Raw genomic sequence first — 53,117 nt, 5'->3', positions numbered from 1 at the left:
ATGGCGGCATCCACTTCCGCGCCGCCATCGAACGCGGCCTCGACCAGGGTCGATGCATCGGGGCAAAGACGGTGGCCTTGAGGACGCGCGGATGATTGTCATGTGCAACCTTCGCGTCTTGATCGCCTCCGCTCTGCTCGCCGGCTCCGCCTTGGCCAATGATGCGCCTCTTTTGCCAAAGTTTGCCGATGAAACCACATCCAGCGGCATTGTCAGTACCTATCGCGGCGACTGGGAGTTCATGGTCGGCGGCGGTGCCGGCAGCTTCGACTGCAATGCGGATGGCTTCCCCGACCTCGTTCTGGCGGGTGGCGAGGACAAGGCGAAATTCTATCGCAACCGCAGCACATCCGCCGGTCCGCTAAAATTCGAGGAGCAGGTCTCCGGCCTCGAACTCGACAAGGTGATCGGCGCCTATCCGCTCGATATCGACGGCGACGGTAAACAGGATGTCGTCCTCCTGCGCTCCGGCGAAAATGTCGTGATGCGCGGCCTGGGCGAATGCCGCTTCGAACGCGCCAACGAGGCCTGGGCCTTCGACGGTGGCGATGCCTGGTCCACCGCCTTTTCCGCCACGTTCGAGCTGGGCAGCGCCTGGCCAACGCTTGCAGTTGGCAATTACATTGACCGTTTCGAGGACTTCGAACCCTGGGGCTCCTGCACCGACAACTGGCTGCACCGCCCGGCCGCAAGCGGTGAACCTCGCTTTGCACCGCCCTTGCCGCTCACCCCGTCTTTCTGCCCCTTGTCCATCCTCTTCACCGACTGGAACCGCTCCGGCACGCCGTCGCTGCGCGTTTCCAATGACCGGGAGTATTACAAGGGCGGGCAGGAGCAGATGTGGAAAGTTCTGCCCGGCAAGGCGCCCGAACTCTTCAGCCAGGCCGAAGGCTGGCGCTACCTGCGGATCTGGGGCATGGGCATCGCCTCCCACGACCTCGATTTCGACGGTTACCCGGAGTATTTTCTCACCAGCATGGCCGACAACAAGCTGCAGAAGCTGGCCGAAATCCCGGCTGAGGGCCAGCCGAAGCCGTCCTATGCCGATATCGCCTTCGCCAAAGGGGCAACAGCCCATCGACCCTATATCGGTGGCGAGATCCGCCCCTCGACGGCCTGGCACACCGATTTCGAGGACGTCAACAACGACGGCCGCAGCGATCTCTTCATTGCCAAGGGCAATGTCGCCAAGATGCCGGACTTTGCTGAAAAGGACCCGAACAATCTTCTGGTCCAGGGCGCGGATGGCAAGTTCGTCGAGATGGGCGACAAGGCCGGCATCGCCTCGACCGCCACCGGTCGGGGCGGCGCGCTTGCCGATTTCAATCTTGATGGCCGGATTGACCTTCTCGTGGTGAACCAGGGTTCACCCGTCGAGATCTGGCGCAACACGACCGAGGCCGCCGGCCACTTTCTCCAGATTGCGCTCCGCCAGGACGGCGCCAACCGCGACGCCGTCGGCGCCTGGATCGAGGTGAAAACCGGCGACGTCATCCAGCGCCGTGAAGTGACGATCGGCGGCGGCCATGCCAGCGGCAAGACCGGCTGGTGGCATTTTGGGCTGGGGTCTGTGGGTGAAACGGAGTTGCGTGTGCTCTGGCCGGATGGCGCGGCGGGTGAATGGCAGACGGTCAAGGCCGACGGGTTTTATGTGGTGGAGCCGGGCAAGGTGCCGAGGCCCTGGAGGTCGGGCGAGGGGTTGTGAGACATGCGCGAGTGTCCATCTGCCCCTAGCGGGGGAGAAAGCGGTTTCGATGAATTGGGCCAGCGCGAGCGGTCTAGACCTCAGAAATCGCAAGTGAGGGGCTGTTATGTCGTGGCAACGGAACCGATCCCCTCACCCGCAAAAATCTGGAGTTTAGCCCTGATCGGGCTCAAGCCTTCTCACCGCCCTCGCACGACGATGTGCTCAGGGCTACGTTTGATGATATCGATTCACTCGATCGATTACTGGCCTTCGGCCACCGCTCCAAAGCCTCTCCCACAAGAGGAGAGGGAGCACGCGATCTGGATCGGCATGGGTTAAGAAGACCGAGGCCTATTCCACCTCTTCGACCGGGGCTTCCGCCACACGCTTCTGCAGCGATTCGATGCAGTTCCTGGCGCTCGACTTTGACTTATAGGTTTCAGAGCGCACCATGATCTCGCTATTGGCGGCGCGGAAGCGGATGAAGGTTTCGCCGTTTTTCGCTGCGTCGATCTCGAAGCGATAGCCGCTGCCGGTTTCCTCTTTGGTGAGATCGACGACCGCGGCTGACGGAACATTCTTCTTCAGCGATTCGACGCAATTCTTCGCGCTCGCCTTCGAAGCGTAGTTTTCCGACCAGACCATGACTTCGGCATTGTAAACGAACTGGACGCGGAACTCGCCCTTCTCGGTCTTCAGGATCTTGAACTTGTGCATGCCCGTCTCCCTGTTGTCAGGCCTATCGGCTTATGATTGCATTCAAATGCTAGCCTGGGGCAAAACTATGAGCAAGCTGGGCTTAAAAACCCTGGAAGAGGAAATCGGTCGCAGCGGTAATCTCGTCGGCCTTGTGGGAGAGGTTGGCGATGGAGGGGCCGATTTCGGAGGCTGGGACAGTACTGATGAACTGGGTCAGCATGGCGAAGCCCTCGCCGTCGACCGTGAAGCGTGGATTAAGGTGCGGGATCTGTGTCGCGACATCCCCAAGAGGGGCAAGAGGCACGACCACGCGGGTTGTCAGAGCATCAAGCAGATTGGATTGCACATCGAGTGCGAGGCTTCCGTCGTTCCCGATCCGGTGAACGTGAAAGCGGGTCATGTTCAAAACGTACGGTATTTGGCGAGCGGAAGGCCATGTTTGGCGACATAGTCGTTGGACGCCCGGATCGCCTCGGCGTTCTCGATTTTCCAGCGCCGTTCCTTCTCGGCCTTGATGGCCCGGGCAATGCCGTCGGCTGCGGCGCGCGAGAGATCAAGCTCTAGCTCGCGCGCTTCCTGCAGCAATCCTTCATCGATCTCGATGCCATTTTGGCTGCGCAATGTCTGTCCCATGGGTTGCTCCGGCTATCGCTGAGAGCGCTGATTATGCGCCAGAAGGCACCGCTTTGGAAGCCTGGCCGGTGGCTCAATGGCTTCGGCTCCAAGGGCAGCCTGAGGTGGGGGCTCTATCGCTGCCACTGCACATCGGTCGTCTCATAATGCCGCATCTCCGCGATTTCGCCGATGAAGGGCCTGATGGCAGCGAGGAAGGGTGGGAAATGTGGCCCCTTGCGAAAGCCCTGCAGATGATCATCCGTCGAGGTCCACAGGATGCGCAGCGTCAGGCTCGACGGTTCTTCCACGCAGTGCGAGAGTTCATAACCGAGGCATTGCGGTGCGGCCTGTAGCTGAAGGCCGGCCTGCCGATAGGCGGTGATGAGGTCGTGTGGCTGATGCTGCTTGAGTTCGTATCGGATATATTCGACGATCATGGGTGGCTCCTCCTCAGGTCTGCACCCCATGGTGGCAGAGTGCGGCGTGGGGGCAAGAGCTTACCCAAAGGTAAGTACCGATTCCGGGAGGAGGATGTGATGGCCATCGACAAGATCCGGGATTGCCCTGTCATGGAGACGATCAAGGTGATCGGCGGCAAGTGGAAACCGCGCATCCTCTGGCACCTGCGCGCTGGCCCAGCAACCTTCGGCGATCTGCGCCGTGTGGTCGGCATTTCCGAAAAGGTCCTGCATGAAAACCTGCTGGCGCTGGCCCGCGATGACATCGTTTCCCGCACGCCGGTGAAGGAGGGTGACATGGTCTATGTCGAGTATGACTACACCGATTATGGCCGATCACTGGTGCCGGTGCTGAATGCCATGGGCGGCTGGGGCTTGATCCATGCCGGACAGGCCAAGGTGGCGGTTGATCAGGAGCGCGGTCGCGCGTCATAGGCATCCCGCGCGGCCAGGATGTCGGCCTTGTTTGCCCGCGACCATGTGACGAGACTGGCGGCAATCCGGGCAAAATCCATGCCCGTCCTGCTCAGCGAATAGGTCACGGATGGCGGGTTGGTGGGCTCGACATGGCGGTTGACCAGGCCGTCGCGTTCCAGCCGGCGCAGTGTCAGGGTCAGCATGCGTTGTGTGACGCCTGACAGTGCGCGCTCGATTTCGCGGTAGCGGCGCGGACCGCGTGAGAGTTCGGCAATCGTCATGACCGTCCACTTTTCGCCGAGGCGATCCAGCGTAAGACGCAGGCCGCAATCCTCATGATCGGGCGCTCCGCAAGGTTCGAGGGTTTCGATCTCGGGCTGTCTTGCGGCGAACATCAATGTGCCTCCTTACGTCGTTCCGGTGGTCGCCATAAATAGATGCGCCCGCAACGAAAAGGACGCAACCCATGATACTGCTCACTGGAGGCTCCGGCCAACTCTCCACCCTCGTCGCGGAGGGAGCCAAAGACGCCGGTCTCGACATCCGCATTGGCACTCGCTCGGCAAATGAGACTGACCGCAGTCGACGCCGGGTCGATTTCGACGATCCGCAAACGCTCCGCTTCAGCGATATCGGCACGCTCTTCATGATCTCCGCTGGCTACGCGGAGGATGATGTCGTGATCCGCCGGCATGATGCGGCAATAGCGGCTGCTGTCCGCGATGGCGTGCGGCATGTCGTCTATACGAGCCTCAGCGGAACGGGGGACCACCTCGCATTTTCGCTCGCCCATCGCTGGACCGAGAACCGGCTCAAGGACAGCGGCCTTGCCTGGACCATTCTGCGCAATGGCCTTTATGCCGAGCTGATCGGCGCGCTGGCCACCCCGGTCGATGGGGTGATCCGGGCGCCTTTCGGCACGGGGCGGATGTCGCCCGTGGCGAGGAGAGACCTGGCCGATGCCGCTGTGACGGTTCTGAAGGACCCACCCGCCCATGCGGGCAGGGCCTATGAGCTATCGGGGGCAGACGCCTGGAGTGTTGCCGATCTGGCAGATGCGCTTGGTGTCACCTACCGGCCATCGAGCCTCGAAGAGGCGCGTGCATCCCTGAAAGGGGCGCCGCTTGAACCCTTCCAGCCGCCAATGCTGATGTCGATCTATTCGAGTGCCGCCGCCGGATTTCTGCAGGCGAGCCACACGGACCTTTCGGCCCTGATCTCCGCGAAACCGCGGCCGACATTGCCGATCGCCTTAGAGGCCGCACGGGCGGCGAAATGAGGAGGCCGAGGCGGGAGCCTTGCGAGAGGCTCCCGATATTTACTCGTCTTACTCGTCGCTCATCTTCAGCGCGGCGATAAAGGCTTCCTGCGGGATCTCGACCTTGCCGAACTGGCGCATGCGCTTCTTGCCGGCCTTCTGCTTGTCGAGAAGCTTGCGCTTGCGCGATGCGTCGCCGCCGTAGCACTTGGCGGTCACGTCCTTGCGCATCGCCGAGATCGTTTCGCGGGCGATCACGTTGCCGCCGATCGCGGCCTGGATCGGGATCTTGAACATGTGACGCGGGATCAGGTCCTTGAGCTTCTCGCACATGTCGCGGCCGCGCTTTTCGGCGGCCGAACGGTGAACCAGCATGGAGAGTGCATCGACCGGCTCGCCATTGACCATGATCGACATCTTCACGAGGTTGCCTTCGCGATAGGCGTCGAGATGATAGTCGAAGGAGGCGTAACCCTTGGAGATCGACTTCAGGCGGTCATAGAAGTCGAAGACGACTTCGTTGAGCGGCAGCTGATAGGTCAGCATGGCGCGCTTGCCCACGTAAGTGAGTTCGGTCTGGATGCCACGACGGTCCTGGCAGAGCTTCAGGATGCCGCCGAGATAATCGTCCGGCGTCAGGATCGTTGCCTTGATCCACGGCTCGTGGATTTCGTTGATCCGCACCACGTCCGGCATATCGGCCGGGTTGTGCAGCTCGCGCTCCGTGCCGTCTGTCATGAACAGCTTGTAGACGACCGAAGGGGCGGTTGCGATCAGGTCGAGATCGAATTCGCGCTCGAGACGCTCCTGGATGATTTCGAGATGGAGCAGCCCGAGGAAGCCGCAGCGGAAGCCGAAGCCAAGCGCGGCAGAGGATTCCATTTCAAACGAGAAGGAAGCGTCGTTCAGGCGCAGCTTGCCCATGGCGGCGCGCAGGTCTTCGAAGTCGGCAGCGTCAACCGGGAAGAGGCCGCAGAACACGACCGGCTGAGCCGGCTTGAAGCCTGGCAGCATGTTGGCGGTCGGGCGCTTGTCTTCGGTGATGGTATCGCCGACGCGGGTGTCGGCCACTTCCTTGATCGAACCGGTGAAGAAGCCGATTTCGCCCGGGCCAAGGCTGTCGACCGAAACCATCTTCGGGGTCAGCACGCCGACGCGCTCGATCGTGTACTTGGCATCCGTGCCCATCATGCGGATGACCTGGCCCTTGGACAAGACGCCATCCAGCACGCGGACGAGAACCATGACGCCAAGATAGGTGTCGTACCAGCTGTCGACGAGCAGCGCCTTCAAGGGAGCCTTATCGCCGCCTTCGCTCTTCGGCGCCGGCAGCTTGTGCACGATGGCTTCGAGAACGTCGGGAATGCCAAGGCCAGTCTTGGCCGAGATCAGGACGGCCTCAGACGCATCGATGCCGATGACTTCCTCGATCTGTTCCTTGATGCGCTCGGGCTCGGCGGCCGGCAGGTCGACCTTGTTGAGGACGGTGACCAGCTCGTGATTGTTGTCGATCGCCTGGTAGACGTTGGCGAGCGTCTGGGCTTCCACGCCCTGGGAGGCGTCAACGACGAGCAGCGAGCCTTCGCAGGCCGACAGCGAGCGCGAGACCTCATAGGCGAAGTCGACATGGCCGGGTGTGTCGATCAGGTTCAGCACATAGGTTTCGCCATTGTTGGCCTTGTAGTGCAGACGCACTGTCTGGGCCTTGATGGTGATGCCGCGTTCCTTCTCGATGTCCATATTGTCGAGGACCTGTTCCGACATCTCGCGGTCGGCAAGGCCGCCGGTCGACTGGATCAGACGGTCGGCGAGGGTGGACTTGCCATGGTCGATATGCGCGACGATGGAAAAGTTGCGGATATGGTCGAGGGGCGTGCGATCGGTGCTCATGGCCGCGCATATAGCAGTGACCAACCGCGACGCCTAGCGGGAATTTGTCGCGACGGGCCGCAAATCCGGGCATTTCAGCCGAGAAACTGCTCCGGCCAGTCGCGGCGGGTCGCGACCTGTCCTTCAGTCCTGAGCCGTGCGACGCCGGCCATGTCGATCTCGGTGATCAGCCAGTGGCTTTCCTCGACCGAATCGCTGTCGCTTTCGGCAAAGATGCCCGTGGGCGGCATGCCGTAGTCCGGCGGAACGTAAAGGGCGGCGCGGCCGCGGTTTTCGTCCATGGCGGGCGACCAGGGCGCGGTGCCGGCGGTGGGTGAGGCGAGCACGGCGATCTGGTTTTCCAGCGCGCGCGCCTGGGCGCCGATGCGAACGCGGTAGGCGCCGGCCAGCGTGTCGGTGCAGGACGGCGCGAGGATGAGGTCGGCGCCCTGTTCGGCCAGGGTATGGGCGAGCATCGGGAATTCATTGTCGTAGCAGATCAGGATGCCGAGTTTGCCGAGCGGTGTGTCAAAGGCCTTCAGCCCGTCGACAGCGCCGCCGATGCCCCATTGCTCGCGCTCGAAGCGGGTCATGATGATCTTGTCCTGATGCCCGATCAGGCCGTCGGGTCCGAACAGGAAGGCACGGTTCCGGTAGAGGCCATCCGGATCGAGCACCGGTGCGGAGCCTGGCTGGAAAACGATGGAGTGGGTCCGGGCGAGCTCCTCGCAGAGTTCGACCCAGGCCGGGATCAGCGACTGGATGCCGGCAATCGAGCCATGCAGGTCGGAGCGGGTGTCCTGATCGAGCTGGCCGGCAAGCACGAGGCCTGCATATTCCGGCAAGAGCAGAAGTTTCGCACCCTGGTCCACCGCTTCGCGCACCAGGCCCGTCAGGTGGAGGACGTAAGCCTCCCAGCTCTCGGTCAGCTCTATTTTATACTGGCAGGCGGCAAGCGTGATGGCGGTCATGATCTCAGGTCCCGGATCCAGAATGAGAGGGGCTTCGGGCTTTCGCTGACATCGTCGAGATCCCGCCACGAGAAGGTCGTGACAAGCTCGGGATGATGGGTATAGCCACGCTTGGCCCAGAAGGCATTCAGCGGCACATAATCTGCCGGGCGGCGCGGATGAGTGTCCGGGCGCTCGACGGCGCAGAAGGTGGCGTAGCTGAGGCCGAGCTTGCGGGCCTGCGCCTCGCGCCCCTCGAAGAATTTCACCCCGATGCCCTGGCCGCGATAGGCGGAGAGCAGAACGCTTTCGCCGAAATAGAAATAGTCGGCCGGATCGCGGCCACTGGCGAGGAAGGGGGCTTTGACCTCATCGGTCTCGCCCGCCATCGGCGTTCCGGTGGCCACACCGACCACCGCCTCGCCGTCGCGGGCGATCACGAAGACCGAACCCGGCGAGCGCGCATAGGTGGCAAGATAGGTCTGCTCATAGGCAGGATTGGCTTCGTAGAGATAGGGAAAATCGCGAAAGACGGTGGCGCGCAGGCGTGCGAGGTCGTCGAAGAAAGGAACGGCGTCGCTGCCGGAAAAGGATTGAATGGTAAGGGTCATAGAGTGTTTTCAGTCCGTTGCCGAGCGGTTATACCCTCGGGCGAGACATCACGAAAGCCGTTCCATGCCAGGGAGTGATCCATGACTTCAGCCACCGACACCATCCGCGCCTATTACGATGCCTTCAATGCCGGCGACATGGACCGCTTCCTTTCGCTTCTGACGGAGGATGTCGCCCATGATATCAACCAGGGCGAACGCCAGGTGGGCAAGGCAGCTTTCGCAAAATTCATGGATCACATGAACCGCTGCTACAAGGAAGAGCTCACCGAAATGGTGGTGATGGCGACCGAGGACGGCACGCGGGGTGCGGCCGAATTCATCGTCAATGGCACCTATCTCGCGACCGATGAAGGCCTGCCGGAAGCCAATGGTCAGACCTATCGCCTGCCGGCCGGTGCCTTCTTCGAACTGAAGGACGGCAAAGTTGCCCGCATTTCCAACTATTACAGCCTGCCCGACTGGATCGCCCAGGTCGGCGGCTGAGGGCGACGGCCTCTCTGCCAACAGTCAAAAGCCGCCACGCCCGGGGGCGTGGCGGCTTTTTTCATGACGGCGGTAACTTCCCGTACTCATGCAGAGCGTCAGTTGACCGACCAGTCGCGCTTCACCTCGTCGACATTCTTCGACAGGTGGACATGCTGGTCGATATGGTCAATCCAGTCGAGCGGGATGTAGTGATGCTGGCCATCTTGAGAGTCCTTGCGCGTCAGCTTGATGCGGCTCTGGCCGTCCATGTGGTCGACTGTGCCGACATGCGCGCCGTCAGCGTCGCGAACTTCCATATGCTCACGGATCTGGTCTGCAGAAATCATCGGGTCATCCTCCTGTTTCGTGGTTGCGATGCCAAACTAAGCGTTCAGCCGGGCGATTGTTCCCGCAAAAATCGATCCTGGCCTGGGGTTGGCGGCGGGAACATCCAGCGGTCACGCGCATTGACCCGCACCTGCGTGACGAGATCCCTCGCGCGCCTGAGCGAGATCACACATGCTTCCCAGAATTGCGATCATTGGGACCGGTCCGACCGGCCTCTATACCTTCAAGCAGCTTGTCGCCTCGACGGTGCCGCTGTCGCTCACCCTCTATGAAGCGGAAGGCGAGCCGGGCAAGGGCACGCCCTACCATCCCGACGTCAACGATCCGGCGATGCTGTCGAACATTCCGAGCATCGAGCTTCCGGCCTTCACCGAAACGCTGGTCGGCTGGCTACGGCGCCAGACCGATGCGCGGCTGATGGAGCTGGGCGTCATGCGTGATGCCATTGACGATCGGGAATTCTATCCGCGTGTCGTGCTTGGCGACTACATGCAGGAGCAGTTCGACAGGCTCTGCGAAACGGCCCGTGCCAATGGGCACGATCTGAGTGTGCTTGCCCGGCATAAGGTGATCGACATTGAATTGCAGCCCGAGCAGATCCGGCTGCGGGTGGAGAATGCCGACGGCCAGTCGGATGCGCTGTTCGATCACGTGGTCATGGCGACGGGTCACAACTGGCCTGACACCACGGAGGTCCGGCCCGGCTACTTCGTGTCGCCCTGGCCGGCGGCGTCTTTGAAGACGGTGCGCAATGAGCGCGTCGGCATCCTTGGAACCTCGCTCAGCGGCATTGATGCCCTGATGACGGTCGCGACCGCGCATGGCATGTTCTATGCCGATGCGAACGGCGACCTTCAGTATCAGCCGGCCGAGGGCACGGAAGATTTCCACGCAACGATGATGTCGCGCAAGGGGCTTCTGCCGGAGGCGGATTTCTATTGTCCGCTGCCATACATGACCCCGAGGATCTGCACGGAGGAGGCGATCGACGCGCTGATCGCGAGCGGTCGCCATGACCTGCTGGACGATGTCTTCGATCTCTTTCGCCGCGAGATCGTAGCGGCCGACCCCGATTATGCAGCACGCATCGGCCTGTCACAGCTGACCGTCGAGACCTTTGCCGCGGCCTACTACCGCGACCGGGTCGAATCCGATCCTTTTGTCTGGGCCGCACGCAATCTGGCGGAAACCGAAGAAAACCGGATCCGGCAGCATACGGTGCCGTGGCGCTACGCCATCCTGATCACCCATGAAATCGTCGCCCGGGTCATTCCCCATCTGGATGAGCAGGACCTCAAGCGCTTCCATCGCCACTTCAAGGGCATCTTCATCGATGACTATGCGACGGTGCCGCTGACCTCGATCCGTCGCCTGCTGGCGCTTTCGCGGGTTGGAAAGCTCGATATTCTGAAGCTCGGTGAGGATTATAAAATCTGGACCGCCGAAGACGGGCTTGATCGGGGTGCCGAAGTGACCGTTGCGGGCAAGGCCTATCGTTTTGGTGCTTTTATCGATGCGACGGGACAGGAAACTCTGTCGGCGACGGACTTGCCCTTTCCAACGCTGGTTGCGCAGGGTGGCGTCAAGCTGTCCGAGACCCCGGTTGCCGGCACGCTCCGCGAGACAGACCGCGCGCTGGACACGGTCCGGACCGGCGGCATCGATGTCGATGAACAGTATCGGCCGAAAACGACGAGCTCGATGAGCAACCGGCTCTATTGCGCGGCCATCGCCTTCCTCTTGCACAAGGAACCCTTCGTGCAGGGGATCACCAGTGCTCGGGATATTGGCGAGACCGTCGGAAATGCGATCCTTGCCGATGTCATGGAAAGCGAAACGCGCCTGTTTCAGATCCCGGCATAGACGGGATCACCGACGGCAAGGGTTACAGCCTCCTCGACGCCGGCATAGACGCCGAGATTGCGGGCATTGTGCCGCATGATGCCGCGCAGGATCTCCGGCTGTTCGTTCATTCCGGGCTGGGCAATCATCGTCATGCCGCAGCGGCGGGAGGCTTCGGTTACCCGTACCTTGGCCGCGCCAATGCGAATGCTGCTGCCGACCCACGCGTTTTCGACAAATCCGCTTTCCGTCTCCTCCGTCTCGATCAGCACCGAGGGGCGAAAGCGTTGCGCATCCAGAGGGGGCAGGCCGGCGATGACGGAAAGCCGTGTCAGCGAGGCGGTCGTGACCAGATGCAAGGGGGCGGGCGTATAGCGGTTGGAGACCACAGGAAAGCGCATATCGGCGCCATCGGCCAGTCCACCATAGGCGCCGATATGAGCGGCAAAGCCGAAGTGATCGAGTAGGCGTTGATCGAGATGGGCGTCGTCGAGCCAGTGAAGGGAGCCATCGGGGAAACGCAGCTGTGGCAGGTGGGCTGTTTCGCCGCGCATCGCCTGAAGAAAGAGGGCAGGGCGCCAGCGCGGGTCCCGTTCAGGGGCTGCGGACAGGCCGGTTAGCGGATCAAACAGGGCAAAGCGGCGGTCGCCCTCGATGCCGGCTGGGGAAACGGAGAGTGCATCCAGTCGCTGACCGCCGACAGAACTGACGGGATAGCGCCAGATTTCCTTCACATGACCGATTCTGCGCATAGCATTCCCTTCAGATGTCGTCCGTCACTTTAAGCCGCCATGGCTCTTTCTGTTCCGTCTTTCGGCGAGTCGGAGATGGATCAAGCCTTGACTCCATCATAAGAACGATAAATTCTATTATCATGGAAGTTGGTAATGAATTCGAAAAGACGGTCGGCGAACGGATCCGGGCGCTACGCATCCGCCGGGGGCTGACACTGGACGGGCTGGCGGAGGTCTCGGGCGTCAGCCGGGCCATGATATCGCGCATCGAACGCGCCGAAGCGAGCCCGACGGCAGCCCTTCTGGCACGGCTATGCGCCGCGCTCGGCGTCTCGCTGTCGGTTTTCTTCTCAAGCGATGAGGAGGAGGGTGGACCGCTCGCTCGCCGCCGTGATCAGCCGGTCTGGCGCGATCCGGAAAGCGGTTATCTGCGCCGCGCCGTGTCGCCGGCCGGAACCGGCAGTGGAACCGATATCATCGAAATCGACTTTCCAGCCCGTGCCGAAGTCCGCTTTCCCGGCCACCTCTCCGGACGCAGTCAGACCCAGCATGTCTGGGTTTTCGACGGCACCATCGAACTGGAAGTCGGCGATGGCGTCCACCGGCTCGAAGCCGGTGATTGCCTCTTCATGAATGTCGCTGACGTCAAAGCCTATCGCAACCCAACCGATCGCCCCGCGCGCTATGCCGTTGTCATTGCGCTCGGCCCCTGAAATTCATCCATTGGATATGCCGCACAGGACCATGCCCATGCCTGATATTCGCCTGCTCTCTGAGACTGAAGCCCTGGAAAACCTGGAGGCGCTCAAGGATGTGCTTGCTGATTGCGTCGAGGACAATGCCTCTGTCGGCTTCATGCCGCCCTTGCAGCCAGCCGATGGCGAGGCCTTCTGGCGCGGTGTGGCGGGTGGTGTGCGTCGAGGGGAGGTCTTGCTCTACGGCGCCTTCGTCGATGACCGGCTCGTTGGCACGGTGCAGGTGGGGTTTGCCCAGAAGCCGAACCAGCCACATCGCGGTGACCTGATGAAACTTCTCGTCCATCGCAAGGCCCGCGGCCTTGGTCTCTCGAAGGCCCTGATGGCGGCAGCGGAGGCCGGTGCGAAGGAGGCGGGCCGTTGGCTGCTGGTGCTCGACACGGCAAGGGGCGAGCTGGCTGAAAGCCTTTACGAGAAGCTCGGCTGGCAGCGTTCGGGCATCATTCCAGACTATGCCCTCTTTCCCGATGGTCGCTATTGCGACACCGTGGTTTTCTACAAGCGCCTTGACGCGGCCCCGGCCTGAAGACGTCAGAACCGCGCCCAAAAAACGTCCGTGCCGAACACTTTCCATCTTCTCGCGATATGCTAACTCATCCCCAAGAGGTGCGAGGCAGGCTCGCACATGAGAAGAGGCGGGGGAATCTCATGGCGCTGAAACGTTTTGTCATTTTGACCAGTCTTCTTGTGGCCGCACCGGCCATGGCCGCAGACGTGACCTTCGTGATGCGCAACGATCATCCGAACGCCGTCGAGGTTGAGCTCTACAGCCAGGACCGCGACTATGTGTGGCCGGGCAACAACCAGGTCTTCTATCTCAATGATGGCGAAACCAAGCAGATCCCGCTGTCCTGCGAAGAGGGCGAGAAGATCTGCTATGGCGCCTGGATCGAAGGCGACAAGCAGACCTATTGGGGCGTGGGTCCGGAGAATGCCGAGACCTGCGAAGACTGCTGCTACACCTGCGAAGGTGGCCAGACCGAGCAGATCAATCTGAAAGAATAGCCAAGTTCGGCGGGGGCCGGGGGTAAGGGGCGGCTTTTCTGGTCAAGCGACCAGAAAAGCCGCCTTTTTCGTCTTGTCCGATGCTGCGCGTCGGGGCTACCTTCGCCTCAAGGACAAATGAGGGTGAGCCGAACATGCGCGTATTTTATTCCGAAAAACACAAGCTTCGCGATGCCAAGACGGAGCTGCATGGCGGCCTGCTGGTCAAGCCCTTCGAGGGGCCGTTCCGCGCCGAATGGGTGTTGGCGGGTGTCCAGGAAGCCGGGTTCACGGATGTGCATGCGCCAGCCGACCACGGTCTTGAAACGGCACTGAAGGTGCATGACGCCGGCTATCTCGACTTCCTGCGCACGTGCTGGGACCGTTGGGAGGCCCATGGGTTCGAAGGCGAGGCCATTCCCACTTCCTTTCCCTGTCGCCGCAGTCAGACGGCGCGCGTGCCCAAGAATATCGACGGGGCGCTCGGCTATTACACGAATTCGGCGGAAACCGCGATTTCCAAGGGCACCTACGAGGCCGCGATCGCCTCGATGGATGTGGCGCTGTCGGGGGCCGACTGGCTGAATGCGGGCAACCGCTTTGCCTTCTCGCTCTGCCGCCCGCCCGGCCATCATGCAGGCCGCGACCTCTTCGGCGGCTATTGCTTCGTCAACAATGCCGCTGTCGCCGCACAGAGCCTCCTCGATCAGGGTGCCAAGAAAGTCGCGATCCTGGATGTCGACTTCCACCACGGCAATGGCACCCAGGACATCACCTATCAGCGCGGCGACATCTTCTTTGCCTCGCTGCATGGCGAGCCGCAGGATGCCTTCCCCTATTTCCTGGGCTATGCCGATGAAACCGGTGAAGGCGAAGGCGAGGGCCTCAACGCCAATTATCCGCTGCCGCGCGGCACGCCCTGGGACGTCTGGGCCAAGGCGCTCGCCCACAGCCTGGAGCGCATCAGGGCCTATGGTGCTGAAGCCATCGTGGTTTCGCTAGGCGTCGATACCTTCGAGAAGGATCCGATCAGCTTCTTCAAGCTCAAATCCGACGACTATATCCGGATGGGCGAGATGATCGCCCAAAGCGGCATTCCGGTGCTGACCCTGCTGGAGGGCGGCTACGGCGTGCCCGAGATCGGGCTCAACGTGGCCAACATGCTGAAGGGTCTGGAAGCCTGAGCTTTGCGCCGTGTTGATTGGGAGGCCCCGCTGCCGAGCGGTGCCTCCGCTTGGCCTCAAGCCTTGGTCACGATGACCTCGAGATAGTCGCTCGGCACGACCATGGTCCCGTCGGTTGCCCGGTTGAACCGGGTGATCAGCGCCAGGAGTTCTTGCGCCAGGGCTGACTGGCCGTCTTCCGGCAAGGCGGCGAAAGCCTTGTGCACGGGGCCATACCAGGTGCGGAATACTTCCAACCAATGGGCGGGTGAACGATAGCGGAAAGTGAAGGCCTTGTGCTGCGCAGTGATTTCGCGGGCGTTTGGAAACAGGATCTCAAGGTGGGCCTCTGTTCCCCACAAAGCCGGAGAGCGTGCGCCGGGCGGTGGCGGTAAATGCTGGCCGATGGTGCGGAATAACTGGCCGATAAAGCCATCCGGGGTCCAGTTGGCCATGCCGATGCGGCCTGCCGGACGGCAGACGCGCACCATCTCCCGGGCGGCCTGATCCTGGTTCGGCGTAAACATGACGCCGAAGGTGGACACGACCACGTCGAAGGTTTCGTCTTCGAAGGGCAGGGCCTCGGCATCGGCCGTCTGAAAGGCAACCTTCAAGCCTTCCGCCTCGGCGCGAGCGCGGCCGCGCTCAAGGAGCGCTGGGACATAATCGGTCGAGGTGACCACGGCAAAGCGGCGGGCGGCCGCGAGCGTCGCATTGCCATTGCCGGCGGCGACATCGAGCACGCGCTCGCCGGATCGCAGGTCGAGCGCCTCGCAGAGCGTTTCGCCGACGATCTGCAAGGTTGTGCCGACAACGGCATAGTTGCCCGATGCCCAGGCACCCTGCTGGCGGGTTTTCAACGCGACCAGGTCGGGTATGGGAGCCGCGGCAACGGGCGCTGGGGTCATGGCTACAGTCTGCATGGTCTTTCTCCTTCTGTTGGAAGGAGGAGTGTTGCGGCTGGGTCTATCCGGCGCCAGTGTAGGAACTGTAGTGCTGCCGGTACAGAAAAAGGACCGTCAGAGCGGTGCTGTGGCATAAGAGCTGCGCACCATCCAGGAGCCGATCGTGGCTGCCATCGACGGATCGCCAACCAGGGTGATCTTGTTGCGCGCGATTTCGGCGCCGAGGCTCGAAAGCCCGATCCATGCGGATGTCAGAGCCTTGAGATCGGCTGTCACGAAGAGATCGACGTCGTGTCCGGGATCGGAGGAGCAGAGATCGACGGGATTGCCCGGCTTGCACAAGAGCCAGTAGCTCTGCTCGTCGCGCGGCAGTTCCGGATAGATGAAGCAGATGACGCTGCGACGCGAAGCGGGCAGGGATGCCGGATTGATCTTCCGGCGCATGTTCCACATCAACAGGCGGGCATCGAGCTTTTCCAGCGTCACGTCCGCATCGATGTTGCGATGCGCCCATTGGCCGAGCGCCCGCACGATCGGCTCCAGCTCGTCCGCCACCGCGGTGGTTCGGTAATTGATCTCGCCCGTCTCGGGATGCTTCAGGCGAACCACAAGGCCGCGATGCTCCATTTCGCGCAGTCGCTTCGACATCAATGTCGGCGACATACCAGGCACGCCGCGACGGATCTCGTTGAACCGGGTCGAACCGGACCACATTTCCGAAAGCAGCAGCAGGGTCCAGCGGGGTTCCAGCACCTCGCAGGCCTTGGCCACCGGACAGAACTGATTGTACCCGTCACTCACCATGATGGTCTCCAGCCTCCATCATGCGCCGCTGTGACCGTGGACGTCCAGTACAGATAGTGTAACGAACGAAAACGCCCCGACCTTTGGCCGGGGCGTCGCTGGCGTCGCGTTATGGCAAAGACGTCAGAGCGTGCCCTGACGCTGCTGGATCATCTGATAGGTATCGAAGCTGTATTCGGCGACCTGGGACCAGAGATAGGCGTCCTGCTTGAAAGCCTGCTGGCTGTCATAGAGCTTCTTGAACCACTCGTTCTTTGCCGAGAGATCCGCATAGGTCTCCTTCGCGGCCTTGTGGCAGACGTCGAGGATGTCGGAGGAGAAGGCGCGCAGCTGTGCGCCACCGGCAACGAGTTCGCGAAGGGCAGCCGCGTTCGAGGCGTCGTAGCGGGCGAGCATGCGGGCGTTGGCCGCAGCACAGGCATCGGTCAGGATGCGCCTGTAGCTCTCCGGCAGCGAGTTGAATTTTTCCAGGTTGAAGAAGGCATGCACGACCGGACCGCCTTCCCACCATGCCGGGTAGTAGTAGTACGGCGCGACCTTGTAGAAGCCGAGCTTCAGGTCGTCATAGGGGCCGACGAATTCGGTGGCGTCGATTGTGCCCTTTTCCAGCGCCGGATAGACGTCCGAACCTGCGATCTGCTGCGGCGTGACGCCGACCTTCTGCATGATTTCGCCGGCCAGGCCCGCGATGCGCATCTTCAGGCCCTTGAGGTCGTCGATCGTCTTGATTTCCTTGCGATACCAGCCGCCCATCTGGGCACCGGTATTGCCGGCCGGCAGCGCATACAGCTTGTGGCCTGCGAGGAATTCGTTGAGCAGATCATTGCCGCCAGCGGCGGTCAGCCAGGAGTTGGTCATACGGGCATTGAGGCCAAAGGGAACGGCCGTGCCGAGCGCAAACGCCGGGTCCTTGCCGATATAGTAGTATGAGCAGGTATGTCCCATTTCGATCGTGTTTTCGCCGACCGCGTCCGCGACCTGCAGCGGCGGTACAATTTCGCCGGCGGCATAGACCTGGATTTCGAATTGGCCACCGGTTGCCTTGGACACGCTTTCGGCAATATCGGTCGCAGCCCCGAAGATGATATCGAGGCTCTTCGGGAAGGACGAGGCGAGGCGCCAGGTGATCTTGGGATTTTCCTGGGCGATGGCAGGGGCTGCGAGCGCAGCGGCTCCGACGCCGGCAATCCCGGCTTTCTGGAAGAATTGACGGCGATTCATGATGTTCTTGCCTTGATCTGTCGTGACATAATCTCCCCCGCTCCCGCCGGCGGGTCTAAAGACACGCGCCTTGGAGCGCAAGGCCGCTTGGCTTGTTTTTTGTTGTCCGAAAAGACGTTTTCACTTGCGATTTGTTGCGCTGGGGAAGCTTGCTGCGCAACGATGCTTACCGGCTGCTCTTCAAGGAGGGATCATCCAGGGCGGGATTGTAGAAGAGGGCGAGAACGAGACTTTTGGCAATGCGCTCGGCGCTGGTCAGGAACCAGGCATGCGCCGCCTCGCTTGCACCGACCTCCGACAAGGTGTCGGAAAAGAGTTGCAACCACTCCAGGAAGAGCCCTTCCGCCATGCCGTCCACGCCATGATGCGCCTGAACCGGTTTGCCGCCATAAGCGCCGGTCTTGAAGGCGACAGAGCCCCAGAAGGCCTTCATCTTGACCATGTGATCTGGCCAGCGGCCCGCAAGGCGCCCCTCAAAAACCGGGCCAAGCGAGGCATGCTGGCGGATATGCCCGTAAAAGGTCTCAACCAACAGGTCGATAAATGCGGGGTCGACCCCCATGGCGGCCATGTCCGCAGCGGCACGTGCGGTAATCTCCGCCCGATGGGCAGCGCGGCCGGTCATTTCCGTTGTCATGTCAAATCGCCTCGTGAACGCTGGGCAAACGTCTCATGCCGCCTCTGTCGCAAATGGTCCATGCGGCATCTTGATCCAAACCGCAATCGGATCTATCTTTAGAATAATTCTAAATTGGATATTTGTGGATGTTCGGTCTTTCCCTTTCTGGCGCCAAGCGCGACTTCGACAGCCTCAGCGAGCAGGAAATGCTGGGTCTCGCCATCTCCTCCGAAGAGGATGATGCGCGCATCTATCTCGCCTATGCCGACCAGTTGCGCTCAACGGCGCCGCAATCGGCCAAGGTCTTCGAGGATATGGCGGAGGTCGAGCATGCCCATCGCAACATGCTGATCGACATGCACCGTGAGCATTTCGGCGAACGCATCCCGCTGATCCGTCGCGAACATGTGCGCGGATTCTACGAGCGCAAGCCGGATTGGCTGCGCAAGAACCTGACACTCGACCAAATCCGGACGGAAGCCGAAGCGATGGAGCAGGGCGCCTATCGCTTCTATATCGCGGCCGCCCAGCGAACCTCGGATGCCGGCATTCGCAAGCTGCTCGGAGATCTGGCTCTGGCCGAACAGGGCCATGAGCAGGTCGCGGGTATGGTGACCGAAAAACACCTGTCCGAGGATGCGAAGTCCGAAGAGGATGAGGGCGTCAGACGGCAGTTCATCCTGACCTATGTCCAGCCCGGTCTGGCGGGTCTGATGGACGGCTCGGTTTCGACGCTCGCCCCGATCTTTGCGGCTGCCTTTGCCACCGGCGACACCTGGTCGACCTTTCTGATCGGCGTGTCCGCTTCCGTCGGTGCCGGCATTTCCATGGGCTTTACTGAAGCCGCCCATGACGATGGCAAGCTGTCGGGACGCGGTTCTCCCGTCAAGCGGGGCCTGGCCTCCGGCATCATGACGGCGCTCGGCGGTCTCGGCCACGCGCTGCCCTACCTGATCCCGCATTTCTGGACGGCGACGATCACTGCGGCGATCATCGTCTTCTTCGAGCTCTGGGCAATTGCCTTCATCCAGAACCGTTACATGGAGACGCCCTTCTGGCGGGCGGCTATGCAGGTGGTGCTCGGCGGTTCGCTGGTGCTGGCGGCGGGTGTGCTGATCGGGCAGGGTTAGCGCAGCGCCGTTTCTGTTTGCGGGTGCGCAGGCATGATCTGCTCATGCAGGCTTCACGAAGCTGCAATCTGAACCGCATAGAGGGGGAGCATGAAGTTTTCCCCCTCGACCATCGGCCTCGGCGTCACCATGACCATCGGTTATGGGACGCTCTATTACTCCTTCTCTGTGCTCGCCCCGGAAATTGCCCGGGAATTTGGCTGGGGCGAGAGCTTTGTCTTTGGCATCTTTTCCGCCGGCCTGCTGGCAGGCGCTGTCGTTGCATCGCCGCTTGGCAGGCTGGTCGATCATGTCGGTGCGCGGATCGTGCTGAGTCTCGGATCCTTGGCGGCGGCGGCGGTGCTGACCCTTCTGGGGTTGATGCAGAATGCCGGCCACTTCATGGTTCTGGCCGTGGCGGCCGAATGCATTGCGCTTGCCGTTCAGTACGAGGCCGGGTTTGCCGCCCTTGCCCAGATCCACGGACGAGAGGCGCGCGCGCACATCACCCTCGTCACCCTGATCGCGGGCTTTGCCTCCACCATCTATTGGCCGCTCTTGCAATGGCTGCTGACGCAGATCACCTGGCGCGAGATCTATTTCGCGCTGGCGGTGATGAATGTGGCAATCGCGCTGCCGATCCATCTCGCATTGCCGCAGAGGCGAACCGACCGCCAGGACGTATCCGGTCAAGTGGAAGCCGTCGCTGACAGCGTGCCCGACAATGGCCGGCAGGCGATGGTTCTGATGGCGGTCGCGTTTGCCGCCGGGGGCTTCGTGGTCTCGGCCGTTGGGGCAACCCTTTTGGTGCTGCTCGACAGTCTCGGCTACGAGGCGACGGTGGCCACGCTGGCGGGAAGCCTGATCGGCCCGAGCCAGGTCGCCGCGCGCCTGCTCGGCTATGTCCGCCGAAACCTCTTCTCGCCGCCTGTCACCGCCGTCGTTGCGGCAGCTGCCATGGCATTGGGCTTGACGCTTCTGCTCGGCGGCGCGCTGATGGGGCCATTGTCTGCCTTCGCCCTGTCCTTTGCGCTGTTTTACGGCGCCGGCCAGGGGCTGACGTCAATTGCGCGCGGCGTGCTGCCGCTGCACTACTTCGGCGCGGCCGGTTATGGACGGCGGACCGGCATCCTCGCCTCGGCGCGCATCGTTTTATCCGCCGTCGCGCCTGTCACGGTGATCTGGTTGAATGAGGTCTCGGGCGCGGTCGCAGCCATTGCCTGCATCCTCGTGGCTGCTTGCGTTTCTTTGGGCGCAATTGCCACCCTTGCGGCCGTGGCAAAGCCGGCCGCAAGGTGAGATGAGCGGCGCCTGTCAGCGCAGAGCGCCGACCAGAACGTCGGAGCTGCCGTTCTCGATGGTCACCCAGCGACCAGTATCGGTGCTCGACTGACGCTTGAGGAAAGTGTAGCGCGTTTCGGTCCACAGCTTCACGTCGTCGTTCAGGTTGTCGAGCACGAAGTCACCGGACTGCGTGCGAACGGTCAGCACGGCATGGCCTTCGCCATCGGGCTTGCGAACAACGGTGATCAAGAGATCGGCAAGAGAGAAACCGGCCTCGACCAGCTTCTTGCGCTTGAGAAGCGCGAAATCTTCGCAGTCACCGGCCAGCACGGGGTAGGTCCAGAACTCTTCCTTGCCGTGGATTTCGAGATCAGTCATCGGGATGATGCTGCTGTTGACCTCGTTGTTGATCCGGTGAAGCATCTTCCAGCCATGCTCGGTGACCTTGGGTGGCATGCTGGAACGGGTGCGGATGGCGCACTCGTCCTGATAGGACTGGCAGAACTCGTAGTGACCAATCGGCTGCGATGTCACGTGGCCCGTGATCATCGACAGCGGTGCACTCGATGCGGAAAAGCCAGCACTGGCTGGAGCCAAAACCGCAGCGGCAACCACGAGCGCCATGATGGCGCGTGACCCGTTCTTCATGAACCTGTCCCCTCGTATCCTTAACAAAACGTTAAGGTGGACAGGCGATGCAAGTCAACGGCAGCAATGAGTCTCACCGCTGCAATTCCCGCAGTATGGTTAAAATGCGACACTTCTAACGAGGGGCCTGTGGTTCGCCTCTCAACCTGACGGGAAAACCCTGACATTCTTAGGGTTTAGGTGGCCGGAGACCTAAATCAGTGACAGAATTGCGGCCCGCATGCGGTCAATATCTTCCGGCCGTGACAGGCGATGGTCGCCATCGCGGATCAGGGTCAGCACCACGTTATCGAGCGGAAGGAACTCCATCAGCTTCAACGCATGGCTATGCGGCACGTCAGGATCCTTCATGCCCTGAAGGATATGCACTGGGCAGCCCGTCTCGATGAGGTCGGTCAAGACCCTGTTCTGCCGACCATCCTCGATCAGTGCCCGGGTGAAGATGTTCGGCTCGGAACTGTATTCGGACGGCTCTTCAAAATAGCCCCGGTCGGTCAGCGATTGCCGCTCGGCCTCTGTCAGATGCGGCTCGATGAGATCACTGGTGAAATCAGGGGCTGGAGCAATCAGGACAAGGCCTGTGACGCTGAAGCCGAGCGCGCGACGACGGGCCTCCTGGATGACGCGCAGTGCGATCCATCCGCCCATCGACGAGCCGACGAGCACGACGCTTTTCTGACCGGAGGCGGAAATCACGGCGATGGCTTCTTCAGTCCAGCGCGAGATCGTGCCCTTGACAAACTCGCCGCCGGAGACGCCATGGCCAGAATAATCGAAGCGGATGGCGGACAATCCCTGTTCGCCGGCCAGCGCATCCATCTCGATCGCTTTCGTGCCCGACATGTCGGATCGGTAGCCGCCGAGCCAGACGAGGGCCGGCTTGTCCGCGTTGCCGATCCGCGTGATCGTGGCAATATCGCGGGCTTCTTCTGCTGCGCCGACAGTGATCGTCGTCTCGGCCAGGATGTTCGCGCTGTGGCTCATCTTTCGCTCCTTTGTGTCGCCGGTTGTAAAACACATTCGCCAGGACGCGGACAACAGGTGATTTTCTTTCGGAAGCGTGCTATTGACACTATCGCTGCAGATATCACATAGCCATGAAACGTGCGTGCGCGCGGGCTATCCGGCGGCATTCTGGTAATTTTTAAGGAGACCACGACCATTCGCAGACCGTTCAAGACCGATGCCCCCGTGAAGGACGGGCCGCGCTCCAACCGAGAAATCCGCATTCCGAAAGTCCAGCTGATCAATGAAGAGGGCTTGAACCTCGGTGTCGTGCCGACGGATCAGGCACTGCGCATGGCGGAAGAGGCCGGCCTGGATCTGGTCGAGATTTCTCCGAATGCGGAGCCTCCGGTCTGCAAGATCCTCGATCTCGGCAAGCTGAAATACGCCAACCAGAAGAAGGCGGCTGAAGCACGCAAGAAGCAGAAGATCGTCGAGGTCAAGGAAATCAAGATGCGCCCGAACATCGACACCCATGATTATGAGGTGAAGATGAAGGCGATGAACCGCTTCTTTGAAGAAGGTGACAAGGTCAAGGTGACCCTGAAGTTCCGTGGCCGCGAAATGGCGCACCAGGAACTCGGTATGAAGCTTCTGCTTCAGGTCAAGGAAGACACCCTGACCATTGCCAAGGTGGAAGCCGAGCCCAAGCTCGAAGGCCGTCAGATGATGATGGTGCTTGCACCCCGCTGAACCGACTGTTTCAGTCCGGTCCCGATCAAGCCGCCTTCGAGGCGGCTTTTTCATGCCCGCGATTCCCGTTTTTGCTGACAGAATGCTGACTGCCGCCAAAGCTGGTCTGTCAGGGGCTTTGAGGCATGATCACTCCATCGAAGGACTTCACGGAAGGACTTCACCAAGAGACCTGGAGGATCTGCACCATGACGACAGCATTGAGACGCGCCTTGCTCGTATCGAGCACCGCCCTGATAGCCCTTACCCTTGTTCCGGTTGCCGGCGACATGTTGCCTGGATCGCTGTCGGCTTATGTCGATCAGCAGGCGCAAGCCCGTGGCGGCGATGACGACGGTGATGACGGTGACGATGACAGCGGTGGTGGTAGTGGCGGCGGCGGCGGTCACGACAGCAGCGACGACGATAGCGACGATGATGACGATGACAGCTCGGGCCGCGATTCCGACGACGACGATGACGACGATAGCTCGGATGATGACGACGACGATGATAGCTCGGACGATTCCGATGATGACTATGACGACGCCTATGATGATAGCGACGATCGCAAGGGCCGCGGCCGTGGCGGTGATCGCGACGAAATCCGTCTGATCGTCAACGAAGGACAGCTGCAGGGGCTTTTGAGCGGCTCGATGATTCCCGTGGACCAGAATGGCAAGCGCCTCGGCTTCGAAGTTGAGGAAGAGCATGGCCAGAAGGAAATCAAGTTGCGCGCGCCGAAGGGCACCCTGACAGGGGTGACGGTCATTCCCGCTCCCTGACCCTTTACCGGGACGGCGAACCCGATCCGCCGCGGGTGCCCCCCGTCGTTCCGCCCCCGTCCGGCTCCGCCGGGCGGGGATGCTCTTTCTGAGTTGGCGGCGCAACCAACGCGCGCTAATGTGTCTTGTGGTGTTGAAGAGTGAATATGGACCGTCGTCTTTTCCTAGTGCTGCTGTTGAGCGCGACCTGCCTGGCCGGACCGGGCAGCGTGCCTGTCGCCATGGCGAAAGATGGAGAAGACGACGACAACGACAGCGACAGCGGCAAAGATAGCGACAACTCCGGCAGTTCCAACGACGACGATGATGATGATGGTGACGACGGGGGTGACAGCAGTGGCAGCGATGACGGGGATGATGACAGCGACGACGACGCGGAGGATGACGACGAGGACGACAGCAGCGGCAATGGCAGCGGTTCGTCTGGTCGCTCCGGCAGCGGGAAGGACCGCCAGCGGCTGCGCGAAGCCGTCGAGAACGGTCGTATCCTCCCGCTTCGCGAGATCCTGAAAAAGGTCGAGGCGATCGACTCCGGAAGGGTGATCTCCGTCGACTTGAATTTAAAGTCCGCAAAGCCCTACTATACCTTCAAGATGCAAAACGGTCCGCGTGTCAAAACCATCAAGCTCGATGCTTCGACGGGGCGGAAACTCAATCTGTTCGGATGGTGACGCATGCGCCTTCTGCTTGCCGAAGATGACCAGACCATCGCCGATCACACCCGGGGCAAGCTGGAGGCGGAGGGTTACTTCGTTCAGCATGTCAAAACAGGCCCGGAAGTCTGGGCGGAAGGCGAGACCGGCGACTACGCGGCGATCGTTCTCGATCTCGGGCTGCCGGGCATGGATGGCCTATCGATCCTGAAACGCTGGCGGGCATCAGGTGTGGAAACGCCGGTGCTCGTTCTGACGGCGCGAGGCTCCTGGATGGAGCGGGTGGACGGCTTCGAGGCCGGGGCCGACGATTATTTGCCCAAGCCGTTCCGCAGTGAAGAGCTGATCGCCCGGCTCAAGGCCTTGCTGCGCCGTGCCGGTGGCCGGGCAAAGGCAACTGTAACGGCCGGAGCCTTTGTGCTCGATGACGCCGCCCGGCGTGTCACCTTCGAGAGCCGGCCGATCGAACTGACGCCGCTTGAATACCGCCTGCTGGCGCTGCTGATTGCCGAACCAAGCCGCGTCTTCGATCCGCTGGAGATTGCACGTCAGGTCCAGGGCCGTGACGATGATGCGGCCCGCAATGCCGTGGAGGCGATGATCGCCAGGATCCGCCGCAAGACGCATCCCGGCGCCATCGCGACACGCCGGGGGTTCGGATATACCTTGATCGGTGAGGGAGCATGATCCGATCGCTGCGCCTGCGCCTGCTGGTCGCGGCGGTCCTTGCGGTTGCCTTTGCGCTTCTGCTGGTTGGCTTTGGGCTCAGTCGTGTCTTTTCCAGCTATGTCGCCGATCGTTACCGCGCCGACATGTCGGCGATCATCGATCAGTTGGCGGCGAGCCTGGAGGTCGGGAAAAACGGCCTTTCGCTATCGGCCGAGCCGAGTGATCCGCGTTTCGATCTGCCCGGCAGCGGTCTCTACTGGCAAGTCAGACCGGCAAGCGGAGAGGTGCTGCAGTCGCGATCGCTGTGGGATATCGAATTGCCTGCTGGTGATATCCCGCCGGGTCCCTACGGCTTCTGCGAGGCGGTGGGGCCGGATGGCGACGCAGTTCTGGTGGAGGAGCGGGAGGTCGTCCTCGAAACGAGCAGTGGACCGCTCACCTTCACCATTCTGGCAGGCTTCGATCGGAAGATGATCGATCAGGCGCTCGCCGACTATCATGGCTCGCTCTGGGCCATGCTGGTTCTGACCGCGTGCGTTCTGATCTGTGCAGCGGTCCTTCAGGTGGCGGTCGGGCTGGCGCCGCTGTGGAGGCTGCAAAGCGCCGTCGCCCGCGTTCGCTCCGGCCTTGCCGACCAGGTAACGGGCGAGGGGCCGAGCGAATTGATGCCGCTGGTTGGAGAACTCAATCATCTGCTCAAGGATCGCGAGACGGCGATTGCAAGGGCCCGGGCGCGCGCCAGTGACCTTGCCCATGGCCTGAAAACGCCCCTGACCGTGCTCTCACAGCTCGCTGACAATTTTTCCGACCGCGACCGCCTGCTGGTGCGCCAGCAGGTGGAATTGATCCGCCAGCGGGCGGATCGCCAATTGCAGTCGGCGCGTCTCGGCGTGGAGCAGATGACCCAGACCGATCTCGCTCTGCTGACCGGAAAGCTCGTCTCCGTCCTGCAGCCGGTCACGGTTCCGCGCGGCATTGCCTGGAGTGTTTCGATCGATGAAGGGCTGATGGTGGAAATGGATCCGGCCGATCTTGCTGAGGCTCTGGGCAATGTTCTCGACAATGCCACGCGCTTCGCAAACTCGCTGATCGCCATCAAGGCGACGCGCCAGGCTGAAACGGGTGATACGGTTCGGTTCGATATCGATGATGACGGACCAGGTGTGGATGAGGCTGCCTTGGCCGGAATCGTCACGCGAGGGGTTCATCTGGAAGAGGGTGAAGGGACGGGGCTTGGCCTTGCCATCACCGCCGAAATTCTCGCCGCCTATGGCGGGCAGATCGCAATTCTGAGGGCGCCGATCGGTGGATTGCGCATATCTCTGACGCTTCCGGCCCGCACCTGAAGGCCAAAGCTCAAGATTCAGGCGTGTGACCCGTTGCGCTTTATGGGCTTCGCGGTTATAAGCCCCCGTCCGAACGGTCCGGCAGGGCATGCCGTGGCCGTTCTTTATGCTTGAAAACGGGCATTCGTCAGCCTGTTTCGATACAAGAACAATGGAGTAGCAAAATGCCCAAGATGAAGACGAAATCCTCCGCCAAAAAGCGGTTCAAGATCACCGCAACCGGCAAGGTCCTCGCGGCCGGCGCTGGTAAGCGCCACGGCATGATCAAGCGTTCCAACAAGTTCATTCGCAACGCACGCGGTACGATGGTTCTGGCTGAAGCTGACGGCAAGAAGGTCATCAAGAACTACCTGCCGAACGGTCTCTGAGACCCATTCGCTGTTGGACAATTAAGGAGATCATGACATGGCACGCGTAAAACGTGGCGTAACTTCCCGCGCCAAGCACAACAAGGTATTCAAGGCAGCCAAGGGCTTCTACGGCCGCCGCAAGAACACGATCCGGGCCGCAAAGGCTGCCGTCGATCGTTCCAAGCAGTTCGCTTACCGCGACCGCAAGGTCAACAAGCGCAACTTCCGCGCTCTGTGGATTCAGCGTATCAACGCTGCTGTTCGCGAACACGGCCTGACCTACGGCCGCTTCATCGACGGCCTCAACAAGGCTGGCATCGAAGTCGACCGCAAGGTCCTGTCCGACATGGCCATCCATGAGGCGGCTGCTTTCGGCAAGTTGGTCGAAGCTGCCAAGAAGGCGCTCGCATACCTCAAGGATGCCGGCACTGCGAACGAGTTTGAAAGCGCGGTCAAGTAAGCCAGCGCTTCCCGAACTTTATCGATTATTTTGGGAAACCCGCGCTGGCGAAACCAGCGCGGGTTTTTCTTATGCCGCAAGGGTGGCAGGGGTTGGAGATGGCCTATCTGGGTGAAAGTTTTGGTGCGCTGACAAGTGGCGCCGAGCTAACCGACGACGAAATCGCTGAAGTCCTGAGAGCCCTCGTCTCAAGTGACGGCAGGGTGCAATGTCTTGACCTTCCGCGCGGCCGCCTGTGGATCAAGCGCCAGGGCAGCAAGGTTCTGCCCGTCCTCGTTCCCCTGCAGGGCTTGGCCGCTGCCCTTTTGAGAATTCCCTACCTTCGTCCTTCGCCGCAGCTTGCACCAGAGGCGATGCAGGCGCGGGAAATGGCACGAATGAAGGCTTTCGCCGCCAAGGGTTTTCCCGTGCCGACGGTGCTTTATGCATCGAAAACGGCCATGGTGATGGACGATGCGGGCTTGACGCTCGCGCATCGGCTCAAGGTCTTGCGACAGGAGGATCCGGCGGCCCATGATGCGTTGCTGGTGCAGGCGGCGGAGGCGCTGGGCCGCGTCCATGCCAATGGCCTTTGTCACGGCCGTCCGCATGTTCGCGATTTCTTCCTCCGTGACGGCGAGGTCGGCTTCATGGATTTCGAAGAAGACCCGGCCTCGGCCATGCCGCTTCCAATGGCGCAGGCGCGGGACGTGCTGCTCTACTTCCTCGTCGTGTCCTCTGTGGCGATTGAGCCGCACCGGACATGCCCGCAGGCGCTAGAAGCGTGGTCGCAGCATGCGCCGGCACCGGCCCTGCGCGAATTGCGCGGCCTGACACGTGTGATCGGCCGAATTTTGCCGCTCGCCCGGTTGATCGGCCGCGTTCACATGGGTAGTGATCTGCGACGCTTCATCATGGCAACAGAATTTCTGACAAGGGCTCCGCTGGGTGCGGCAGAGGGCTCGAACATCGCCAAGGCAGGACAAGATGGTTGAACTAGACGCATTGAAGGTACAGCTTCTGGCGGAGATCGCCGCAGCCGGCGACGAGCCGGCAATCGAGGCCGTGCGTGTGGCCGCCCTCGGCAAGAAGGGTTCTGTGTCCGAACTCCTGAAGACGCTGGGTTCGATGACGCCGGAAGAGCGCCAGACCCGGGGGGCAGCGATCAACGCGCTGAAGACCGAAGTCACCGACGAGATCACGGCGCGCAAGAGCGCCTTGAAGGATGCCGCGATCAACGCGCGCCTGAAGGCCGAGACGCTGGACGTGTCGCTGCCCGTGCGCTCCTCGCCGGCCGAGCGCGGGCGCATCCATCCGATCAGCCAGATCGTCGATGAGATCACCGCGATTTTCGCCGACATGGGCTTCTCGATTGCTGAAGGCCCGGATATCGAGACCGACTATTATAACTTCACCGCACTGAACTTCCCCGAGGGTCATCCGGCCCGCGAGATGCACGACACCTTTTTCTTGTCACCGGACGAGAATGGTGAGCGCAAGGTGCTGCGTACGCACACCTCGCCTGTGCAGGTCCGCACCATGGAGGCGCAGAAGCCACCGATCCGCATTGTCATCCCGGGCAAGACCTATCGCCAGGACTCGGACGCGACCCATTCGCCGATGTTCCATCAGGTCGAAGGCCTCGTCATCGACAAGACCGCAAACGTCGGCCACATGCGCTGGATCCTCGAAGAATTCTGCAAGGCCTTCTTCGAGGTCGACAGCGTCACCATGCGTTTCCGCCCGTCCTTCTTCCCGTTCACGGAACCGAGCTTCGAAGTCGACATCCAGTGCGATCGCTCCTCGGGCCCGATCGTCAAGTTCGGCGAAGGCAAGGACTGGATGGAAATCCTCGGCTGCGGAATGGTGCACCCGAATGTGCTGCGCGCCGGTGGTCTCGATCCGGACGAGTATCAGGGCTTCGCCTGGGGCATGGGCCTCGACCGCATCGCCATGCTGAAATACGGCATGCCGGATCTGCGCGACTTCTTCAACGCCGATGTGCGCTGGATGAGCCACTATGGGTTCCGCCCGCTCGACGTGCCGACGCTGTTTGGCGGTCTGAGCGTTTAAGGAGATAGACACATGAAATTCACACTCTCCTGGCTCAAGGATCACCTGGAAACTGACGCCTCGCTCGAGGAAATCTGCGAGCGCCTGACGGCGATCGGCCTCGAAGTTGAGGACGTCGACGACAAGGCGGCCTACAAACCCTTCGTCATCGCCAAGATCCTGACGGCCGAGAAGCATCCGGAAGCCGACCGCCTGAAGGTCCTGACCGTCGACGCAGGTGACGGCAAGCCGGTGCAGATCGTCTGCGGTGCGCCGAATGCCCGTGCCGGCATGATCGGCGCTTTGGCACGGCCGGGCACCTATGTGCCGGGCATTGATGTCACGCTCTCCGTCGGCAAGATCCGTGGCGTCGAAAGCCATGGCATGATGTGCTCCGAAAAGGAGCTCAACATCTCCGATGACCACAACGGCATCATCGATCTGCCTGAGGATGCGCCGGTTGGCACCTCCTTCGCGTCCTATGCCGGCCTCGACGATCCGGTCATCGAGATCAACCTGACACCGAACCGTCCGGACTGCACGTCGGTCTTCGGCATCGCCCGCGATCTCGCAGCCTCCGGTCTTGGCACGCTCAAGGCGCCGAAGGCACCGACATTCAAGGTCGAGGGTGACACTCCGGTCGAGGTCAAGCTGGAGCTCGAAGACCATCTCTGCCCCGGTTTCGCCTATCGCCTGGTGCGCGGCGTGAAGAACGGTCCGAGCCCGAAGTGGATGCAGCAGCGCCTGCTGTCGATTGGCTTGCGTCCGATCTCGGCGCTGGTCGACGTGACCAACTACATGACCTTCGACCAGGGCCGTCCGATGCATGTCTTCGACGCCGACAAGGTCAAGGGTGCGCTGGTGGTTCGCCGGGCGAAGGAGGGCGAGGAAATCCTCGCGCTCGACACCCGCACCTACAAGCTGAACCCGAACAACGTCGTCATCGCTGACGACAACGGTCCGGAATCGATCGGCGGCATCATGGGTGGTGAACATTCGGGCTGCGACGAAAACACCGTCAACGTGCTGATCGAGTCGGCGCTGTGGGATCCGATCAACATCGCCAAGACCGGCCGCGCCCATGGCATCATCACCGATGCGCGCTACCGCTTCGAGCGTGGCGTAGACCCGGAATACATGATCCCGGGTCTGGAGCGCACGACCGAGCTGGTTCTTGAAATGTGCGGCGGCACGGCTGCAGCGGCCAAGGTCGAAGGTTATAAGGGCCACGAAAAGAAGGTCGTCGACTTCCCCTTCGCGGAAGTGAAGCGGCTGACGGGCCTTACCGTCTCCAACGACGAATCCCGCCAGATCCTGACCGGCCTCGGTTTTGAGATCCTCTCGGGCGACGACAAGGCCGCCAAGGTCTCCGTTCCCTCCTGGCGCCCTGATGTCGACGGCAAGGCGGATCTCGTCGAAGAGGTCATGCGCATGCATGGCGTCGACAACATCAAGCCGGAGCCGCTGCCGCCGACCGGCTCGGTGAACGGCAAGATCCTGACCACGCTGCAGATCCGCACACGCTCGGCCCGCCGGGCGCTCGCGTCGCGCGGCATGATGGAAGCAGTGACCTGGTCCTTCATTCCGGCCGATCAGGCTGCGCTCTTTGGCGGCGGCAAGCCGGCATTGAAGCTCGTCAACCCGATCGCCGCCGACATGTCGGACATGCGTCCCTCGCTTCTGCCGGGCCTGCTGACGGCTGCCCAGCGCAATGCCGACCGTGGCTTTGGCGATGTGGCCATCTTTGAAGTCTCCGGCACCTATGAAGGCGATACGCCCGAGACGCAGCGTCGCGTGGCTGGCGGCGTGCGTCGCGGCACGGCCTCGATGGCCGGTGCCGGTCGCTCCTGGTCGAACAGCGCCAAGGGCGGCGGCAAGCCGGTTGACGTCTTCGATGCCAAGGCCGATGCGCTCGCCGTGCTCGAAGCCTGCGGCATTCCAATGAGCAATGTGCAGATCGAGCAGGGTGGCCCCGAATGGTATCACCCCGGCCGTTCCGGCACGATCAAGGCCGGCCCTAAGGTCATTCTCGGCACCTTCGGTGAATTCCACCCGAAGACGCTGGAAGCGCTCGATGTCTCCGGCACGCTCTGCGGCTTCGAGATCTATGTCGATGCCCTGCCGGAGCCGAAGAAGAAGGCGACCCGCACCAAGCCAGCGCTGGAGCTTTCGCCCTTCCAGATGGTGAAGCGCGACTTCGCTTTCGTTGTCGAAAAGGCCGTCGAAGCCGGCGCGATCATCAAGGCGGCGACCAGCGCCGACCGCAAGCTGATCACGGGCGTCAATGTCTTCGATATCTTCGAAGGCGCATCCGTTGGCGAAGGCAAGAAGTCGGTGGCGATCGAGGTTTTGATCCAGCCGACCGACAAGACCCTCACCGACGAGGATTTCGACGCGCTGACGAAGAAGATCGTCGGCAATGTCGAGAAGTCGACGGGTGGTGCGCTACGCGCCTGATCGGTTGCGACAGGCAGCCCATGCTAAACGAGAAAAAGCCCTTTCTCCTTATTCCGGAGAAAGGGCTTTTTTGATCTGGCTTGGTAATCCTTCAGGGCCAAGGACCGGAAGGCGGCTTATCACATCAGGCCTTAAAGGCTGACGCGACGGCCTTCCTTGTCGGCGGACTTGCGGTCCGTGCCATGCTTGGCCAGGATCTCCTTGGCGTCTTCGACCGAGATGCGATGCTTCTTGGCGAAGGGAATGGCTTCGTAAGCCTGGGCCGGGACGGCTGTGTTCTTGTCGTCTGCCATGATGGTCTCCAATCCGAAAACGCTCCGGCAGGACGCCGAAGCCAGTGATATCGCGTTGAACGGGGGAAAAGCGGCTCGGCAGTGCGGAGCCAGCGCGACGCGTGCGAAGGGCGTCGTCCAGAACCCCTATGTGGGGTGCCTGAGGCGAAAACTCAATACTTCTTCTTGCGCAGCGTCTTGTTGCCCTTCGGCCCTGTGTAGACGGGCGTGCGTTCCCGGTTCTCCGCCTGTAACTGGCGCCAGCGATCGAGGCGCGCCGGATCAAGCGAACCATCCTTGATCGCGGCCTGCACGGCGCAGCCTTTTTCGTGGGAATGCGAGCAATCGCGGAATTTGCAATCCGGCGCAAGGTCGGTGATTTCGGCAAAAAGGGTGTCGATCCCGTCGGTCACGTCGCTGACATAGAGCGTGCGAATACCCGGTGTGTCGATCACCCAGCCACCGCCTGCGACGACGTGCAGGGAGCGCGCCGTCGTGGTGTGACGGCCCTTGGCATCGTGTTCGCGGATCGCACCTGTTTTCTGCGAGGTTTCGGAATCCGGACCGGCCAGCGTGTTGACCAGCGTCGATTTCCCAACGCCGGACGAACCAACCAAGGCAACGGTCTGGCCAGGCCCGCACCAGGGCTTCAAAGGTTCCAAGGCCTCGGGCGTGCGGGCATTGACGATGACAACAGGAAGGTCGCGCTGCAGCGCCTTCGCCTCATCGGCAAAGACGGACGCATCATCCACGATGTCGGCCTTGGTCAACACGATCACCGGGCGCGTGCCGGCCTCGTTTGCCATGATCAGATAGCGCTCGAGCCGCGAGGCGTTGAAGTCCGCGTTGCAGGAGGTAACGATGAACAGCGTATCGACATTGGCGGCAGCCAGCTGTTGGCCGAAGGCGCCTTCGGTGCGTCTTTGCAGCACGGTCTGGCGATCGAGCCGGCGCACCACAAGGCCGGTATGGGGCGAGGCCAGGACCCAGTCGCCCACGGCATAGTCTGCCGTATTACTGTTGGGCGGAAGCTCGATCGCAACTGGACCGCTGCGATCGATCGCGTCGAGGCGGTCACGGTGCACGGACGAAATGCGGCGAACCAGAAGGTCAGCTTCTTCCGCTGTCACCTGATCGGTGAAGAAGGCGGAAAAACCGAGCCGCTCAAGTGCTTTGGTGTCGGTAAGGCCGGTCAAGGGCGGATCACGGGAAGAAGACGTGGGGCCATGGGCGCTTTCAGTTTTTTGGACAAGGCGTTGAGGCCTCTCTTAGCGCAGATTGCGCCGGCTGACGCGTGAAATCTGCCCGCTCCCGGAGAATGGCACCCTCATGCCGTTCCCGGGTCGGGACCCGCGCCATCAGCCCTTGAGATCGACCGCTTCCGCGGCAAGCACGGGACGGCGCATCGGCAGCCTTGCAAACATCACAGCATTGCCGGCCAGCGTCAGCATCAGGCCAAGCACGCCGAGTGGCGTCCAGTGATAATCCTCGAACAGGCTCGACAGCGTAAGCGCCACGACGGGAAAGAGGACGGTCGCATAGGCGGCTTTTTGTGAGCCCATGCGGGAGACCATCATCAGATAGGTGGTGAAGCCGACGACGGAGCCGATGGCGGCGAGGTACAGCATGGCGGCGAGATAGGTGGCGGTCGGCGGTGCTACGATCGGAGTTCCGGTTCCGAGGATCAGGGCGAACAGGGTCAGAGCGCCGTAGCTCATGCCCCAGGCATTGGCCGTGATTGGCGGGACGCCATCCGCGCTGTTGCGCCGGGACGCCATATTGCCAAGCGAGAAGAAAAGCGTGCCGAGGGCAGACAAGCCGATGCCCTTCCAACTGTCGGGATTCATGCTGACCAGAATATCCATGCCGAACAGCAGCACCAGCCCGGTGGCGCCGAGCGCAGCAGCCAGAAGCGTGCGCGGGCTGATCCTGTCGCCAAAGAAAATCCGGGCATTGACGGCATTGTAGATCGTCGCCAGCGAGAAGACGACCGAGATCAGGCCGGAGGGGACGTAGCTTGCGGCGTGATAGAAGCAGAGAAAGTTGCAGCAGAACAGGCAGAGCGCCTGGGCAAGGATGAAGGGTTGCTGGCGCAGCGGCGGCACCTTCAGGCGACCCATGACAACGAGCACGACAAGAAAGATCAACGCCGCGGTGGCAAAGCGGTAAAACACCGAGACCAGAACCGGCACCGGACCGATCTGCAGGGCAATGGCAATCCAGGTCGTGCCCCAGATCAGCACGGTGGAGGAAAACAGCAGGAAGTTGGTCATGAGCGTCCCTTGGTGATGGACGACACCTAGCGCCGCGACACTTCGGAGTTCTTGCACGATCTTGCGGTGAACATAGACCAGGCGAGAGCAAACACCCGATTTGACCGTGCCGCCGAGGCGCGGTTGCGCTAGAGTGTGCCTCTGATCATCTGGGCCTTCGAATGCTGCACGCCTCTTCCGTCTTCAGTTCGCTATCCGCCTCGCCCCGCGCCGAGCGGCTGGATGCGCTCGACCTGGGGCAGGGGCGGGCAAGTGCCCTGTGGCGCAACAGCCATGATCGGATGAGCTACGAGCGCAATGATGGCCACACCTTCAGCTGCTATCTGGAGGGCGGCGACGGGACGCGGCGTCTGGATGCAGGCTCGATCCATGGCTGGCCCGGCGCGCTCTGCGTCATGCCGCAGGGTGCGTCCTCGCAATGGGAAATCACCGACCGGTTCGAATTCATCCACCTCTATGTCTCGGACGAGGAATTGCGCCGGTTGTTTGCCGAGACCTTTGATCGCGATGCGCGGCTGATGGTGATCCCGGAGGCCACCTTCGACGAGGCACCGCATCTCGCAGGCGCGCTGGGCCAGCTGGCGCGGGCGACGCGCACAGGCGAGAGGCTCCTGGCCGAGCAGGCGCTGGTATCGGTGGTCGGCGATCTCTTCGGCGATCCGCGCTATGGCGGCGAAAAGCGGGTCACGTTGCGCGGCGGACTGGCACCGGTGATGCGCCGCCGGCTGATCGACCATATCGAGGCCAACCTCGACAGCTCGATCAGCTTGCAGGATCTGGCGAGGATCGCAGATCTGAGCGAATTCCATCTGCAGCGGATGTTCCGGATCAGCTGTGGGGTTTCACCCCACGGCTTCATCCTTCACCGGCGCATCGACCGCGCACGGCAGATGCTGGCCGACGGCGAACCGATCGCTCAGATCGCCGCGATCTGCGGCTTCAGCAGCCAGAGCCATCTGACACGGATGTTCAAGGCCGTGACCGGGACGACGCCGTCTGCCTATCGCCGCAGCGTGACGGGCAGCGGCTGATCGTTACCGACCAGCCATCTTCGACATCGCTTCGTTGTAGCGAGCACCGGCCACCTTTTCGGGCGCGACAATCGAGCCGAGCGCCGTCAGTTCGTCAGGTGTGAGCGTGATCGCGGTCGCCGCGACATTGCTTTCCAGATTGGCGATCTTGGTGGTGCCGGGGATCGGCACGATGAAATCGCCCTGGGCCAGAACCCAGGCCAGTGCCAGCTGTCCGGCTGTGACGCCCTTGTCGGCGGCCATGGCTTCCAGAGCGGTGACCAGCGCCAGATTGGCGTCGAAATTCTCCTGGTCGAAACGCGGCAGGCCCCGGCGGAAGTCGTTTGCACCGAGCTTGGACAGATCTTTCAAGGCGCCGGTCAGCATGCCCCGCCCCAGCGGAGAGAAAGGAACGAAGCCGATACCTAGCTCGCGGCAGGTCTCGAAAACGCCGTTCGTTTCCGGGTCGCGGGTCCACAGCGAGTATTCGCTCTGGATGGCAGCAATCGGATGGGTCGCATGGGCCCGACGCAAAGTTGCAGCACTGGCTTCGGACAAGCCCAGGGCCTTCACCTTCCCCTCTTTCACCAGGTCTGCCATCGCCCCAACCGTCTCCTCGATCGGCACATCAGGATCGACGCGGTGCTGGTAGAAAAGATCAATCGTATCGATGCCAAGCCGCTTCAGGGACGCTTCTGCGACGGCGCGGACATGCTCCGGCCGGCTGTCGAGCCCGGAAGGGCGTCCCGCCTTTTCCGCATCGCCGATGGTGAAGCCGAACTTGGTGGCGATCAGCACCTTGTCGCGGTGCCGCCCGAGCGTTTTGCCCACCAGTTCTTCATTGGTGAAGGGACCGTATACCTCGGCCGTGTCGAAGAAGGTAACGCCGAGTTCGACTGCGCGGTCGATAAGCGCCTGGGCGGAAGCCTCCTCCAGATTGGTGCCATAGGCATGGCTCATGCCCATGCAGCCGAGGCCGATGGCGGAGGGGGTGAGGGAACCGAGACGGCGTGACTGCATGATGACAGCCTCCTTTGGGACGTGAACCTGAAATGTGAATGTACCATGCCGGCTCGAACCGACACAGCAGACAAGCGCAATGTAGGGTTCAGTCTCAATGCTGAAAATGGGTGTAAATCGTCATGTGTTGATCTATAAATTCGAACAATGAACCGAACTCAACTTTCGCAACTGGCGGTGCTGGCATCCGTGGCTCAACACGGCAGTTTTCGCGCAGCCGCCGCAGAACTCGGCATTGCCCCCTCGGCGGTCAGTCATGCGATCTCGGCGCTGGAACGGAGCGTTGGTTTTCGATTGATGGCGCGCACCACCCGCAGCGCCGCCCCGACCGAGGAAGGACGCCGGCTTCTCGCGATCTTGGGGCCAGCGCTTGCCGATATCGAGACCGCGCTGACAGCCCTTTCGGATGAACGCGGCCATCCCGCCGGTCCCTTGCGGATCACTATGCCGCTCCTGGCGGCGCAAGACGTGATAGCGCCGCGCCTCGGCGAATTCTCCCGCCGTTATCCCGAGATTGAGCTTGAGATCGTCACAGACGACCGTTTCGAGGATATTGTCGAGAAGGGCTTTGACGCGGGTCTGCGCCTCGGCGAACATCTGGAGGCCGACATGGTCGCCGTCAGGGTGAGTGGACCTTGGCGCGGTGCTGTCGTCGCAGCGCCCGGCTATTTCAAGGAGCATGCAAGGCCGCTTCACCCGCGCGACCTTTCAAGCCACATCTGCATCCGCCGGCGCTTTTCAAGCGGCCTCATCTATCGCTGGGAGTTCGAGAAGGATGGCCGCGCTATCTCCGTCGATGTGCGCGGAAGCCTCATTTTGTCCGACCAGACCCTGATGCGCCGCGCCGCAATAGACGGCGCTGGCCTTGCCTACGTCTTCGACGCCCGGGTTGAGACGGACATCGGAGAGGGCCGTCTGATCCGGGTGCTGGAAGACTGGTGCCCGCCCTTCGATGGGTTCTCGATTTACTATCCGAGGCACCGCCAGATGCGCCCGGCGCTGCGCGCCTTCATCGATTTCTTCCACTGGCGCGGCTGAGAGAGGTCAACCAAGCTTCAGCCGATAGCGGACATGGCCGTCTTCCACAGCGTAAGTGTCATAAAGCTTGCGCGCCGTTTCATTGCCCCGGTCGGTATGCCAGTAGAGCCGTGACCAGCCCTTTGCCTTTGTCAACGCGATGAGATCGTCGATCAGCGCCCGGCCGATGCCGCGACCACGAAATGCCGCATCGAGGAACAGGTCCTCCAGATAGCAGTCCGGCGTCTTGACCCAGGTGGAATCGTGGAAATGGTGTATGGCGAAACCGGCCAGTACCCCGTCGACTTCCGCCACCCGCATGGCAACACGCGAGGATGGATCAAGGATGCGGGCCCAGGTATGGGCGGTCACGTCCTCGGCAAGCTCCACCTTGTAGAAGGTCAGATATTGGCTCCAGAGGCCACGCCAGCTGGCCTCGTCGGCGGCGATGGCATCGCGGATAACAAGCGCCATAACATCAGGTTCCGACGTCATTGAGATGGGCGAGTTGCGCATCCGTCAGAACCAGTTGCCCGGCAGCGATCAGGCTCTCGAGTTGGCCGAGGCTGGTGGCAGACGCGATCGGTGCGGTGATGCCCGGCCGTGCCGCGACCCAGGCGATGGCGACTGTTGCAGGACTCGTCCCGGTTTCGGCGGCTACCTGATCAAGGGCGCCGAGGATTGCGAGGCCGCGTGTGTCGAGATAGTCGCCGACGCGGTAGGAACGGGCAGCGCCTTCGGTATCGGCCTTGGCGCGATACTTGCCGGTGAGAAAGCCGGCGGCCAGCGCGTAGTAGCTGATGACGCCAATGTCTTCGGCAAGGCAGAGATCGCGGATCAGCCCTTCGAACCGCTCGCGGGTGTAAAGATTGTATTCCGGCTGCAGAACGTCGAAGCGCGGAAGTCCGTCCCGCGCTGCTGCATCAAGCGAGGCCTGAAGTTCACTGGCTTCATAGTTTGAGCAGCCGATGGCGCGGATCTTGCCCTGGTCCTTCAGCCGCGAAAAAGCCTCGAGCGTCTCCTCGATCGGCACTTCGATGTCGGGTTTATGGGCGAGATAGAGGTCGATATAGTCCGTTCCGAGCCGCTTCAGCGAGCCTTCGACGGCTTGCTCGATCCATTTGGCCGAAAGCCCAGTCTTGGTCCCATCGTTGTCGAAGCCGACCTTGGTCACGATAATCGCCTTGTCGCGCGCAAAAGCCCCGCGCTTCAGCCACTTGCCGATGATCGTCTCGCTCTCGCCGCCCTTATGGCCGTCGACCCAGGCGGAATAGACATCCGCCGTGTCGATCGTGTTGAAGCCTGCGTCGAAGAAGCGATCCAGCAGGTCAAAGGATGTCTTCTCATCCGCTGTCCAGCCAAAGACATTGCCGCCAAAGACGACGGGGGCGATAGAGAGGCCTGTTCGGCCAAGAGCACGTTTCTGCATGAAATCCTCGGAATGGATCGGGGGCAGGGAACGCTAGCAAGAAGAGCTCGAAGACACCATTCAAAAGCACTGATCGATGCACAAGCGAGATTGTCCCGACAGCGCGCGGTCCAGCGCCGCCACGGTCCGCAATTCGCGACGGATCGGCTCAATTCGCCGTCTTGCGAAACTGGCTGGGCGGCACACCGTGGTGCTGGGAAAAAACCCGACGCATATGACGGGACGAGGCGAAGCCTGCCCGCAGCGCCAGGCTCTCCATGTCGAGCCTCGATTGCTTGAGCAATTCTTGCGCCAGCGTTACGCGCATGAGGTTGATGTAGTCGACAACGGATTGCCCGACATGCTCGCGGAAGAGGCGAGACAGGTGCCGTTCGCTGAGATGGGCGATTTCGGCCAGGCCCTGAAGCGACCATTGCCGTGCGGCGTCGGCCATGATGGCATCCTGTGCCCGATGGATTGCCGGATGGATGTGGTTGCGTCCTGACAGCCACGGCGACAGTTGCGGATCCTGACCGCTGCGTCTGAGATAGATCACCATCTTGCGGGCTGCGGCGAGTGCGGCCTGCGGCGAGACAAAACGGCTGACAATATGCAGCATGAGGTCAATGCCGGTTGAGATCCCGGCGCTGGAGAAGCGATGTCGATCCTCCACATAGAGCCGGTTCTCGAGCACTGTCGCTGTCGGAGCGAGCTGGCGCAGGGTGCCAAGACAATCGGAATGCGTGGTGCACTCATACCCTTCCATGAGACCTGCTGCGGCGGCGAGCAGCGCGCCCGAACAGATCGTGACAAGCCGGGTGTCATGCCGCACGCTGCCGGCAAGCCAGCGCGTCAGGGTTTTCAGCTGGGGATCGCGCATCATCTCGCCCTTGCCGACCGAAAGACTGCCGGAAATGACGAGAACGGCATTCTCCGGCAGTCTGTCCGGCAGCGGCTCCAGCCCATCGAGAAAGAGCCCGATCGACGTTTGCTGGCGCCGCTCGGCGGAGATGTAGTGGTAGTCGAAGCGCACCCGGTCCTGCTCCTGGTTCGCGTAGCGCAACACCTCCAGCGGACCGGCAATATCGATCAGCAGCGTGTCTGGCGGAACGAGAATGAGAACCGGGATCACTTCCATCTTGGGTCTCCGTCTCAGCCTTGTGTGGCAAGCGGTGCGAGCGCCTGCTCGACCGTGGCGATCCGGGCAAAGCGGCCGGCGAGAACCAGTTCGGTTCTGATCCGGATGTCCTGCGCCGAGAAGACGTGGCCAGAGGCATGTGTCATCGGGAAGGTCAGCGTTGCCTCGGTGACAAAGTCAACCTTGAAGCCGAGATCGGATGCGTGTCGGGTGGTGGTTTCGCAGCACTGCTCGGTGCGGATGCCTGAGACAATGACCCGGCGGATGCCTCGTTCCCGCAACCAGGTCTCAAGGCTCGTATCGACCAGGGCCGAATGGACGTGTTTGTGAAACGTCACATCGGGCGCAAGCGCAATTCCATCCATCGTGCGTACGAGGCCGCCTTCTAGCGTGAAGGGCGCATTTTTGCCGACGTGAAAAATCTGCACGATAGGCATGCCGACAGCCTTCGCTCCGTCGATGAGGGCTTGCTGCCTTGAGAGGTAGGCGTCAAGTTCTGATCCGTCCCAGTAGTGGGCATGGCGAAAGCTTTCCTGCACATCAATCACGATGAGGGCTGTGTCATGAGCGGACATATTTGTCTCCTGTCGTTGTGATGGAGACTAGCATAAGGCTCTGGAAATGAGCCACCATGCGCAAGCCGGACGAAACGCGGACATTTTCGGCCACGCCTGTGTTCCTGGATTTCGCTTGCCTTCCCGAACGACATTGCGCCTCGTCAAGCCTTCCCCTAATGTCCGCCCCGACATCTTGAGGAGGATTTGCGATGCTGCGTTTTGGAATTCTGTCGACGGCCAAGATCGGCCGAGAACTCGTCGTTCCCGCCATTCAGGACGCGGAAAATGCCGTCGTCACGGCGGTGGCAAGCCGCGATCTGGCCAAGGCCCGGGCGATGGCGGACCGCTTCTCCGTGCCGCATGCCTTTGGCTCCTACGAAGAGATGCTGGCCTCGGACGTTATCGATGCTGTCTACATTCCGCTGCCGACCTCGCAGCATGTCGAATGGGCGATCAAGGCCGCCAATGCCGGCAAGCACGTGCTCTGCGAAAAGCCGATTGCTCTGAAGGCGGCCGAGATCGACGAGATCATCGCGGCGCGCGAGCGCAACAAGGTGCTGATCACGGAAGCCTACATGGTGACGTACGCCCCCGTCTGGCTGAAGGTCCGCGAACTCCTGAGCGAGGGCGCCATCGGCACGCTGAAGATGGTGCAGGGCTCCTTCACCTACTTCAATCGCGACCCCGGCAACATGCGCAACATTCCCGAACTCGGCGGCGGCGCGCTGCCGGATATCGGCGTCTACCCCACGATCACCACCCGCTTCGTCACCGGCAAGGAGCCGGTGCGCGTGCAGTCGACCATCGAGCGCGATCCGGATTTCGGCACGGACATCTATGCCAGTGTCAAGGCAGACTTCTCCGACTTTGAATTGAACTTCTACGTCTCGACCCAGATGGCCAATCGCCAGCTCATGGTCTTCCACGGCACGGATGGTTTCATCGAGGTCAAGTCACCCTTCAATGCGGATCGCTGGGGTGCCGAGGAAATCGAATTGACCAATCGCGGCCACAATGTCTCGCAGATCTTCCGCTTCCCCGACAGCCGACAGTACAAGCTGGAAGCGGAAGCATTCGCCCGGGCCGTGGCGGGAACGACCGGCGAGGTGGTGACGCTGGAAAGCTCCAAGGCGAACCAGAGGCTGATCGACGCCATCTATCGCGCAGCGGACAAGGATGGCTGGGAGCCGGTCTGACCGGCATTTGAGGCGTCAGCGCCGGAAGACGTAACGTGAATAGCCGAAGAAGCTGAACAGCATCGCCGCCACTGAGGCGACGATCAGAGCCGCATAGGGGCTGAGCAGCGGGGCGGCGATGAGCAGCCCCGCATAAACGCCGTAATTGACGATCGACGTAATCACCCCGATGAAGCCGTAGCGAAAACCCTCGACGACGATGGTGCGCTTCGAAGCTCCGAAAGTGAAGTTCCGGTTGAGCTGCCAGGTCGCGATCATGGCAAGCGCAATCGCGATCACCCGGCCGGCCAGCGGGCCGATCGGCGTGAAAGTGAGCAACAGCCAGAGCACGCCCATATCGACCGCGAAACCCGTGGCCCCGACAATGGCGAAGCGCAGGAATTTGGTCATGCGGCCCGCGACGTCTCGGACTTCGTTTTCGGCGCCCGCTTCGGCTGCGTTGTCTGCACTTTCTGCGGGGCAGACAGCTGTGACAGGGAGGGCAGGGTCAGATAGTGGATCCGGAGTTGCTCGGCCCGGGACCGCGCGACGGAATCGAGGATCAGCGCTGCAGTGAACGACAGGAATGAGGTCAGCATCAGCGTGACCGCGAGGATCCAGGTCGGCACACGGGCAACAAAGCCCGTGGTGAAAAACTCAAACAGGACCGGCATCATGAAGCCGAGGCTGAGCCCCATCAGGGCGGCCGAGATCAGACCGAAAAAGGCAAAGGGCCGAGTTTCCTTCATCAGCATGGCAAACATCCAGAGGATCTTGAAGCCGTCCTTGAAGGTCGAGAGCTTGGAATGCGAACCTTCCGGCCGGCGTCCGTAGTCGAGCTCGATCTCGCAGACCGGCAGCTTCAGCCGGGAGGCATGCACCGACATTTCGGTTTCGATCTCGAAGCCGCCAGAGACAGCCGGGAAGCTCTTCACATAACGGCGCGAAAAGGCACGGTAGCCGGAGAGGATATCGGTGAAGTCATTGCCGAAGAGCAGCCGGTAAAGTGAGTTGAACAGGCGATTGCCGAAGGCATGTCCGTTACGGCCGGCATCGTCATGCACGCCGCGTCGCGTTCCAACCACCATGTCGGCCCGCTCGGTGATCAGCGTGCGGACAAGTTCCTCGGCGTCGGCAGGCGCATAGGTGCCGTCGCCATCGGCCATGATGTAGATATCGGCATCGATATCGCAGAACATGCGGCGAACGACATGGCCCTTGCCCTGGCGGCGCTCGCGCACGACGGTGGCGCCAGCGAGCATGGCGGTCAGGGCCGTGCCGTCGGTGGAATTGTTGTCATAGACATAGACGCGTGCGTCCGGCAGCGCGTTCCGAAAATCGCGCACCACCTGACCGATCGTTGCAGCCTCGTTATAGCAGGGCAAAAGAACGGCGATATCGGGTTGGATGGCGGCCGAAGCACTCATGAACGCAAAACCTGTCACATATCTGGCGATCCCGGTGACCGCCTGTCGCTTTACTATTTCTTGAGAAGGTTAAGGCTAGGTTTCGGCAAACAGGACGCCCCGTAATATTGCAGGACAAGGCCGTAGAAGAGCCGCTGCGAGGAGTACAATCGCCATGGCTGAACCCTTTGGACTGGCCCCGGACCCTGCTCGTCATTCACCGACCGCGCCCCTCGCTTGGGTTGCCGCAGCCTATGTGCTCCTGACCATCGGGATCGTGCTCCTGCTCAATCTGCCCGCGATGCGTGACTACGTGGGGGAGGACAATGATGACGTCATGCGCCTCGTTCAGGTGCGTGATCTCCTCGCCGGCCAGGGTTGGTTCGACCTGACGCAGTATCGATTGGGGCCCGATGGCGGCACGCTGATGCACTGGTCGCGCCTGGTCGACCTGCCGATTATGCTTCTCATCCGGCTCTTCGCCCAGTTCTTGCCGATGCAACAGGCCGAAGCTGTGGCTTTGGCCGTCTGGCCGCTTCTGCTGGTAGCGCCGTTGATGATCGCCATGGCCGTTGCCGGCCGGCGTATCGGAACTGCCGTGACCGTCCATGTTGCCCTGATGCTGACAGCGGTCTTCGTCATCACCAGCAACCGGTTCCTGCCGGGTGCCATCGATCACCACAATCTGCAACTGGTCCTTGTCGCGGTCATCGCGGCCGCCTTGCTCGATCCGCGCCGAGCGGGCCCAAGTTACGCAGTGGCTGGTCTCGCCTGTGCGGCAGCGCTCGCCATCGGGGCAGAAACGACCCCGCTGATCGCCGTCGTCTGCGCCATTGTTGCCGTGTTGTGGGGCCTTTACGGGCCGGTCTTTGCTGCGGCTGCTCGCGCCTTTTCGCTTGCCCTGCTCCTTGGGCTGTCATTGCTTTTCGTCGCGACCGTGCCACCGCAGCACTATGCCGTCGTCACCTGCGACAGCCTGTCGATCGGCTACTACGCGATTCTGGCCGTGGGCACGGGATTGCTGTTTGCCGCTTCCTTCCTGCCGCGCGCGCTTGGATTGACCCCACGCTTCGCAGTGCTGGCGGGAATTGGCCTTCTGGTGGCGGGCGCTGCCATATCCGTCGCGCCGCAATGCCTGCAGAACCCGCTGAACGAGCTCGATCCACTGCTTCACACGCTGTGGCTCAATGGCGTCATCGAGGCGCGATCCTTTTTTGCCCAGCTGGCGGAAGAGCCGGCGACGATCGGTGTCTTCTATGCCGTCGGTTTCTTTGCGATCGCGGTCTGTGTCTTCCGTGTCGTGGACGGGGACCGCCTCGTGCAGCATGGTATCCTGCTGGCGCTTTTGTTCGTGAGCTTCCTCGTTGCGCTGGTACAGGTCCGGGGTGGTATCTTCGCCAACCTGTTGGCAATCCCGCCCCTCGCGCTTCTGATCTCAGAATTGCGCGGCAAGGCCAATGATCAACCGGAGCATCTGGGAGCTGGACTGCTTTTTGCCCTGACGGCCTTTCTCTCTGTGCCGAGCGTCTGGGGCCTCGGCGGCGTTATGGTAGCGGAAGGCACGGCAGGTGTGTCGAGCCGCTTGAAGGACATTTTCGCCACTCAACCGGCCGTCGAGGCGAAGCCTGCCTGCGAGACGCCGGATGCATTTGCAGCGCTTGCCAGGGAGCCTGCGACCCTGGTCGTGGCGCCTTCCGACTACGGTGCCGAGATCCTGCGCTTCACCCATCATCGCGCATTGACGGGGCCGTATCACCGCAACCAGGCCGGCATGCTGACCGAGATCCATATCGGCCTTGCAACGCCGGAAGAAGCACCTGCCTTTCTGCGCGGCGTCAAGGCCGGCATCCTGGCATTCTGCCCCGACGAGGGCCAGACGCAGCGGATTGCCGAAACCAAGCCGGATGGTCTTTACGCCACGCTCGGTCGGGGTGTGGTGCCCGCCTATCTCGTGCCCATCACGGCCAAGGGCGCAACCAGCTTGCAGATCTATCGTGTCGTGCTGCCCTGAGGCGACGGCTATAGAGCGCTCTCGGGAAAGCGTGGCATTGGAAATCGGCTATCCGCCGGTCAGATCGGGCTGAAACCCGCGACCATTTCGGCTATTGCTCGATCATGAGCACTTTGTTCGACAGCGATTCGCCGACCAATCTCACCGAATTCTCCGTTTCGGAACTGTCGGGGTCGATCAAGCGCACCATCGAGACGGCTTTCGATCACGTGCGGGTGCGCGGCGAAATCTCTGGTTATCGCGGTCCGCATTCCTCCGGCCATGCCTATTTCAGCCTGAAGGACGACAAGGCGCGCATTGATGCGGTGATCTGGAAGGGCTCCTTCTCGAAATTGAAGTACCGGCCTGAAGAGGGCATGGAAGTGATCGCCACGGGCAAGATCACCACCTTCCCGGGCTCGTCCAAGTATCAGATCGTCATCGAACAGCTCGAGCCCGCCGGTGCCGGCGCACTGATGGCCTTGATCGAGGAGCGCAAGCGTCGCTTCACCGCAGAAGGCCTCTTCGATCCGGCTGCGAAGCAATTGCTGCCCTTCCTGCCAAAGACCATCGGCGTCGTCACCTCACCGACAGGTGCCGTCATCCGGGATATCCTGCATCGCATCTCCGACCGCTTTCCCGTGCATGTGCTGGTCTGGCCCGTCAAAGTGCAGGGCGAGGGTTCCGGGGATGAGGTGGCCAATGCCATCAGGGGCTTTAATGCCCTGGATGAAGCCGGGGATATCCCGCGTCCCGACGTGCTGATTGTCGCCCGTGGCGGCGGCAGTCTGGAAGACCTGTGGAGCTTCAATGACGAGGCCGTCGTCCGAGCGGCAGCGGCAAGCGAGATCCCGTTGATTTCGGCGGTCGGTCATGAAACCGACTGGACCCTGATCGATTATGCGGCGGATGTCCGTGCGCCGACCCCGACGGGGGCTGCAGAAATGGCCGTTCCGGTCAAAGCGGAACTCGAAGCACAGATTGCCACCCTCGGCGCGCGCCTCTCCGGTGCGATCAGTCGCCAGATGGATCATCGCCGCCAGAACCTGCGCGCGCTGGTTCGGGCGCTGCCCTCGCTCGACCAGCTTCTCGCCCTGCCGCGCCGTCGGTTTGACGAGGCGGCAACCGGGCTCGGCCGCAGCCTTGAGCTGAACACGATGAACAAGCGTCGCAGCTTCGAGCGTGCCGCGGCCAAGCTGTCTCCGGACATGCTGGCGCGGCGGCTGGTGGAGCGCCGACAGCGGGTTTTGGAGCGGGCCACGCTTGCCGAGCGCATCGTCGAGCGGCTGATCGAGCGCCACAAGGCGCGTCTCGGCCGCTATGATGCAACGCTGACGGCTGTGCCTGCCCGCCTGAAGGCGATGACAGAGCGCTCGAAGGACAGGCTGGAAAGCCTCGGCCGCCGGGCCGATGGCGCGATGGCGAATGACCTGCGCCGCGCGCGCCAGTCGCTTGTCTCGCAGGATCGCGTCTTGCAGTCCTTGTCCTACAAGAATGTTCTGGCGCGCGGCTATGCCGTCATCCGCGACGAAAATGACCGACCCGTCTCGCGTGCAGAAGAGCTGTCGCATGGGCAGTCGATCGCCATCGAATTCTCGGACGGTCGCGTCCAGGCGGTGGCCGGTGAAGGTGTCATGCCGCCGGAACCGTCGCCCGCTCAGGCTTCGGGGCCGTCGTCCGTAAAGCCTGTAGCCGGAACGAAGCCGGTGAAAAAGGCCGAGCCACCAGCTGGCCAGGGTAGCCTGTTCTGACGTTGAGCCGCCTGAATTCTCTGGTTTTTCTGCGAATTTCGTCAATATTTCTCGGCTTTCCGACGGAAGGAGCCAGAAAAAATCCAGTTTTGGGATGAACAAACAAGGCGAAGCTGCGGAAATTCTCAAAGGCACGACTGAAGGTTGACTTTTGCCGGATTGTCTCTTATGTAGGGTTTGTCGATATTTGTTTGCCTAGATTTGGTTACCGCGCACAAGCGCTTTGAGCGAACCTTCCTTTCAAAAATCGTTATTCTGTCCGCAGTGCAGTCGCGCTGTCGGAAATCTATGCGCTATGAAAGGGTTCATCATGACCACTGGCACAGTTAAATGGTTTAATTCCACCAAGGGCTTCGGCTTCATTCAGCCTGACAACGGCGGCCCGGACGCTTTCGTCCACATCTCTGCCGTCGAGCGCGCCGGAATGCGCGAAATCGTTGAAGGCCAGAAGATTGCCTACGACATGGAGCGCGACAACAAGTCGGGCAAGATGTCTGCTTGCAACCTGCAGGCTGCCTGATAGATCCGGGATCTGCTTTCCCTTGACCACGGATGTACTGGCACTGCCGAAAGCAAGATCCCTTGGAAGGTCAGGCCAAACGCCTGGCCTTTTTTATTTCTATCTCCGGTAAAGCTTCCCGAAAGGAAACGACATGACCGAGATTCTCACCAAGTCCCGCCAGACGGCAGAGGCCGCCTTTGCCAAGACGCAATCGCAGTTCCTGGCGCGTGGACGGGCGATCGACGAACAGGTCTCGATCACGGTTGCACGTGACGAGAAGACGATGCGCCTGCGCGAGGCTCGCCTTGCCAAGGAGCGCCACGACGTGGAAAGCGCCACGGCCGCTCTGGTCGCCAAGCGCGCGCTCAAGACCTGACCCCTGCAACTAGACACACCAACTGGAGCTGAACTTGAAGTTTACGAGAGACAATGGACTATCCGAGCGTCGCGGCACTGCCGCCGATGCCAAGGCTGCGCAACTGGCCGCATTCCGTGCGGCGCGTGAGGCATCCTTGCCGGATCAGGAAGCACGTCAGGCCGAACGCGTCGCGATCGCTGAAGCGCGCGAACAGCGCCGGATCGAGCGTGAAGAAATGAAGGCCGCCGAGCTGGCGCGCGCAAAGGCGGAAGCCGAAGAGCGGGAAGCCGCAGCCACTGCCGCTGCCCGTGCGGAAGCAGATGCGCGTGACGCAGCCGAAAACGGCCGCATCTCCCGCGTCATCGAAGACGAAGCGGCCCGCAAGGCTGAGCGCGATCGTCGCTATGCAGCCCGCAAGGCCCGTCAGCGCTGAACGAGCGGCATCGCTTTCGACGCTTGACCAACATTTCTGGTCAACGACGCGTGATCACCATCGAAATTAGTTATGATAAACACCATATCGGCGGAGTCGGGATCGCTTGCGGTCCCCGCCGACATTGGAGTTTGATATGAAGATGAAGATCACGCTGGCTGTCGCACTCGCGGCAGCAACCCTTGGAGCAACCGCGGCAAGCGCCGGCGATTGGACGCCGAAGGAAATCCTGCTTGGCAAGCAGTATAATGGCAATGTCACGGCGATCCGCGTTGATCGCGGTGGTTTCGAGCGCCACACCTATCCCATGCAGGCCCGCTATCCGACCGGCAACTCGCTTGGACGGGCGCAGGGCGAAGTGAAGGAAGATCCGAGCCTCGTCGCAGCCCTCGAAGCACGCGGCATCGCTCCGCATAATGTGCTCTGGGTACAGACCGCTTTCAATGGCGGCAAGGTCGTCTACTACCGCTGAATAGACCGGCGATATGGAGGTCTCCGTTGCGAGGCCTCCGCCCTTATCCGGTGCAATGCGCCCAATTTCCCGACATACGAGTATCATGATGTTGTGGTAGCTTCCCTGGCCAGAGTATCCAGGGAGGGATGTCATGCGCCTTGCTGTCTACAATGTCGAAAACCTGTTTGATCGCGCCAAGGCGATGAATCTGGACACCTGGGCGGAAGGCCGGCCAGTGTTGGAGAAATTCGCCGAGCTCAACGCCTTGCTGGGTGGGATCACCTACAGCGACAAAGACCGCCGCCGGATGGCAGAACTGGTGGTCGAACTCGGCATGGAAAAGAGCGATACCGGCCCCTTTGTCATCCTGCGCCGGAACCATGGAGGTCTTCTCGTGAGACCCAAGACCGGTGGCGTCGAGATCACCGCGACCGGTCGTGCAGACTGGGTCGGCTCGCTGGAGCTTCGGGACGAGCCGATCAATGAACATGCCATGCGCAACACCGCTCGCGTCATCCGCGACCTGAAGGCCGACGTGCTGGGCGTGGTCGAGGCGGAAAGCCGGCCGGTTCTGAAAGCCTTCAACGACGAGATCCTGCCCTTCGTTGAGGGAACGGCCTTTCGCCATGTCATGCTGATCGACGGAAACGATGAGCGCGGCATTGATGTCGGCCTGCTCTCCGGGCCGGCATTTCCAATCGGCCGGATGCGAAGCCATGTTGACGACCGCCTGTCCGATGGCAGTGATCGCACTGTCTTTTCCAGAGACTGCCCCGAATTCGAGGTGACCACGGCGAAGGGGGAGCGGCTGCTGGTGATGGTCAACCACTTCAAGAGCAAGGGGTTCGGCGGCACGGCAGAGTCCAACCGGCGCCGCACGGCGCAGGCAACCCGGGTCGCCGAGATCTGTGCAGAACGACTGGCAGACGGCTGGGATTACATTGCTGTGGTGGGAGACTTGAACGATACGCCGGACAGTGATCCGCTGAAGCCTCTGGTCAAGGACAGTCCGCTGCAGGACGTCTTTACCCACCCCTCTTTTGATAATGGTGGGTATGCCGGGACCTATGGTCTGTGCAATCCGTCCAACAAGATCGACTACATGCTGCTCTCGCCGAAACTCTTTGCAAAGGTCGACAAGGGCGGCATCGTCCGGACAGGCATGTGGCCTGGCTCCAAACCGAAGCGCTGGAATACCTATGAGGAATTGAAGAGGCCGCAGGACGCGGCCTCCGATCACGCGGCGCTGTGGGTCGATCTCGACCTTTGATTACGCCCATTCGCCCTTGCGCATGACAGGCACCTTGGAGCCATCGGCACGGATGCCGTCGATGTCGACCTTGTCCGAGCCGATCATCCAGTCGATATGGATGAGCGATGAATTGCCCCCTTGCGCCTTGATCTGCTCCTGGCTGAGCGCGGCCCCATCGAGGAAGCACTTCGAATAGCACTGGCCAAGCGCGATATGGCAGGAGGCATTCTCGTCGAACAGCGTGTTGTAGAAGAGCACGCCGGAGGCTGAGATTGGCGAAGAATGCGGCACCAGTGCCACTTCGCCGAGACGCCGTGCCCCTTCGTCAGTATCGAGCACCTTGTTGAGCACTGCCTCGCCCTTCGAAGCCTTGGCCTCAACGATACGGCCGCCTTCGAAGCGCACCTGGATATCGTCGATCAGCGTGCCCTGATGGCTGAGCGGCTTGGTCGAGGAGACATGACCTTCCACCTTCAGCGCATGCGGCGTGGTGAAGACTTCTTCGGTCGGAATGTTCGGATTGCAGGTGACGCCGTTCTTTGCGGTCGAGGCGCCGCCATGCCATTCATGCCCGTCGGCAAGGCCTACGGTGAGATCAGTACCCGGGCCAGTGAAATGAAGCGCCGAGAAGCGTTCGTCATTCAGCCAGGTCGAACGCTTCCTCAGTTCCGCATTGTGCTCGGCCCAGGCGCCAATCGGGTCGTCGCGATCAACCCGCGAAGCAGCAAAGATGGCGTCAGCCAGCCTGCGCATGGCTTCTTCGATCGGCAGATCCGGGAACACGAGCTTTGCCCAGGACGGGTTGGGATAAGAGCAGATGTTCCAGTTGATGTCGAAATTGGAGATGTGCTCCAGCGCCGGTTTGTAGGCGATGGAATTCGCCTTGTTGGCGCGGCCGACCTTGATCGGGTCCTGCTCGGCGAGCAGCATTGGATTGTCGCCGGCAATGGCCAGACGCGCGGCCCCGTTTTCATAGGCTTTGGCCATGCCGTCATAGAGCCAGTTCGAAGCTCGGTCGAAGCTGTCGTCGTGGCCGTGCCGATAGCGCGCAAGCGTGGTTTCCTCGTCGGAATAGAAGGTGGTGACGATGCCGGCACCCGCCCGGTAAGCATGGGCCGTAATCAGGCGCACCAGCGGCACTGCGGCAAGCGGAGCGGTCAGAACGAGATCCTGACCTTGTTGCAGCTGCAGGCCGACCTTAATCGCCACCTCGGCAAGCTTGTCGAGTTTGACGGGATCGATGGAGGTGGAAAAATCGGGAAGGGTCATGGAGGCATTCCTGTTTTGACGGTCACGTCAGACTTAAGGGCAAAGTTGGCGAAGTCCAGACCGAGGCAGACGATCAGGCTGTTAGGTGGGCGGCGATTGCGCCCAACGCCGCAAGCGCATCCCTTGGTGAAAGGCGGATCTGCAGGCCGCGCTGTCCGCCATTCATGTAAACGAACACCTCTTCCATCGCCGATATCTCGATCGCTGTCGGGACCTGCTTCTTCTGCCCAAAGGGACTGATGCCCCCGACCACGAAGCCAGTGAGCTTTTCGGCATTGGCCGGCTTCATCATCGCCGCCGACTTGCCTCCAAAGGCGCTGGCCAGCTTTTTCATCGACACCTCCTTGTCAGAGGGGACGACAACGCAAACAGGCTTGCCGTCGAGCTCGGCCATCAGTGTTTTCAAAACCCGAGAGGGGTGCTCGCCGATCGCCTCGGCCGCCTGCAACCCGATGCGCTCGGCATTCGGGTCGTAGTCATAGGTCGCGGTGGTATAGGCGACGCCGGCCTTGTCGAGAAACTGTGTGGCGCGGGTGGTCTTGGCCATGGGATCAGGCCTTGAAGGTCTGCTGATAGATCTCGGGCTTGAAGCCGACCGTGAGCGTGCCGTCCACATCCAGCACCGGCCGCTTGATCATCGACGGCTGTTCCAGCATCAGCGCCTTGGCCTTTGCCGCATCGAGATCCGCTTTCTGCGCGTCGTCGAGCTTCTTGAAGGTTGTTCCGGCCTTGTTCAGCAACACTTCCCAGCCGACCTTACCGATCCAGGTGTCGAGGGTTGCCGCATCGATGCCCTTGGCCTTGTAATCGTGGAAGTCATGCGCGACCCCATGATCGTCCAGCCAGGTTCTGGCCTTCTTCATCGTGTCGCAGTTCTTGATTCCGTAGATCGTGGTCATGCTGGTCTTCCCTGAACATTGCAACCGAGGAATAGCAAAGTGCCAACTTGATTCCCAGTGCGGTCCAGCCTCGGTCAAATGGGCGAAAACATCCCATTTTTGGACGTTGCGGCACGTTGCCACGCCCGATGTTCAGGTTATGCTGCATTGCATCAACACCCAAGCGTTGTATGCCGCCCTTCGGGCGGTGTCTGGAGGCGCCATGCGGATAGAATTTCGTCTCGGCCTGATCCTTGCCGTCTGTTTCGTATTCGGCCTGCTGATTGCAGGTTACATCTCCTACACACTGGAGTTTCGGCAGGCCCGGAGCGAGGTCAACGAAAAGTCCCGCGTTCTGCTGGAAATGGGGCTTGCCATGCGAAACTACACAAGCAGTCAGTTGGCGCCGATCGTCCGGAAACTCGGTTATGAAGAGTTTCATCCCCAGATGGTGCCGTCCTATGGGGCGCAGACGACGCTGGCCTTGCTGCGCAAAGAATTTCCCGACTATCGCTATCGCGAGGCATCGCTCAATCCGACCAATATCGCGGACCGGGCGAATGACTGGGAGGTAACGCTGCTCCAGGATTTCCAGAGAGATGCGGGCCTTGCCGAACTTTCCGGCGAGGCGGGCGAAGGCGCCGAGCGCCGCTACTTTCTCGCACGGCCGCTACGCATGCCCAGCGAGGCCTGCCTCCAGTGCCACTCGACACCACAGGTGGCGCCGGCCTCAATGGTGGCGAAATACGGCAACAATGGCTTTGGTTGGCGGATGGGTGACGTGATTGGCATGCAGCTGGTTGAAGTGCCGGTGGCTGCTCCCAACGCGCAGGCTGCCAGAAGCCTTGCCGTGACCATTGGCGCCCTGACCTGCGTCTTCGTCCTGTCCCTTGCTGTCTTCCTGCTGTTGTTGCGCCGCTATGTCACGCACCCGCTTGAGACCATTACGCGGCAGACCATCGAAACCAGCCTTGGCTCCCACTGGCAGACGGCGGAGCCGAGGGTGCGGATGAACGGGCAGTTCTACGATCTCGAGCAGTCGATTTCCCGTTTGCGGATCAGCCTCAACGAGGCGCTG

Annotated in this window: 61 protein-coding genes and 2 pseudogenes (2 of these 63 only partly in view); 33 read left to right on the top strand and 30 right to left on the bottom strand. The window is 61.5% G+C overall.

The annotated features are described in order from the left end of the window. Both IP76_RS01485 and IP76_RS01480 read left to right on the top strand, forming a co-directional pair. Window positions 1–95: the final stretch of a vanadium-dependent haloperoxidase gene (locus IP76_RS01485; RefSeq protein WP_054156388.1), read on the top strand. 1,219 nt of this gene lie to the left of the window's left edge; the window shows 95 of its 1,314 coding nt (coding positions 1,220–1,314); its start codon lies beyond the left edge, outside the window; its stop codon occupies window positions 93–95. 5 nt (window positions 96–100) lie between these two features. Continuing rightward, window positions 101–1,705 (top strand): CRTAC1 family protein, encoded by a 1,605-nt coding sequence (locus tag IP76_RS01480; RefSeq protein WP_054156441.1) that lies wholly within the window; start codon window positions 101–103, stop codon window positions 1,703–1,705. 333 nt (window positions 1,706–2,038) lie between these two features. Here the strand turns inward: IP76_RS01480 and IP76_RS23585 are convergent. The 5 genes and pseudogenes from IP76_RS23585 to IP76_RS01460 all read right to left on the bottom strand — a co-directional run. After that, window positions 2,039–2,179 (bottom strand): annotated as a pseudogene (locus IP76_RS23585) (YegP family protein); the annotation flags it as partial. Window positions 2,180–2,233: 54 nt separating this feature from the next. Then, window positions 2,234–2,404, bottom strand: a pseudogene (locus tag IP76_RS23410) (YegP family protein); the annotation flags it as partial. An 82-nt stretch (window positions 2,405–2,486) separates the two neighbouring features. Next, entirely contained in the window at window positions 2,487–2,786 is a 300-nt protein-coding gene (locus tag IP76_RS01470; protein ID WP_054156386.1) for a CcdB family protein, read from the bottom strand. Window positions 2,787–2,788: 2 nt separating this feature from the next. After that, window positions 2,789–3,019, bottom strand: coding sequence for a type II toxin-antitoxin system CcdA family antitoxin (locus IP76_RS01465; RefSeq protein WP_054156385.1), 231 nt, complete (start codon window positions 3,017–3,019; stop codon window positions 2,789–2,791). A 113-nt stretch (window positions 3,020–3,132) separates the two neighbouring features. Next, complete coding sequence (locus tag IP76_RS01460; protein ID WP_054156384.1) at window positions 3,133–3,438, bottom strand: putative quinol monooxygenase; 306 nt, start codon at window positions 3,436–3,438, stop codon at window positions 3,133–3,135. A 99-nt stretch (window positions 3,439–3,537) separates the two neighbouring features. Between IP76_RS01460 and IP76_RS01455 the strand changes: the two genes are divergently transcribed. Continuing rightward, window positions 3,538–3,894 (top strand): helix-turn-helix domain-containing protein, encoded by a 357-nt coding sequence (locus tag IP76_RS01455; RefSeq protein WP_054156383.1) that lies wholly within the window; start codon window positions 3,538–3,540, stop codon window positions 3,892–3,894. Here the strand turns inward: IP76_RS01455 and IP76_RS01450 are convergent. Beyond that, the gene (locus IP76_RS01450; protein WP_054156382.1) at window positions 3,870–4,271 is read right to left on the bottom strand and encodes a helix-turn-helix domain-containing protein; all 402 of its coding nucleotides are present in this window, start codon (window positions 4,269–4,271) and stop codon (window positions 3,870–3,872) included. The two genes, IP76_RS01455 and IP76_RS01450, sit on opposite strands and share 25 nt — an antisense overlap. A 71-nt stretch (window positions 4,272–4,342) precedes the next feature. Between IP76_RS01450 and IP76_RS01445 the strand changes: the two genes are divergently transcribed. After that, window positions 4,343–5,155 (top strand): NAD(P)H-binding protein, encoded by an 813-nt coding sequence (locus tag IP76_RS01445; protein ID WP_054156381.1) that lies wholly within the window; start codon window positions 4,343–4,345, stop codon window positions 5,153–5,155. A gap of 48 nt (window positions 5,156–5,203) precedes the next feature. On the opposite strand, the gene lepA is transcribed toward IP76_RS01445, so the two are convergent. The 3 genes from lepA to IP76_RS01430 form a co-directional block, all read right to left on the bottom strand. After that, complete coding sequence (gene lepA, locus IP76_RS01440) at window positions 5,204–7,024, bottom strand: translation elongation factor 4 (protein WP_054156380.1); 1,821 nt, start codon at window positions 7,022–7,024, stop codon at window positions 5,204–5,206. A 74-nt stretch (window positions 7,025–7,098) separates the two neighbouring features. After that, window positions 7,099–7,974, bottom strand: coding sequence for a carbon-nitrogen hydrolase family protein (locus IP76_RS01435; protein WP_054156379.1), 876 nt, complete (start codon window positions 7,972–7,974; stop codon window positions 7,099–7,101). Further along, entirely contained in the window at window positions 7,971–8,564 is a 594-nt protein-coding gene (locus IP76_RS01430) for a GNAT family N-acetyltransferase (RefSeq protein WP_054156378.1), read from the bottom strand. Before IP76_RS01430 ends, IP76_RS01435 begins: the two co-directional genes overlap by 4 nt. Before the next feature lie 81 nt (window positions 8,565–8,645). On the opposite strand from IP76_RS01430, the gene IP76_RS01425 reads away from it, so the two are divergent. Beyond that, on the top strand, window positions 8,646–9,050 hold the full coding sequence (locus IP76_RS01425; RefSeq protein WP_054156377.1) for a ketosteroid isomerase-related protein: 405 nt from the start codon (window positions 8,646–8,648) through the stop codon (window positions 9,048–9,050). A 98-nt stretch (window positions 9,051–9,148) separates the two neighbouring features. Here IP76_RS01425 and IP76_RS01420 read toward each other — a convergent pair whose 3' ends face one another. Next, entirely contained in the window at window positions 9,149–9,379 is a 231-nt protein-coding gene (locus IP76_RS01420; protein WP_054156376.1) for a DUF2171 domain-containing protein, read from the bottom strand. Between the two features lie 172 nt (window positions 9,380–9,551). On the opposite strand from IP76_RS01420, the gene IP76_RS01415 reads away from it, so the two are divergent. Continuing rightward, window positions 9,552–11,243 carry an FAD/NAD(P)-binding protein gene (locus IP76_RS01415; RefSeq protein WP_054156375.1) on the top strand — a complete coding sequence of 564 codons (1,692 nt, stop codon included), beginning with the start codon at window positions 9,552–9,554 and terminating at the stop codon, window positions 11,241–11,243. Here IP76_RS01415 and IP76_RS01410 read toward each other — a convergent pair. After that, a complete protein-coding gene (locus IP76_RS01410) occupies window positions 11,228–11,974 on the bottom strand; it encodes an MOSC domain-containing protein (protein WP_054156374.1) in 747 nt (248 codons plus the stop codon). The two genes, IP76_RS01415 and IP76_RS01410, sit on opposite strands and share 16 nt — an antisense overlap. Before the next feature lie 122 nt (window positions 11,975–12,096). Here IP76_RS01410 and IP76_RS01405 point away from each other — a divergent pair, with 122 nt between their 5' ends. The 4 genes from IP76_RS01405 (at window position 12,097) to IP76_RS01390 (ending at window position 14,879) form a co-directional block, all read left to right on the top strand. Then, the gene (locus tag IP76_RS01405; RefSeq protein ID WP_054156373.1) at window positions 12,097–12,669 is read left to right on the top strand and encodes a helix-turn-helix domain-containing protein; all 573 of its coding nucleotides are present in this window, start codon (window positions 12,097–12,099) and stop codon (window positions 12,667–12,669) included. A gap of 31 nt (window positions 12,670–12,700) precedes the next feature. Then, on the top strand, window positions 12,701–13,237 hold the full coding sequence (locus tag IP76_RS01400) for a GNAT family N-acetyltransferase (protein ID WP_054156372.1): 537 nt from the start codon (window positions 12,701–12,703) through the stop codon (window positions 13,235–13,237). A gap of 122 nt (window positions 13,238–13,359) precedes the next feature. After that, complete coding sequence (locus IP76_RS01395) at window positions 13,360–13,716, top strand: hypothetical protein (protein ID WP_054156371.1); 357 nt, start codon at window positions 13,360–13,362, stop codon at window positions 13,714–13,716. A 134-nt stretch (window positions 13,717–13,850) separates the two neighbouring features. Then, window positions 13,851–14,879, top strand: a complete 1,029-nt coding sequence (locus IP76_RS01390) for a histone deacetylase family protein (RefSeq protein WP_054156370.1) — start codon at window positions 13,851–13,853, stop codon at window positions 14,877–14,879. Window positions 14,880–14,935: 56 nt separating this feature from the next. On the opposite strand, the gene IP76_RS01385 is transcribed toward IP76_RS01390, so the two are convergent. From IP76_RS01385 to IP76_RS01370, 4 genes are all read right to left on the bottom strand, one after another. Next, the gene (locus tag IP76_RS01385; RefSeq protein ID WP_197278293.1) at window positions 14,936–15,781 is read right to left on the bottom strand and encodes a class I SAM-dependent methyltransferase; all 846 of its coding nucleotides are present in this window, start codon (window positions 15,779–15,781) and stop codon (window positions 14,936–14,938) included. A gap of 96 nt (window positions 15,782–15,877) precedes the next feature. Beyond that, the gene (locus IP76_RS01380; RefSeq protein WP_054156369.1) at window positions 15,878–16,567 is read right to left on the bottom strand and encodes a helix-turn-helix domain-containing protein; all 690 of its coding nucleotides are present in this window, start codon (window positions 16,565–16,567) and stop codon (window positions 15,878–15,880) included. A 123-nt stretch (window positions 16,568–16,690) separates the two neighbouring features. Next, a complete protein-coding gene (locus IP76_RS01375; RefSeq protein WP_054156368.1) occupies window positions 16,691–17,788 on the bottom strand; it encodes a TRAP transporter substrate-binding protein in 1,098 nt (365 codons plus the stop codon). A 166-nt stretch (window positions 17,789–17,954) separates the two neighbouring features. Continuing rightward, the gene (locus tag IP76_RS01370; protein WP_054156367.1) at window positions 17,955–18,425 is read right to left on the bottom strand and encodes a group III truncated hemoglobin; all 471 of its coding nucleotides are present in this window, start codon (window positions 18,423–18,425) and stop codon (window positions 17,955–17,957) included. A 128-nt stretch (window positions 18,426–18,553) separates the two neighbouring features. Here IP76_RS01370 and mbfA point away from each other — a divergent pair, with 128 nt between their 5' ends. Together mbfA and IP76_RS01360 are read left to right on the top strand one after the other, a co-directional pair. Further along, window positions 18,554–19,537, top strand: a complete 984-nt coding sequence (mbfA, locus tag IP76_RS01365) for an iron exporter MbfA (RefSeq protein WP_054156366.1) — start codon at window positions 18,554–18,556, stop codon at window positions 19,535–19,537. Window positions 19,538–19,627: 90 nt separating this feature from the next. Further along, window positions 19,628–20,815 carry an MFS transporter gene (locus IP76_RS01360; RefSeq protein WP_054156365.1) on the top strand — a complete coding sequence of 396 codons (1,188 nt, stop codon included), beginning with the start codon at window positions 19,628–19,630 and terminating at the stop codon, window positions 20,813–20,815. 15 nt (window positions 20,816–20,830) lie between these two features. On the opposite strand, the gene IP76_RS01355 is transcribed toward IP76_RS01360, so the two are convergent. After that, window positions 20,831–21,448, bottom strand: a complete 618-nt coding sequence (locus IP76_RS01355; RefSeq protein ID WP_054156364.1) for a transglutaminase-like cysteine peptidase — start codon at window positions 21,446–21,448, stop codon at window positions 20,831–20,833. Between the two features lie 192 nt (window positions 21,449–21,640). Continuing rightward, complete coding sequence (locus IP76_RS01350) at window positions 21,641–22,432, bottom strand: carboxylesterase (protein WP_054156439.1); 792 nt, start codon at window positions 22,430–22,432, stop codon at window positions 21,641–21,643. A gap of 177 nt (window positions 22,433–22,609) precedes the next feature. Here IP76_RS01350 and infC point away from each other — a divergent pair, with 177 nt between their 5' ends. From infC to pheT, 10 genes are all read left to right on the top strand, one after another. Further along, window positions 22,610–23,146: a translation initiation factor IF-3 gene (infC, locus tag IP76_RS01345; protein WP_156318440.1), complete on the top strand. Its 537-nt coding sequence runs from the start codon at window positions 22,610–22,612 to the stop codon at window positions 23,144–23,146. Window positions 23,147–23,334: 188 nt separating this feature from the next. After that, on the top strand, window positions 23,335–23,910 hold the full coding sequence (locus IP76_RS23010; RefSeq protein WP_054156363.1) for a hypothetical protein: 576 nt from the start codon (window positions 23,335–23,337) through the stop codon (window positions 23,908–23,910). Window positions 23,911–24,056: 146 nt separating this feature from the next. Then, window positions 24,057–24,581 (top strand): PepSY domain-containing protein, encoded by a 525-nt coding sequence (locus IP76_RS01335; RefSeq protein ID WP_054156362.1) that lies wholly within the window; start codon window positions 24,057–24,059, stop codon window positions 24,579–24,581. A gap of 3 nt (window positions 24,582–24,584) precedes the next feature. Next, window positions 24,585–25,250, top strand: coding sequence for a response regulator transcription factor (locus tag IP76_RS01330; protein WP_054156361.1), 666 nt, complete (start codon window positions 24,585–24,587; stop codon window positions 25,248–25,250). Next, complete coding sequence (locus tag IP76_RS01325; RefSeq protein WP_054156360.1) at window positions 25,247–26,578, top strand: sensor histidine kinase KdpD; 1,332 nt, start codon at window positions 25,247–25,249, stop codon at window positions 26,576–26,578. The genes IP76_RS01330 and IP76_RS01325 overlap by 4 nt, the downstream gene beginning before the upstream one ends. A gap of 164 nt (window positions 26,579–26,742) precedes the next feature. Continuing rightward, window positions 26,743–26,946, top strand: coding sequence for a 50S ribosomal protein L35 (gene rpmI / locus IP76_RS01320; protein ID WP_054156359.1), 204 nt, complete (start codon window positions 26,743–26,745; stop codon window positions 26,944–26,946). A 37-nt stretch (window positions 26,947–26,983) separates the two neighbouring features. Next, on the top strand, window positions 26,984–27,388 hold the full coding sequence (rplT, locus tag IP76_RS01315; RefSeq protein ID WP_054156358.1) for a 50S ribosomal protein L20: 405 nt from the start codon (window positions 26,984–26,986) through the stop codon (window positions 27,386–27,388). 98 nt (window positions 27,389–27,486) lie between these two features. Then, a complete protein-coding gene (locus IP76_RS01310) occupies window positions 27,487–28,362 on the top strand; it encodes an RIO1 family regulatory kinase/ATPase (protein WP_054156357.1) in 876 nt (291 codons plus the stop codon). Next, window positions 28,355–29,440 (top strand): phenylalanine--tRNA ligase subunit alpha, encoded by a 1,086-nt coding sequence (gene pheS / locus IP76_RS01305; RefSeq protein ID WP_054156356.1) that lies wholly within the window; start codon window positions 28,355–28,357, stop codon window positions 29,438–29,440. The genes IP76_RS01310 and pheS overlap by 8 nt, the downstream gene beginning before the upstream one ends. A 12-nt stretch (window positions 29,441–29,452) precedes the next feature. Beyond that, complete coding sequence (pheT, locus tag IP76_RS01300; protein ID WP_054156355.1) at window positions 29,453–31,876, top strand: phenylalanine--tRNA ligase subunit beta; 2,424 nt, start codon at window positions 29,453–29,455, stop codon at window positions 31,874–31,876. Between the two features lie 131 nt (window positions 31,877–32,007). Here the strand turns inward: pheT and IP76_RS23230 are convergent, their stop codons facing one another. The 3 genes from IP76_RS23230 to IP76_RS01290 all read right to left on the bottom strand — a co-directional run bounded on the left by IP76_RS23230 (window position 32,008) and on the right by IP76_RS01290 (window position 34,421). Further along, window positions 32,008–32,169 (bottom strand): hypothetical protein, encoded by a 162-nt coding sequence (locus IP76_RS23230; RefSeq protein WP_197278291.1) that lies wholly within the window; start codon window positions 32,167–32,169, stop codon window positions 32,008–32,010. A 152-nt stretch (window positions 32,170–32,321) separates the two neighbouring features. After that, a complete protein-coding gene (rsgA, locus tag IP76_RS01295; RefSeq protein ID WP_054156354.1) occupies window positions 32,322–33,344 on the bottom strand; it encodes a ribosome small subunit-dependent GTPase A in 1,023 nt (340 codons plus the stop codon). 162 nt (window positions 33,345–33,506) lie between these two features. Beyond that, window positions 33,507–34,421, bottom strand: a complete 915-nt coding sequence (locus IP76_RS01290) for a DMT family transporter (RefSeq protein ID WP_054156353.1) — start codon at window positions 34,419–34,421, stop codon at window positions 33,507–33,509. Window positions 34,422–34,702: 281 nt separating this feature from the next. Here IP76_RS01290 and IP76_RS01285 point away from each other — a divergent pair, with 281 nt between their 5' ends. Continuing rightward, entirely contained in the window at window positions 34,703–35,452 is a 750-nt protein-coding gene (locus IP76_RS01285; RefSeq protein ID WP_054156437.1) for an AraC family transcriptional regulator, read from the top strand. A 3-nt stretch (window positions 35,453–35,455) separates the two neighbouring features. On the opposite strand, the gene IP76_RS01280 is transcribed toward IP76_RS01285, so the two are convergent. Continuing rightward, window positions 35,456–36,451: an aldo/keto reductase gene (locus IP76_RS01280; RefSeq protein ID WP_054156352.1), complete on the bottom strand. Its 996-nt coding sequence runs from the start codon at window positions 36,449–36,451 to the stop codon at window positions 35,456–35,458. 147 nt (window positions 36,452–36,598) lie between these two features. Between IP76_RS01280 and IP76_RS01275 the strand changes: the two genes are divergently transcribed. After that, window positions 36,599–37,489: a LysR family transcriptional regulator gene (locus tag IP76_RS01275; protein ID WP_054156351.1), complete on the top strand. Its 891-nt coding sequence runs from the start codon at window positions 36,599–36,601 to the stop codon at window positions 37,487–37,489. A gap of 6 nt (window positions 37,490–37,495) precedes the next feature. On the opposite strand, the gene IP76_RS01270 is transcribed toward IP76_RS01275, so the two are convergent. The 4 genes from IP76_RS01270 to IP76_RS01255 form a co-directional block, all read right to left on the bottom strand. After that, window positions 37,496–37,942 (bottom strand): GNAT family N-acetyltransferase, encoded by a 447-nt coding sequence (locus IP76_RS01270; RefSeq protein WP_054156350.1) that lies wholly within the window; start codon window positions 37,940–37,942, stop codon window positions 37,496–37,498. A gap of 4 nt (window positions 37,943–37,946) precedes the next feature. Beyond that, window positions 37,947–38,897, bottom strand: coding sequence for an aldo/keto reductase (locus tag IP76_RS01265; protein ID WP_054156349.1), 951 nt, complete (start codon window positions 38,895–38,897; stop codon window positions 37,947–37,949). A 148-nt stretch (window positions 38,898–39,045) separates the two neighbouring features. Then, window positions 39,046–40,014, bottom strand: coding sequence for a GlxA family transcriptional regulator (locus tag IP76_RS01260; protein WP_054156348.1), 969 nt, complete (start codon window positions 40,012–40,014; stop codon window positions 39,046–39,048). Window positions 40,015–40,028: 14 nt separating this feature from the next. Further along, entirely contained in the window at window positions 40,029–40,589 is a 561-nt protein-coding gene (locus tag IP76_RS01255) for an isochorismatase family protein (protein ID WP_054156347.1), read from the bottom strand. Window positions 40,590–40,780: 191 nt separating this feature from the next. On the opposite strand from IP76_RS01255, the gene IP76_RS01250 reads away from it, so the two are divergent. Beyond that, the gene (locus IP76_RS01250; RefSeq protein WP_054156346.1) at window positions 40,781–41,767 is read left to right on the top strand and encodes a Gfo/Idh/MocA family protein; all 987 of its coding nucleotides are present in this window, start codon (window positions 40,781–40,783) and stop codon (window positions 41,765–41,767) included. A 15-nt stretch (window positions 41,768–41,782) separates the two neighbouring features. Here IP76_RS01250 and IP76_RS01245 read toward each other — a convergent pair whose 3' ends face one another. Continuing rightward, window positions 41,783–42,157, bottom strand: a complete 375-nt coding sequence (locus IP76_RS01245) for a GtrA family protein (RefSeq protein ID WP_054156345.1) — start codon at window positions 42,155–42,157, stop codon at window positions 41,783–41,785. Beyond that, a complete protein-coding gene (locus IP76_RS01240; RefSeq protein WP_054156344.1) occupies window positions 42,154–43,173 on the bottom strand; it encodes a glycosyltransferase in 1,020 nt (339 codons plus the stop codon). The genes IP76_RS01245 and IP76_RS01240 overlap by 4 nt, the downstream gene beginning before the upstream one ends. Window positions 43,174–43,327: 154 nt before the next feature. On the opposite strand from IP76_RS01240, the gene IP76_RS01235 reads away from it, so the two are divergent. The 7 genes from IP76_RS01235 (at window position 43,328) to IP76_RS01205 (ending at window position 49,910) form a co-directional block, all read left to right on the top strand. After that, a complete protein-coding gene (locus tag IP76_RS01235; RefSeq protein WP_054156343.1) occupies window positions 43,328–45,163 on the top strand; it encodes a hypothetical protein in 1,836 nt (611 codons plus the stop codon). Window positions 45,164–45,267: 104 nt separating this feature from the next. Continuing rightward, window positions 45,268–46,893 carry an exodeoxyribonuclease VII large subunit gene (gene xseA, locus IP76_RS01230; protein WP_054156342.1) on the top strand — a complete coding sequence of 542 codons (1,626 nt, stop codon included), beginning with the start codon at window positions 45,268–45,270 and terminating at the stop codon, window positions 46,891–46,893. 310 nt (window positions 46,894–47,203) lie between these two features. After that, on the top strand, window positions 47,204–47,413 hold the full coding sequence (locus IP76_RS01225; protein WP_025427963.1) for a cold-shock protein: 210 nt from the start codon (window positions 47,204–47,206) through the stop codon (window positions 47,411–47,413). Window positions 47,414–47,546: 133 nt separating this feature from the next. After that, on the top strand, window positions 47,547–47,771 hold the full coding sequence (locus tag IP76_RS01220; protein WP_054156341.1) for a hypothetical protein: 225 nt from the start codon (window positions 47,547–47,549) through the stop codon (window positions 47,769–47,771). 34 nt (window positions 47,772–47,805) lie between these two features. Beyond that, window positions 47,806–48,186, top strand: coding sequence for a DUF6481 family protein (locus IP76_RS01215; protein WP_054156340.1), 381 nt, complete (start codon window positions 47,806–47,808; stop codon window positions 48,184–48,186). Window positions 48,187–48,322: 136 nt separating this feature from the next. Then, window positions 48,323–48,658, top strand: coding sequence for a hypothetical protein (locus tag IP76_RS01210; RefSeq protein WP_156318437.1), 336 nt, complete (start codon window positions 48,323–48,325; stop codon window positions 48,656–48,658). A gap of 133 nt (window positions 48,659–48,791) precedes the next feature. Beyond that, entirely contained in the window at window positions 48,792–49,910 is a 1,119-nt protein-coding gene (locus IP76_RS01205) for an endonuclease/exonuclease/phosphatase family protein (RefSeq protein WP_054156338.1), read from the top strand. On the opposite strand, the gene IP76_RS01200 is transcribed toward IP76_RS01205, so the two are convergent. From IP76_RS01200 to IP76_RS01190, 3 genes are all read right to left on the bottom strand, one after another. Next, complete coding sequence (locus IP76_RS01200; RefSeq protein WP_054156337.1) at window positions 49,911–51,161, bottom strand: aminopeptidase; 1,251 nt, start codon at window positions 51,159–51,161, stop codon at window positions 49,911–49,913. 73 nt (window positions 51,162–51,234) lie between these two features. Beyond that, window positions 51,235–51,708: a Cys-tRNA(Pro) deacylase gene (gene ybaK / locus IP76_RS01195; RefSeq protein ID WP_054156336.1), complete on the bottom strand. Its 474-nt coding sequence runs from the start codon at window positions 51,706–51,708 to the stop codon at window positions 51,235–51,237. A 4-nt stretch (window positions 51,709–51,712) separates the two neighbouring features. After that, complete coding sequence (locus IP76_RS01190; RefSeq protein ID WP_054156335.1) at window positions 51,713–52,060, bottom strand: ArsC family reductase; 348 nt, start codon at window positions 52,058–52,060, stop codon at window positions 51,713–51,715. Window positions 52,061–52,262: 202 nt separating this feature from the next. Between IP76_RS01190 and IP76_RS01185 the strand changes: the two genes are divergently transcribed. Then, window positions 52,263–53,117: the 5' portion of a DUF3365 domain-containing protein gene (locus IP76_RS01185; RefSeq protein ID WP_054156334.1), read on the top strand. Its footprint extends 42 nt past the window's final position; 855 of the gene's 897 nt are visible here — the first part of the coding sequence; it begins with the start codon at window positions 52,263–52,265; its stop codon lies off the right edge, out of view.

This window comes from Rhizobium sp. AAP43 (assembly GCF_001296045.1).
Classification (GTDB): Bacteria; Pseudomonadota; Alphaproteobacteria; order Rhizobiales; family Rhizobiaceae; genus Allorhizobium.
Note: the sequence above shows the minus strand (reverse complement) of the source record. Positions and strands in the feature narration are given on the sequence as shown.

What these genes read in the sequence shown, in the direction of transcription:
- IP76_RS01470 (WP_054156386.1), bottom strand. Translation starts at nt 2,786, where the DNA reads ATGACCCGCTTTCACGTTCACCGGATCGGGAACGACGGAAGCCTCGCA.
- IP76_RS01270 (WP_054156350.1), bottom strand. Translation starts at nt 37,942, where the DNA reads ATGGCGCTTGTTATCCGCGATGCCATCGCCGCCGACGAGGCCAGCTGG.
- IP76_RS01200 (WP_054156337.1), bottom strand. Translation starts at nt 51,161, where the DNA reads ATGACCCTTCCCGATTTTTCCACCTCCATCGATCCCGTCAAACTCGAC.
- IP76_RS01355 (WP_054156364.1), bottom strand. Translation starts at nt 21,448, where the DNA reads ATGAAGAACGGGTCACGCGCCATCATGGCGCTCGTGGTTGCCGCTGCG.
- rpmI (WP_054156359.1), top strand. Translation starts at nt 26,743, where the DNA reads ATGCCCAAGATGAAGACGAAATCCTCCGCCAAAAAGCGGTTCAAGATC.
- IP76_RS01445 (WP_054156381.1), top strand. Translation starts at nt 4,343, where the DNA reads ATGATACTGCTCACTGGAGGCTCCGGCCAACTCTCCACCCTCGTCGCG.
- IP76_RS01210 (WP_156318437.1), top strand. Translation starts at nt 48,323, where the DNA reads ATGAAGATGAAGATCACGCTGGCTGTCGCACTCGCGGCAGCAACCCTT.
- IP76_RS01325 (WP_054156360.1), top strand. Translation starts at nt 25,247, where the DNA reads ATGATCCGATCGCTGCGCCTGCGCCTGCTGGTCGCGGCGGTCCTTGCG.
- IP76_RS01405 (WP_054156373.1), top strand. Translation starts at nt 12,097, where the DNA reads ATGGAAGTTGGTAATGAATTCGAAAAGACGGTCGGCGAACGGATCCGG.
- rplT (WP_054156358.1), top strand. Translation starts at nt 26,984, where the DNA reads ATGGCACGCGTAAAACGTGGCGTAACTTCCCGCGCCAAGCACAACAAG.
- IP76_RS01290 (WP_054156353.1), bottom strand. Translation starts at nt 34,421, where the DNA reads ATGACCAACTTCCTGCTGTTTTCCTCCACCGTGCTGATCTGGGGCACG.
- IP76_RS01430 (WP_054156378.1), bottom strand. Translation starts at nt 8,564, where the DNA reads ATGACCCTTACCATTCAATCCTTTTCCGGCAGCGACGCCGTTCCTTTC.
- IP76_RS01395 (WP_054156371.1), top strand. Translation starts at nt 13,360, where the DNA reads ATGGCGCTGAAACGTTTTGTCATTTTGACCAGTCTTCTTGTGGCCGCA.
- IP76_RS01235 (WP_054156343.1), top strand. Translation starts at nt 43,328, where the DNA reads ATGGCTGAACCCTTTGGACTGGCCCCGGACCCTGCTCGTCATTCACCG.
- IP76_RS01260 (WP_054156348.1), bottom strand. Translation starts at nt 40,014, where the DNA reads ATGGAAGTGATCCCGGTTCTCATTCTCGTTCCGCCAGACACGCTGCTG.
- IP76_RS01275 (WP_054156351.1), top strand. Translation starts at nt 36,599, where the DNA reads ATGAACCGAACTCAACTTTCGCAACTGGCGGTGCTGGCATCCGTGGCT.
- IP76_RS01255 (WP_054156347.1), bottom strand. Translation starts at nt 40,589, where the DNA reads ATGTCCGCTCATGACACAGCCCTCATCGTGATTGATGTGCAGGAAAGC.
- IP76_RS01370 (WP_054156367.1), bottom strand. Translation starts at nt 18,425, where the DNA reads ATGACAACGGAAATGACCGGCCGCGCTGCCCATCGGGCGGAGATTACC.
- IP76_RS01385 (WP_197278293.1), bottom strand. Translation starts at nt 15,781, where the DNA reads ATGCAGACTGTAGCCATGACCCCAGCGCCCGTTGCCGCGGCTCCCATA.
- IP76_RS01380 (WP_054156369.1), bottom strand. Translation starts at nt 16,567, where the DNA reads ATGGTGAGTGACGGGTACAATCAGTTCTGTCCGGTGGCCAAGGCCTGC.
- IP76_RS01285 (WP_054156437.1), top strand. Translation starts at nt 34,703, where the DNA reads ATGAGCTACGAGCGCAATGATGGCCACACCTTCAGCTGCTATCTGGAG.
- IP76_RS01480 (WP_054156441.1), top strand. Translation starts at nt 101, where the DNA reads ATGTGCAACCTTCGCGTCTTGATCGCCTCCGCTCTGCTCGCCGGCTCC.
- xseA (WP_054156342.1), top strand. Translation starts at nt 45,268, where the DNA reads ATGAGCACTTTGTTCGACAGCGATTCGCCGACCAATCTCACCGAATTC.
- IP76_RS01310 (WP_054156357.1), top strand. Translation starts at nt 27,487, where the DNA reads ATGGCCTATCTGGGTGAAAGTTTTGGTGCGCTGACAAGTGGCGCCGAG.
- pheT (WP_054156355.1), top strand. Translation starts at nt 29,453, where the DNA reads ATGAAATTCACACTCTCCTGGCTCAAGGATCACCTGGAAACTGACGCC.
- IP76_RS01205 (WP_054156338.1), top strand. Translation starts at nt 48,792, where the DNA reads ATGCGCCTTGCTGTCTACAATGTCGAAAACCTGTTTGATCGCGCCAAG.
- IP76_RS01400 (WP_054156372.1), top strand. Translation starts at nt 12,701, where the DNA reads ATGCCCATGCCTGATATTCGCCTGCTCTCTGAGACTGAAGCCCTGGAA.
- IP76_RS23230 (WP_197278291.1), bottom strand. Translation starts at nt 32,169, where the DNA reads ATGGCAGACGACAAGAACACAGCCGTCCCGGCCCAGGCTTACGAAGCC.
- IP76_RS23010 (WP_054156363.1), top strand. Translation starts at nt 23,335, where the DNA reads ATGACGACAGCATTGAGACGCGCCTTGCTCGTATCGAGCACCGCCCTG.
- IP76_RS01335 (WP_054156362.1), top strand. Translation starts at nt 24,057, where the DNA reads ATGGACCGTCGTCTTTTCCTAGTGCTGCTGTTGAGCGCGACCTGCCTG.
- IP76_RS01460 (WP_054156384.1), bottom strand. Translation starts at nt 3,438, where the DNA reads ATGATCGTCGAATATATCCGATACGAACTCAAGCAGCATCAGCCACAC.
- IP76_RS01250 (WP_054156346.1), top strand. Translation starts at nt 40,781, where the DNA reads ATGCTGCGTTTTGGAATTCTGTCGACGGCCAAGATCGGCCGAGAACTC.
- IP76_RS01330 (WP_054156361.1), top strand. Translation starts at nt 24,585, where the DNA reads ATGCGCCTTCTGCTTGCCGAAGATGACCAGACCATCGCCGATCACACC.
- IP76_RS01435 (WP_054156379.1), bottom strand. Translation starts at nt 7,974, where the DNA reads ATGACCGCCATCACGCTTGCCGCCTGCCAGTATAAAATAGAGCTGACC.
- IP76_RS01240 (WP_054156344.1), bottom strand. Translation starts at nt 43,173, where the DNA reads ATGAGTGCTTCGGCCGCCATCCAACCCGATATCGCCGTTCTTTTGCCC.
- IP76_RS01265 (WP_054156349.1), bottom strand. Translation starts at nt 38,897, where the DNA reads ATGCAGAAACGTGCTCTTGGCCGAACAGGCCTCTCTATCGCCCCCGTC.
- IP76_RS01280 (WP_054156352.1), bottom strand. Translation starts at nt 36,451, where the DNA reads ATGCAGTCACGCCGTCTCGGTTCCCTCACCCCCTCCGCCATCGGCCTC.
- lepA (WP_054156380.1), bottom strand. Translation starts at nt 7,024, where the DNA reads ATGAGCACCGATCGCACGCCCCTCGACCATATCCGCAACTTTTCCATC.
- IP76_RS01415 (WP_054156375.1), top strand. Translation starts at nt 9,552, where the DNA reads ATGCTTCCCAGAATTGCGATCATTGGGACCGGTCCGACCGGCCTCTAT.
- pheS (WP_054156356.1), top strand. Translation starts at nt 28,355, where the DNA reads ATGGTTGAACTAGACGCATTGAAGGTACAGCTTCTGGCGGAGATCGCC.
- IP76_RS01465 (WP_054156385.1), bottom strand. Translation starts at nt 3,019, where the DNA reads ATGGGACAGACATTGCGCAGCCAAAATGGCATCGAGATCGATGAAGGA.
- IP76_RS01410 (WP_054156374.1), bottom strand. Translation starts at nt 11,974, where the DNA reads ATGCGCAGAATCGGTCATGTGAAGGAAATCTGGCGCTATCCCGTCAGT.
- IP76_RS01350 (WP_054156439.1), bottom strand. Translation starts at nt 22,432, where the DNA reads ATGAGCCACAGCGCGAACATCCTGGCCGAGACGACGATCACTGTCGGC.
- IP76_RS01225 (WP_025427963.1), top strand. Translation starts at nt 47,204, where the DNA reads ATGACCACTGGCACAGTTAAATGGTTTAATTCCACCAAGGGCTTCGGC.
- IP76_RS01245 (WP_054156345.1), bottom strand. Translation starts at nt 42,157, where the DNA reads ATGACCAAATTCCTGCGCTTCGCCATTGTCGGGGCCACGGGTTTCGCG.
- IP76_RS01450 (WP_054156382.1), bottom strand. Translation starts at nt 4,271, where the DNA reads ATGTTCGCCGCAAGACAGCCCGAGATCGAAACCCTCGAACCTTGCGGA.
- IP76_RS01455 (WP_054156383.1), top strand. Translation starts at nt 3,538, where the DNA reads ATGGCCATCGACAAGATCCGGGATTGCCCTGTCATGGAGACGATCAAG.
- IP76_RS01220 (WP_054156341.1), top strand. Translation starts at nt 47,547, where the DNA reads ATGACCGAGATTCTCACCAAGTCCCGCCAGACGGCAGAGGCCGCCTTT.
- IP76_RS01390 (WP_054156370.1), top strand. Translation starts at nt 13,851, where the DNA reads ATGCGCGTATTTTATTCCGAAAAACACAAGCTTCGCGATGCCAAGACG.
- ybaK (WP_054156336.1), bottom strand. Translation starts at nt 51,708, where the DNA reads ATGGCCAAGACCACCCGCGCCACACAGTTTCTCGACAAGGCCGGCGTC.
- IP76_RS01375 (WP_054156368.1), bottom strand. Translation starts at nt 17,788, where the DNA reads ATGAATCGCCGTCAATTCTTCCAGAAAGCCGGGATTGCCGGCGTCGGA.
- IP76_RS01425 (WP_054156377.1), top strand. Translation starts at nt 8,646, where the DNA reads ATGACTTCAGCCACCGACACCATCCGCGCCTATTACGATGCCTTCAAT.
- IP76_RS01190 (WP_054156335.1), bottom strand. Translation starts at nt 52,060, where the DNA reads ATGACCACGATCTACGGAATCAAGAACTGCGACACGATGAAGAAGGCC.
- IP76_RS01360 (WP_054156365.1), top strand. Translation starts at nt 19,628, where the DNA reads ATGAAGTTTTCCCCCTCGACCATCGGCCTCGGCGTCACCATGACCATC.
- mbfA (WP_054156366.1), top strand. Translation starts at nt 18,554, where the DNA reads ATGTTCGGTCTTTCCCTTTCTGGCGCCAAGCGCGACTTCGACAGCCTC.
- IP76_RS01420 (WP_054156376.1), bottom strand. Translation starts at nt 9,379, where the DNA reads ATGATTTCTGCAGACCAGATCCGTGAGCATATGGAAGTTCGCGACGCT.